Source organism: Mobilisporobacter senegalensis (genome assembly GCF_003752155.1).
GTDB lineage: Bacteria > Bacillota > Clostridia > Lachnospirales > Lachnospiraceae > Mobilisporobacter > Mobilisporobacter senegalensis.
This window is the reverse complement of the sequence record NZ_RJVG01000001.1, coordinates 57,672-115,342: the sequence shown is the minus strand read 5'-3', so window position 1 is coordinate 115,342 and position 57,671 is coordinate 57,672. Positions and strand designations below refer to the sequence as shown.

At 33.2% G+C, this 57,671-nt stretch carries 46 protein-coding genes (2 of these 46 cut by a window edge); 43 read left to right on the top strand and 3 right to left on the bottom strand.

Translation table 11 applies throughout. The annotated features are described in order from the left end of the window. The 36 genes from rfbA to EDD66_RS00290 form a co-directional block, all read left to right on the top strand. On the top strand, window positions 1–464 hold the 3' portion of the coding sequence (rfbA, locus tag EDD66_RS00465) for a glucose-1-phosphate thymidylyltransferase RfbA (protein ID WP_123607577.1). The gene continues 415 nt to the left of window position 1, outside the view; only the last 464 of its 879 coding nucleotides appear in the window; its start codon lies beyond the left edge, outside the window; it ends in the stop codon at window positions 462–464. Between the two features lie 13 nt (window positions 465–477). Next, entirely contained in the window at window positions 478–1,038 is a 561-nt protein-coding gene (gene rfbC, locus EDD66_RS00460; protein WP_123607576.1) for a dTDP-4-dehydrorhamnose 3,5-epimerase, read from the top strand. A 2-nt stretch (window positions 1,039–1,040) separates the two neighbouring features. Continuing rightward, window positions 1,041–2,060 carry a dTDP-glucose 4,6-dehydratase gene (gene rfbB / locus EDD66_RS00455; RefSeq protein WP_123607575.1) on the top strand — a complete coding sequence of 340 codons (1,020 nt, stop codon included), beginning with the start codon at window positions 1,041–1,043 and terminating at the stop codon, window positions 2,058–2,060. Between the two features lie 33 nt (window positions 2,061–2,093). Next, on the top strand, window positions 2,094–2,384 hold the full coding sequence (locus tag EDD66_RS00450; RefSeq protein WP_123607574.1) for a sugar nucleotide-binding protein: 291 nt from the start codon (window positions 2,094–2,096) through the stop codon (window positions 2,382–2,384). A gap of 66 nt (window positions 2,385–2,450) precedes the next feature. Then, window positions 2,451–3,818 (top strand): ABC transporter permease, encoded by a 1,368-nt coding sequence (locus EDD66_RS00445; RefSeq protein WP_243115272.1) that lies wholly within the window; start codon window positions 2,451–2,453, stop codon window positions 3,816–3,818. A gap of 14 nt (window positions 3,819–3,832) precedes the next feature. Further along, window positions 3,833–5,089: an ABC transporter ATP-binding protein gene (locus EDD66_RS00440; protein WP_123607573.1), complete on the top strand. Its 1,257-nt coding sequence runs from the start codon at window positions 3,833–3,835 to the stop codon at window positions 5,087–5,089. A 20-nt stretch (window positions 5,090–5,109) separates the two neighbouring features. Continuing rightward, a complete protein-coding gene (locus EDD66_RS00435) occupies window positions 5,110–6,036 on the top strand; it encodes a class I SAM-dependent methyltransferase (protein ID WP_123607572.1) in 927 nt (308 codons plus the stop codon). A 3-nt stretch (window positions 6,037–6,039) separates the two neighbouring features. Next, on the top strand, window positions 6,040–7,395 hold the full coding sequence (locus EDD66_RS00430; protein WP_123607571.1) for a hypothetical protein: 1,356 nt from the start codon (window positions 6,040–6,042) through the stop codon (window positions 7,393–7,395). 62 nt (window positions 7,396–7,457) lie between these two features. Next, on the top strand, window positions 7,458–9,599 hold the full coding sequence (locus EDD66_RS00425; protein ID WP_123607570.1) for a glycosyltransferase WbsX family protein: 2,142 nt from the start codon (window positions 7,458–7,460) through the stop codon (window positions 9,597–9,599). A gap of 10 nt (window positions 9,600–9,609) precedes the next feature. Next, window positions 9,610–10,512 carry a glycosyltransferase family 2 protein gene (locus EDD66_RS00420; protein WP_123607569.1) on the top strand — a complete coding sequence of 301 codons (903 nt, stop codon included), beginning with the start codon at window positions 9,610–9,612 and terminating at the stop codon, window positions 10,510–10,512. Between the two features lie 57 nt (window positions 10,513–10,569). Next, entirely contained in the window at window positions 10,570–12,576 is a 2,007-nt protein-coding gene (locus EDD66_RS00415; protein ID WP_123607568.1) for a hypothetical protein, read from the top strand. After that, window positions 12,573–13,643, top strand: a complete 1,071-nt coding sequence (locus EDD66_RS00410; RefSeq protein WP_123607567.1) for a polysaccharide pyruvyl transferase family protein — start codon at window positions 12,573–12,575, stop codon at window positions 13,641–13,643. Before EDD66_RS00415 ends, EDD66_RS00410 begins: the two co-directional genes overlap by 4 nt. Before the next feature lie 19 nt (window positions 13,644–13,662). Further along, entirely contained in the window at window positions 13,663–14,865 is a 1,203-nt protein-coding gene (locus EDD66_RS00405; RefSeq protein ID WP_123607566.1) for a Coenzyme F420 hydrogenase/dehydrogenase, beta subunit C-terminal domain, read from the top strand. 17 nt (window positions 14,866–14,882) lie between these two features. After that, entirely contained in the window at window positions 14,883–16,136 is a 1,254-nt protein-coding gene (locus EDD66_RS00400) for a lipopolysaccharide biosynthesis protein (RefSeq protein WP_123607565.1), read from the top strand. An 18-nt stretch (window positions 16,137–16,154) separates the two neighbouring features. After that, window positions 16,155–17,117 (top strand): glycosyltransferase family 2 protein, encoded by a 963-nt coding sequence (locus EDD66_RS00395; protein WP_123607564.1) that lies wholly within the window; start codon window positions 16,155–16,157, stop codon window positions 17,115–17,117. A 146-nt stretch (window positions 17,118–17,263) separates the two neighbouring features. After that, a complete protein-coding gene (namA, locus tag EDD66_RS00390; RefSeq protein ID WP_207667733.1) occupies window positions 17,264–18,283 on the top strand; it encodes an NADPH dehydrogenase NamA in 1,020 nt (339 codons plus the stop codon). 231 nt (window positions 18,284–18,514) lie between these two features. Beyond that, complete coding sequence (locus tag EDD66_RS00385; RefSeq protein ID WP_123607563.1) at window positions 18,515–19,831, top strand: C39 family peptidase; 1,317 nt, start codon at window positions 18,515–18,517, stop codon at window positions 19,829–19,831. Further along, the gene (locus EDD66_RS00380) at window positions 19,824–21,011 is read left to right on the top strand and encodes a hypothetical protein (RefSeq protein ID WP_123607562.1); all 1,188 of its coding nucleotides are present in this window, start codon (window positions 19,824–19,826) and stop codon (window positions 21,009–21,011) included. The genes EDD66_RS00385 and EDD66_RS00380 overlap by 8 nt, the downstream gene beginning before the upstream one ends. A gap of 15 nt (window positions 21,012–21,026) precedes the next feature. Beyond that, window positions 21,027–22,211: a hypothetical protein gene (locus EDD66_RS00375; protein WP_123607561.1), complete on the top strand. Its 1,185-nt coding sequence runs from the start codon at window positions 21,027–21,029 to the stop codon at window positions 22,209–22,211. Between the two features lie 30 nt (window positions 22,212–22,241). Beyond that, complete coding sequence (locus tag EDD66_RS00370) at window positions 22,242–23,426, top strand: hypothetical protein (RefSeq protein WP_123607560.1); 1,185 nt, start codon at window positions 22,242–22,244, stop codon at window positions 23,424–23,426. 308 nt (window positions 23,427–23,734) lie between these two features. Further along, window positions 23,735–24,487 (top strand): NAD-dependent protein deacylase, encoded by a 753-nt coding sequence (locus tag EDD66_RS00365; RefSeq protein WP_123608044.1) that lies wholly within the window; start codon window positions 23,735–23,737, stop codon window positions 24,485–24,487. Between the two features lies 1 nt (window position 24,488). Beyond that, the gene (locus tag EDD66_RS00360; RefSeq protein WP_123607559.1) at window positions 24,489–25,244 is read left to right on the top strand and encodes a YdcF family protein; all 756 of its coding nucleotides are present in this window, start codon (window positions 24,489–24,491) and stop codon (window positions 25,242–25,244) included. A gap of 199 nt (window positions 25,245–25,443) precedes the next feature. Next, complete coding sequence (locus EDD66_RS00355) at window positions 25,444–25,890, top strand: hypothetical protein (RefSeq protein WP_123607558.1); 447 nt, start codon at window positions 25,444–25,446, stop codon at window positions 25,888–25,890. A 24-nt stretch (window positions 25,891–25,914) separates the two neighbouring features. Beyond that, window positions 25,915–26,316 carry a hypothetical protein gene (locus EDD66_RS00350; protein WP_123607557.1) on the top strand — a complete coding sequence of 134 codons (402 nt, stop codon included), beginning with the start codon at window positions 25,915–25,917 and terminating at the stop codon, window positions 26,314–26,316. A gap of 166 nt (window positions 26,317–26,482) precedes the next feature. Beyond that, window positions 26,483–27,304: an alpha/beta hydrolase gene (locus tag EDD66_RS00345; RefSeq protein WP_123607556.1), complete on the top strand. Its 822-nt coding sequence runs from the start codon at window positions 26,483–26,485 to the stop codon at window positions 27,302–27,304. Window positions 27,305–27,535: 231 nt separating this feature from the next. Beyond that, a complete protein-coding gene (locus EDD66_RS00340; protein ID WP_123607555.1) occupies window positions 27,536–28,861 on the top strand; it encodes an FAD-dependent oxidoreductase in 1,326 nt (441 codons plus the stop codon). Between the two features lie 129 nt (window positions 28,862–28,990). Next, window positions 28,991–30,421 (top strand): ABC transporter substrate-binding protein, encoded by a 1,431-nt coding sequence (locus EDD66_RS00335; RefSeq protein WP_123607554.1) that lies wholly within the window; start codon window positions 28,991–28,993, stop codon window positions 30,419–30,421. A 153-nt stretch (window positions 30,422–30,574) separates the two neighbouring features. Continuing rightward, a complete protein-coding gene (locus EDD66_RS00330) occupies window positions 30,575–31,516 on the top strand; it encodes a carbohydrate ABC transporter permease (RefSeq protein WP_123608043.1) in 942 nt (313 codons plus the stop codon). A 16-nt stretch (window positions 31,517–31,532) separates the two neighbouring features. After that, a complete protein-coding gene (locus EDD66_RS00325; RefSeq protein WP_123607553.1) occupies window positions 31,533–32,378 on the top strand; it encodes a carbohydrate ABC transporter permease in 846 nt (281 codons plus the stop codon). Window positions 32,379–32,442: 64 nt separating this feature from the next. After that, a complete protein-coding gene (locus EDD66_RS00320; RefSeq protein WP_123607552.1) occupies window positions 32,443–34,269 on the top strand; it encodes a sensor histidine kinase in 1,827 nt (608 codons plus the stop codon). A 1-nt stretch (window position 34,270) separates the two neighbouring features. Continuing rightward, the gene (locus EDD66_RS00315) at window positions 34,271–35,914 is read left to right on the top strand and encodes a response regulator (protein ID WP_123607551.1); all 1,644 of its coding nucleotides are present in this window, start codon (window positions 34,271–34,273) and stop codon (window positions 35,912–35,914) included. A 38-nt stretch (window positions 35,915–35,952) separates the two neighbouring features. Beyond that, window positions 35,953–38,118: a methyl-accepting chemotaxis protein gene (locus tag EDD66_RS00310; protein WP_123607550.1), complete on the top strand. Its 2,166-nt coding sequence runs from the start codon at window positions 35,953–35,955 to the stop codon at window positions 38,116–38,118. 14 nt (window positions 38,119–38,132) lie between these two features. Next, entirely contained in the window at window positions 38,133–39,140 is a 1,008-nt protein-coding gene (locus EDD66_RS00305; RefSeq protein ID WP_123607549.1) for a glycoside hydrolase family 130 protein, read from the top strand. Window positions 39,141–39,235: 95 nt separating this feature from the next. Beyond that, the gene (locus tag EDD66_RS00300) at window positions 39,236–42,379 is read left to right on the top strand and encodes a type 1 glutamine amidotransferase family protein (RefSeq protein ID WP_123607548.1); all 3,144 of its coding nucleotides are present in this window, start codon (window positions 39,236–39,238) and stop codon (window positions 42,377–42,379) included. A gap of 63 nt (window positions 42,380–42,442) precedes the next feature. Further along, window positions 42,443–43,078 carry an SGNH/GDSL hydrolase family protein gene (locus tag EDD66_RS00295; RefSeq protein ID WP_123607547.1) on the top strand — a complete coding sequence of 212 codons (636 nt, stop codon included), beginning with the start codon at window positions 42,443–42,445 and terminating at the stop codon, window positions 43,076–43,078. A 72-nt stretch (window positions 43,079–43,150) separates the two neighbouring features. Then, the gene (locus EDD66_RS00290; RefSeq protein WP_123607546.1) at window positions 43,151–44,851 is read left to right on the top strand and encodes a phospho-sugar mutase; all 1,701 of its coding nucleotides are present in this window, start codon (window positions 43,151–43,153) and stop codon (window positions 44,849–44,851) included. A 104-nt stretch (window positions 44,852–44,955) separates the two neighbouring features. On the opposite strand, the gene EDD66_RS00285 is transcribed toward EDD66_RS00290, so the two are convergent. Continuing rightward, window positions 44,956–47,313 (bottom strand): PEP/pyruvate-binding domain-containing protein, encoded by a 2,358-nt coding sequence (locus EDD66_RS00285; RefSeq protein WP_123607545.1) that lies wholly within the window; start codon window positions 47,311–47,313, stop codon window positions 44,956–44,958. Window positions 47,314–47,325: 12 nt separating this feature from the next. Next, a complete protein-coding gene (locus EDD66_RS00280) occupies window positions 47,326–47,937 on the bottom strand; it encodes a TetR/AcrR family transcriptional regulator (RefSeq protein WP_170164196.1) in 612 nt (203 codons plus the stop codon). Window positions 47,938–48,150: 213 nt separating this feature from the next. Between EDD66_RS00280 and EDD66_RS00275 the strand changes: the two genes are divergently transcribed. Continuing rightward, a complete protein-coding gene (locus tag EDD66_RS00275) occupies window positions 48,151–49,023 on the top strand; it encodes an ROK family protein (RefSeq protein ID WP_123607543.1) in 873 nt (290 codons plus the stop codon). Between the two features lie 67 nt (window positions 49,024–49,090). Here EDD66_RS00275 and EDD66_RS00270 read toward each other — a convergent pair whose 3' ends face one another. Next, window positions 49,091–49,693, bottom strand: coding sequence for a TetR/AcrR family transcriptional regulator (locus tag EDD66_RS00270; protein WP_123607542.1), 603 nt, complete (start codon window positions 49,691–49,693; stop codon window positions 49,091–49,093). 115 nt (window positions 49,694–49,808) lie between these two features. Here EDD66_RS00270 and EDD66_RS00265 point away from each other — a divergent pair, with 115 nt between their 5' ends. From EDD66_RS00265 to EDD66_RS00240, 6 genes are all read left to right on the top strand, one after another. Next, on the top strand, window positions 49,809–51,002 hold the full coding sequence (locus tag EDD66_RS00265) for an alpha/beta fold hydrolase (RefSeq protein ID WP_207667731.1): 1,194 nt from the start codon (window positions 49,809–49,811) through the stop codon (window positions 51,000–51,002). 183 nt (window positions 51,003–51,185) lie between these two features. After that, window positions 51,186–53,321 (top strand): methyl-accepting chemotaxis protein, encoded by a 2,136-nt coding sequence (locus EDD66_RS00260; RefSeq protein WP_170164195.1) that lies wholly within the window; start codon window positions 51,186–51,188, stop codon window positions 53,319–53,321. Between the two features lie 277 nt (window positions 53,322–53,598). Next, on the top strand, window positions 53,599–55,287 hold the full coding sequence (locus EDD66_RS00255; protein WP_170164194.1) for a peptide ABC transporter substrate-binding protein: 1,689 nt from the start codon (window positions 53,599–53,601) through the stop codon (window positions 55,285–55,287). Window positions 55,288–55,389: 102 nt separating this feature from the next. Next, on the top strand, window positions 55,390–56,331 hold the full coding sequence (locus EDD66_RS00250; protein WP_123607540.1) for an ABC transporter permease: 942 nt from the start codon (window positions 55,390–55,392) through the stop codon (window positions 56,329–56,331). Continuing rightward, a complete protein-coding gene (gene opp3C, locus EDD66_RS00245; RefSeq protein ID WP_123607539.1) occupies window positions 56,324–57,391 on the top strand; it encodes an oligopeptide ABC transporter permease in 1,068 nt (355 codons plus the stop codon). The genes EDD66_RS00250 and opp3C overlap by 8 nt, the downstream gene beginning before the upstream one ends. A gap of 9 nt (window positions 57,392–57,400) precedes the next feature. Then, a protein-coding gene (locus EDD66_RS00240; protein ID WP_123607538.1) for an ABC transporter ATP-binding protein crosses the window boundary here: on the top strand, window positions 57,401–57,671 show its 5' portion. The gene runs 797 nt beyond the window's last position; 271 of the gene's 1,068 nt are visible here — the first part of the coding sequence; the start codon lies at window positions 57,401–57,403; its stop codon lies beyond the right edge, outside the window.

The following is a 57,671-nucleotide window of genomic DNA, read 5'->3' as shown; positions in this document are numbered from 1 at the left end:
ACCCAGAACGATTTGGTATTGTAGAATTTGATAAGAATGGGAAAGCAATATCAATAGAAGAAAAACCGCAGAATCCCAAATCTAACTATTGTGTAACAGGCCTGTATTTCTACGATAACAGAGTATGTGAATTGGCTAAGCAAGTAAAACCATCCCATAGAGGTGAACTTGAGATAACAGATCTTAATAGAATGTATCTGGAAGATAAAACTTTAAATGTTGTAACACTTGGTCGTGGTTATGCATGGTTAGACACTGGTACTGTTGACTCTTTGTCAGATGCTACAGAATTTGTGAAAGTAATAGAGAATCGTCAAGGTGTTAAGATTGCTGCAATTGAAGAAATTGCTTATAAAAATGGATGGATTAACAAAGATAGATTGATACAATCAGCAGATCTTTATGGTAAATCTACTTATGGAGCACATCTTAAAAAGGTGGCGGAAGGAAAAATTATATATTAAAGAAGGTATTAACATGAATGTTATAAAAACAGACGTATTAGATGTATACATATTAGAACCTAAAATTTTTGGTGATAAAAGGGGATGGTTCATGGAAAGCTGGTCCAACAAAACCATGGAAGAAGCTGGACTGCATTATGATTTTGTACAGGATAATCATTCTTTTTCTGCTGAGAAAGGAACGCTTAGGGGACTGCATTTTCAAAAAGGTGAAGATGCTCAGGCAAAGCTTGTAAGATGTGCGAGAGGCGCTGTGCTTGATGTGGCTGTTGATCTAAGAGAAGATTCTCCAACTTATAAGAAATGGGTTGCAGTAGAATTATCAGAGACTAATTACAGGCAATTACTAATTCCAAGAGGGTTTGCTCATGCTTTCTTAACGCTGACTGATGATGTAGAATTCTTATATAAGGCAGATAATTATTATGCACCCCAATCAGATCGTAATATAATATGGAATGACCCTGATATCAATATAGAATGGGAAATTGATAACCCGATTCTTTCCGAGAAGGATGCAAATGCACCAACATTACGAGAGAGTGATGTGGATTTCAAATATGAGGAGAAATAGATATGAAGATAATAGTAACAGGTGGAGCAGGATTTATAGGCGGGAATTTTATTCACCATATGACCACAAAATATCCTAGTTATAATATTATTTGCTTAGATGCATTAACATACGCTGGGAATATTGAAACTTTAGAATCAGTAATGGATCATCCTAAGTTTAAATTTGTGAAAGGTGATATCTCAGATAGGGATTTTATATATCAATTATTTGAAGAGGAAAAACCTGATGTAATTGTAAACTTCGCCGCGGAAAGTCATGTAGATCGTTCTATTGCTGACCCTGGTATCTTCTTGCAGACGAATATTCTAGGTACTGGTGTACTTTTAGATGCTTGCAAAAAGTATGGAATAAAGAGATATCATCAAGTTTCTACAGATGAGGTATATGGTGACTTACCGCTTGACAGATCAGACTTATTCTTTACAGAGGAAACACCAATTCACACTTCTAGTCCATATTCTGCATCAAAAGCATCGGCAGATTTATTAGTACAAGCTTATTGTCGAACATTTAAAGTACCAGCTACAATCTCAAGATGTTCCAATAACTATGGCCCATATCATTTTCCAGAAAAGTTGATTCCTTTAATGATTGCTAATGCATTAAATGATAAATCTTTACCTGTATACGGGAATGGAGAAAATGTTCGTGATTGGTTATATGTAGAAGATCATTGCATCGCTATTGATATGATCATTCACAAAGGTAAAGTAGGAGAAATCTATAATGTTGGTGGACACAATGAGAGAACAAATCTTGAAGTCGTTAAAACTATAATTAGGGAACTTGGTAAAAGTGAAGATTTAATAAGCTATGTTACTGACAGACTCGGCCATGATATGCGTTATGCTATAGATCCTACAAAGATTAAGAATGAACTTGGCTGGGAACCAACGACTACTTTTGATGAAGGAATCAAGAAGACAATTAAATGGTACCTTGATAATAAGTCATGGTGGGAAAACATTATTAGCGGCGAATATCAGAAATATTATGACAAGATGTATGGAAATAGATAGTTTTATATTAAATAAGTTATAAGGGAGAGTGACATGAAAGTCTTAGTAACAGACGTAAAAGCACAACTAGGACATGATGTTGTGAAATACCTTAAAAATAGAAGTATTGAGTATACAGGTGTAGATATTGATGATTTTGATATTACTAATCATAATCATATCAGAAACTATATTAATAAATATAAACGAACAGTCGTCATACACTGTTCTGCTTATACTGTGGTTGATAGAGCAGAAGATGACAAAGAACTTTGCTATAAAGTCAATGCTGGAAGATTCAAAAGACTTCCAATCTGGAAGGATATATTAAAGAAATATATATAGACGTATTAGAAATAAATAACATGGACTAAATAATTCCATGTAATTATTTAGTGAAGGGTAAATATAATGAAATCAATAGTAAAAATTTTTATGACAGCGTTATGTTTAATAACAATTAACTACTTAATTTACACGTCAGTTGATATTAATATCGGAGAACAAGTAACGTTTTCTTTTACTGCATTTTCAGATGAAAGAAACATATACCAGGTCTTTTATAGTAAGAATGGATTATGGAATGAGCGCGAATCATCCCATAGTGAATATACATATGTTAAAAATGAACAAACTTTAGATTTTATAATACCCTCAAATACTTCTCAATTAAGATTAGATGTTGGAGATAAAATAACATCAATAAAGTTATCAGATTTTAAAATGAAACTTTTATGGAAAACGATAAAAGTTAATGTTAATAGTGGTAATGAATCATCTAATTATAATATAGAAAATATTCAACAGGTTAATAATATTATAAATGTTACTACAAATGGAAATGATCCATATTTTACTCTTGAATTAGACCAAAATGATTATAACCGTTTATTAAGTAATTTACAAATTATAAACATATTATTGAAATTAGCAATGTGTATCCTGATATCATCATTAATATTGATTGTCATTAAAAAATTCTACTATATAAAAAGTATTATATATAGTATATTTAATAGTAGAATACTAATTTGGAATTTAGCGAAAAATGATTTTAAAACAAAATATGCAGGATCTTATTTAGGAATAACATGGGCATTTGTTCAACCTATTGTTATAGTATTATTATATTGGTTTGTTTTTCAAGTAGGCTTTAAATCTTCGCCTTTGGACAACTTTCCATTTATTTTGTGGTTAGTGGCTGGAATAGTACCTTGGTTTTATTTTCAGGAGGCAATTACCAATGCAATGAATAGTATGTTGGAATATAGTTACTTAGTAAAAAAGGTGGTTTTTAAAATTAGTATATTACCTGTTGTAAAAGTTATTTCAGCACTTTTTGTACATGTATTTTTTGTATTATTTGCAATAGGGATTTACAGCATTTATGGATATTATCCGAATATATATACTTTGCAATTAATTTATTATTCTTTTTGTATGGCAATATTAGTACTGGGCATTTCATATATAACAAGTTCAGTTATTGTATTTTTTAAAGATTTAGGTCAAATAGTAGGAATATTACTTCAGATTGGCATGTGGATAACACCAATTTTATGGAGCTATACAATGTTACCTGTAAAGTACCAATGGTTACTAAAAATAAATCCTTTATACTATATAACAGAAGGTTATAGGGATAGTTTAATCAGAAATGTATGGTTTTGGGAAAAGACTAACTTAACTATTTATTTTTGGGTAGTAACTTTATGTTTATTCGGTATTGGAATGATAATTTTTAGAAAACTAAAAGTACATTTTGCAGATGTACTGTAATAAGAGGTAAGATAATGAAAGATGTTGCAATAAAAATTGATGATATTAGTAAAATTTATAAATTATATCAAAAACCAACAGATAGATTAAAAGAAGCTTTAGGAATAAGTAAAAAATTATTATATACAGAACACTATGCATTAAAAAATGTTAGTTTCTCTATTCATAAAGGGGAAACTGTTGGAATTATTGGTACAAATGGGTCTGGAAAATCTACCTTGCTAAAAATAATTACAGGAGTACTAAATGCAAGTAAAGGAAATACAACGGTACATGGAAGAATATCAGCATTGTTAGAATTAGGTGCTGGCTTCAATATGGAATACACTGGTATTGAAAATATATATTTAAATGGCACTATGATTGGATTTACAAGAGAAGAAATCGAAAATAAACTTAATGATATTATTCAATTTGCTGATATTGGTGATTTTATTAATCAACCTGTTAAAACTTATTCTAGTGGTATGTTTGTGAGATTAGCTTTTGCTGTTGCTATAAATATTAATCCTGAGATTTTAATTGTTGATGAAGCTCTATCTGTAGGGGATGTTTTTTTTCAAGCTAAATGTTATAAGAAATTTGAAGAATTTAAAGAAAGAGGAAAAACAATTCTTTTTGTTAGTCATGATCTTAGTAGCATTGCAAAATATTGTGACAGGGTAATATTATTAAATAGAGGAAATCTAGTAGCTGAGGGATCTGCTGCAGATATGATTGATTTGTATAAAAAAGTATTAGTAAATCAATTAGACGATGAAAATCAAAAAAGTGATATTGTGAAAACGAATATGCAAGACCAATGGAAAAATAGATTGATTATAAATCCTAATACTAATTCCTATGGAAATTATTTGGCTGAGATTATTGATTTTGGTCTATTTGATGATAAAGGTAATATAACCAATAACTTTATTAAGGGGAGGACGTTTACGCTAAAAATGAAAGTTAAATTTAATGCAGAAATACAAGACCCCATATTTGCTTTTACTATTAAAGATTTAAGAGGTACTGAAATAACAGGGACCAATTCAATGATTGAAAAGATCGGAGTTTTAAAAACTCAAATAGACATGGTTAAAGAAATTAGCTTTATGCAAAAAATAGATCTTCAAGGTGGAGAATATTTATTATCACTTGGATGTACAGGGTATAGAGCAGGAGATTTTGATGTATATCATAGATTATACGATATTTGTAATATAACAGTAATATCCGATAAAAATACAATTGGATACTACGATATGAATTCTATAGTCAATATAAAATAGTGAGGTAAGGAGGAACAATATTGGAAGACTTTATAGGTAATGTCAAAATGAATTATAAGTTTTATAAGGGTATTGATTTATATAGTGATGGAGAAGTAGAAGACATAATTCTTGACATTGTTAAATATAGGCCACAATGCGAATACGAGAAAATTATTATGCAGGAAAAGAGTTGGCCAATTTTTTATCATTTATCAAACTTAAGAACTAATATAGTTGAATGGATTCCAATTAATGAAAATTCCTCAGTATTGGAAATTGGTTCTGGATGTGGTGCGATTACAGGTGCTTTGGCTAATAAGTGTAAAAAAATAACATGTATTGATTTATCAAAAAAGAGAAGTGAGATAAATGCTTACCGTAATAAAGACAAATCAAATATTAATATAATTGTAGGTAATTTTCAAGATGTAGAGAAAGAATTAACTGAACAGTATGATTATATCACTCTAATTGGTGTTTTTGAATACGGAGAATATTATATACAATCTGATAAACCATATTTAGAATTTCTAAAAATAATAAGTAAGCATCTAAAGAAAAATGGTAGGATTATTATTGCCATAGAAAATAAAATTGGTATGAAATATTGGGCAGGATCCAAAGAGGATCATGTAGGAAAATATTATGAAAGTATTGAAGGATATACGAAATCAAAAGGGGTAAAAACATTTACAAAATTGGAATTAGAGGAAATTTGCAATAATGCAGGTTTTAAAGAATTTAAATTTTATTACCCATATCCAGACTATAAGTTTACAACTACTATATATTCAGATGATTATTTGCCACAAGTAGGATCACTTAATAATAACATAAGAAATTATGATATGGATAGGTTGATTACTTTTGATGAAAGTAAAGCATATGATACAGTTATTAGAAACAATTTATTTCCGCTATATTCAAATTCATATTTGCTAATTCTAACAAAAAGTGAGGGATAATGTATGGAAAGAATTATATATTCAAAATATTCTAACGAACGTGATGATGAATTTAAAATCAGAACTAGTATAACAAAAGATGAGAGTGATAATTTTATCCTATACAAAACACCTTTAACTGAAAAAGCGAAAAATCATGTGAATAACATGTATAACACTTATAAAAAATTATGTTATTATTACGAACAAGATATATTAAATATAAATAAATGTGAATTTAAAGAAGGCTTTGTTAAATTCGAATATTTACAAGGCGAAACATTAGAAAAAAAGCTAGATGACTTAATAGAATTAGATCGTGTAGAAGATATTATAAATCTGATTAAATATTATAGAGATAAAGTGACTAGTATAAAGGAACAAAAGCCTTTTGTAATTACTGAAGATTTCACTAAAGTATTTGGTAACGTAAACTTATCAAGTAATTTATTAGCTAGTTCAGTAAGTAATATTGATATTATATTTTCGAATATTATAATTAATGAAAAATGGAACTTAATAGACTATGAATGGACTTTTAATTTCCCTGTTCCTATTAATTTTACAATATATCGTGCTATTTTTTATTATATTAATACATCATCAAAAAGAAGTGAATTGTTAAGTTTAGAATTAATGAAGTTATTGGAAATTAGTGATAATGAGATAGAGCAATATGAAGTGATGGAACGAAATTTTCAAAATTATATTATCGGAAATTCATTAACAAGTTGGGAAATTTATAATAATATACATGGTAAATGTTATGATGTTAGTTACTTCGTAAAAGATGCAGAACAAAATCAAATTAGAAATGAAGTACAAATATATTATGATTATGGAGAAGGATTTAGTGAATCTAATTCAACCAAACATTATATCACTCCAGATGATAATGGGAAGGTATACATTAAAATTAAAATAGAAGAAAATATTAAGCAATTAAGGATTGATCCTGCAAGTGACTACAATATTATTATAATTGAAAAATTTGTAGGTTCCAATAATAATTATTATCCTTTAAAGTATAATAGTAATGGTTATAAAATAACAGAAAAAACAGTTCTATTTATAACAAGCGATCCACAAATATATGTTAATACTATTGATCCTGGGACAAACCTTATTGAATTAGAATATTTTATTAAAATGATACCATCTGAGTTATCTTTAGAATTATCTAAATATATATATTCAAATGAGAATACATTAGATTTATTAAAGTCTCAATTGAATGAATTAGATATAAAAGTAAAAGAATTTGAGCGTAATATAGATATAAGAGATGAATATATTAGAAACATACAGAAAAGCAGATTATGGAAGTATTATAAGAAGCATCTGATAAAAAGAGGCCAATATTCAGAGTTTTGGAGCTGATTATCTATCTATTAAAATGAGTAAAAATATTATATTTAAACTATAACCTAGGAGGAATCCATTTGTTAAATTACTATATAGAGAATATGAAAATTGCAAAAGATAAAAATAATTATTTATTGAAAATAAAAGGTTGGGCATTTGATAGTGATAGTAAAATTAATATAAAGATTACTGATGAGAAGGGTAAAATTTATCCTATAGATTTAGCATTTGAAGTAAGAAATGATGTATATGAATATTTTGATAATAGCGAAAATGCACTTAATTGTGGAATACAAGCAATAGTAGAAGATATTTCTAAAAAAGTAAATTATCTTCAAATTCATTTTATGGATAAAGATAAAGAACTTGGTATTTATGAGATAAATATGAAAGAAATAATAAAAGAGTCTTATCAAAAAAAAGTTTCTTTAGATAATTTCAAAAAGGTAATAAAGAGTTTTAAAAGGGATGGATTTATTACAACATTTCAAAGAATAATGAGTAGATTTGGTAGCAAGCAAGATAATTTCTTAGAAGAAAGTTTAATAGAACCATATATATTTCAAGAAGATAATTTTAACTATATCCCCCAAAATAAATACAATATGGTTATTGTTTTAAATGCTACTTCCAGTATATTAAAACAAAATGAGTTAGATCCAACATTAAATAGTATTAATAATCAAAAGGTTAATCGAATTATTATTTTAACAAATACTCTAAACCTTTTAAAGTATGATACATTAGATAGTAATGCTCAAATAGACATAATCATATTAGAGGAAGAATTAAATGAAAATAAAAGAGTAATACAATATTTATATCAGAACGTAAAAGGTTTAACTAATAGTTTTATCACTTTAATTTCTGGTGGTGATACATTAGCTTCCTCAGCTATGTCTATAATTTATGAAGCACTTGATCATTCTGGTTTATTAGTTGTAACAAGTGATGAGGATCGAATTTGTGATGGAGAATATATTGCTCCATTTTATAAGAGATTTGCGGTTCAATATAATAGACCAATAGAATTAATTCTTAGAAAATCGATAACAATACATGAAACTATGTTTGATAAATATATAGAAAATAATTTAGAGATTAAAGAAATTTATATTGTAAATAAAGTACTTTATCATTATCGACTGACAAATAAAGCAAATAGTAATGTAAAACCAATTGTATTTTATCTTCCGCAGTTTCATACATTTCCGGAAAATGATGAGTGGTGGGGAAAGGGTTTTACAGAGTGGACTAATACGAGGAGTGGAAAACCTTTATTTGAGGGGCATTATCAACCACATAATCCAGGCGAACTTGGTTATTATGACTTAATAAACGATCCTTCAATTCAGTATAAGCAGATAAGTCTTGCAAAAGAGTATGGAATATATGGTTTCTGTTATTATTATTATTGGTTTAATGGTAAAAGATTAATGGAGAAACCTTTAGATAGAGTATTAAAAGATAAAAGTCTCGATTTCCCATTTTGTATATGCTGGGCAAATGAAACTTGGAGTAGAAGATGGAATGGCCAAGATCAAGAAATTCTTATAAAGCAAGAGCATAATGAAGAAAACGATAATAAATTTATAGAAGATATTATACCTATTCTTAAAGATGAAAGATATATTAAATTAGGTAATGCACCTATTCTCCTAATTTATAGAGCAGAACTATTCCCTGACTTAAAGAAGACAATTAAAGTATGGAAAGAAAAATGTAAAGAAAATGGAATTAACGAGTTACATGTTTCACTCGTACAAACTTTTGGCTTAACTAACCCTATGATGTATGGGGGAGATTCAGCTGTAGAGTTTCCACCTCATAGCATAGTTACAGGAAACATCGCTTCTCAGATGCCTAAACTAAATAAGAATTTTTTGGGAAATATTTATGACTATAGAGATGTAGTTGCTCGATGCTTAAATAAAAAGCCTAATTATTATAAAGTTTTTAGAGGATGTATGCTAAGCTGGGATAATACGGCTAGACGAAAAAATGCTTCTAATATTTTTCATTATTCTGATCCAAATGAATATAAAAAATGGGTATCAGGACTTATTGACTATACTAAGACTTATAATAATGAAGATGAGCAATATATATTTATTAATGCATGGAATGAGTGGGCGGAAGGTACACATCTGGAGCCAGATGAAAAATATGGACGAGCTTACTTAGAAGTAACAAAAGAATCTCTTGATTCCAATTATTAAGGAGAAAGAAATGAATGAAGATATCGTAAGTGTTATTATACCTTCCTATAATTATGAAAAATATATTGTTGAATGTATGCAATCAATTGTTGATCAGGATTATAAAGAGATTGAATTGATTGTAGTAGAGGATTATTCTAAGGACAATAGTAGACAAATTATAAAATCATTTTTGAATCAGGATAATATTATAAAAAGATTTATTAATATAGTTTACATAGAAAATGAAGAAAACAAAGGAGCGCATTATTCTATTAATAAAGGAGTAATGGAAGCAAAAGGCAAATATATAGCAATTATAAATGCTGATGATTTATATGAAAGAAATAGGTTTTCTTGTATGGTTCCTAAGATGAAAACAGGTAATAAACAAATTATGTTTTCTAATGTGGAGATTATCGATGGAAATTCTAAAATTAGTTCAACAGAAGAAGCTGAAAAATTTCGTAGCTTACCTATGGAAGTAAATAAGTATCCTTATGTATCATATGCTCTACTAAGGCAGAATATTGCAATATCTACTGGTAACATGTTATTTACTAAGGAATTATACGAAAAACTTAAAGGATTTAGAGAGTATAAGTATATCCATGATTGGGATTTTATTCTTCGAGCATGCATTATTGATGAGCCTGAATATATTGCAAACACAAAATACTATTATCGTTTACATGATACTAATAGTTTCCGGAGACTAAAAGATATTGCTGATATCGAAGTAAAAATTGTATTAGAAGATTTTTTTGCATTAATAAAAAAAGGAAGCAACAATCCAGCCTTAAATAAAGAAAAGGTTTTTAAAGAGATTAAAGAAGAATATTTAAAAGTACATTGGAACAGAACCAATTTTCTATTAAGAAAGCTTATAAAACACAAATATAAATACAAGATATTAAAACATAGGAAAGATTAGCAGGTGTATATTTTTAAGTCTAGATAATATAAATTTGTAGTGAAAGGAACTATTAAAATGAAACAAAAAAAAATGATTATGAAATATCTTCTATGGTTATATGTAGTTATAGTAGTTATTTTAAGAATAGAATTAGTTAAGCATTTGCCAATTATAGCATTATCTGACGCAGATTATGATGATAATATGATGGTAAATATGGCATACAGTTTACTTGATGGAAAATGGCTAGGAAGCTATAATTATTTAATTTTACAAAAGGGAATGATATTTCCACTCATGCTAGCTTTTTTTTATAAATTGGGTATATCTTATATAACTGGAGTGACAATATTATATATAATTGGTTGCTTTATATTTGTATATAGTCTTAAAGATTTATTTAAGAATAGTAAATATCTTTATATAATTTTTACATTTTTAATATTTAATCCAATTATGTTTGATTCTCAAGTTATTCAGAGGGTCTATCGTAATAGTATAACTCAGGCCCAAGTAATGATTATCATGGGCTGTCTTATAGCTATATATTTTAGATTAAAGAGTAACAGACTAAATATTTTACCATGGTCAATCTTAGCGGGACTAACAATTTTATCATTTTTTAATACAAGAGAAGATGCAATATGGTTAATGCCTTTTATTATTGTTGTTACTATTATAAATTTAATTATAGTATTAAAGTTAATAAAAAACAAAATAATTAATATTATAATTATAATGTTACCATTAATGTTTCTTTTTGTTGGGAATAATATAATTTCATTAATTAATTATAATAATTATGGCGTTTATCTTAGAACTGAACCGATTGGAAGTTATTTTAAAGAAGCTAAATCTAGTATTTATTCAGTTACATGTAAAGAAGATATAGAATATGTTTCTGTACCTAGAGAAAAATGGAATAGACTTTATGCAGTAAGTCCGACATTATTAGACATGAAACCATATATTGAATCTTCATTAGATACATGGAGTAAGTATGATAGAAATAAGTATGATAATGAAGTTGAAGATGGATGGTTTACATGGTCTTTTCGTTCAGCGGTTAATTCTTATGGAGGCTATAAAAACGCGCAGTTTGCTAATCAATTATATAAGAAAATATATGAAGAAATAGAAGTTGCTATAGATACAGGAATACTTGAAAGAAAACCAACGATGCCTATTAAATCAATGTCTCCTTGGCGCGGCGGTTATACTAAGAAGATAATAAAAGAAATTTGGAATGTTGTTTTATTTACGATAGATTATGATAATGTTAGGGCTGCAACTGGTGTTAGTACACAAAATAGAACTGGAGGCATTCTTAGTTTTGAAAATATTACTAAAAATAATGCTATATACCCAGTTCAAGTTAATGGTTGGTTCATATATCATAAAGAAAAAGATGTACAATTAAAAATAATTGATAAAGATTTAAATATCATAGAAGATATTAACATCGAAAAAAGTGACGATCTTTATGAATATTTTAAGAAACAAGGTGAAATATATGAAAATGCAAAAAGTGCCAGATTTTCATTTACTAGTAAGACTCTTGCATCAGACGGTTTATATTTTCTGGCAGCATATGATACAGACGGAAATTTAATAAAAAATATTCCATTGGATGGTTCAGTAACATATGATAGTAATGATATTTATACCTTTAACTTTGACAATGTTACTAATAAAGTTAATAAAGTTAATTATTTAAAATCAGCATACAAATGCATAGAAAAATTGAACATAATAATCTCATTATACCAAGTAACAGGTACACTTTTAATATTAATTGGTATCACAGTATATATATATATAAGTTTTCTGCTATTTAAGCAAATTAAAGTTAAAAATTATAGCAATTTAAGTATTTGGTTAATACTAACAGCCTTAATAGCTTCATACTTTGTGTTATTATTTGGAGTTGTATATGCGCATATATCTGCATTTGATGCAATTAATACATTATATTTATCACCAGCATATATATTAATCACTGCTTTTTGGTCAATTGCAATTAGTTATGTATGTGATAATCATTTATTAAAGTATAGGAAGATATTAAAGGAGAGCAAATGAAAGTAGGAATTATCACATTTCATAATTATAACAATTATGGTGCTATACTTCAAAGTTATGCTTTGCAAAAAATATTATATAATCTAGGATGTGAGTCAGAAATTATTGATTATAATTGCAATTATATCAGTAAGCCTTACAGATATATAAATTTAAAGCAAAAGGGCTTTTTTACATATCTCTTTGGGGTTATTGGGTTTATATGTTACCTTCCTAGAAAAAAAAGATGCAATGAATTTCGTAAACTTATGAATTATAGTATCAGTGTAAATAATTCTAATATTAATAGTTTATCTAATGCATATGATTATTATATTTCAGGCAGTGATCAGGTTTGGAATTATAAGTTGACTAATTTTGACAAAAATTACTTTTTAGAATTTGTTAATGACAATAAGAAAAAATTAAGTTATGCTGCAAGTTTTGGTTTAAGTAATATTCAGAATCAATACAGGCAAGAATATGCTAAGTTATTGAGTAAATTCAATAAGATATTAGTGCGTGAAAAGCAAGGTGCTAATATCGTAAACGATTTAATTGGACAAGTTCCAGAGGTTGTTTTAGATCCTACCCTTTTATTAACTCAGGATGATTGGATCAATGTTTCTAGTGACATTAAACGGAAAAAAGAGTATATTCTAGTATATCAATTGGGATTTTCCAAAAGGTTAATTAATTTTACTAAAAAATTATCTCGTGAAACAAGCTGTGAGATTCTATTTATTCCATTCCCATTAGGGAAGTCTATAAAGTGTAGACCATTAATTAATATTGGTCCTAAGGAATGGTTAGGATTATTTAAAAATGCAAAGTATATTGTATCAGATTCATTTCATGGAATTATTTTTTCTGTTTTGTTTAATAAAAATTTCTTTGCTGAAGTATCTGGTCAACATAAAAATTCAAGAGCAGAAAATTTTTTATCTCAATTTGGATTAAAAGATAGAATTATTAGTAATGATTATAAAGTTCAATTAACACAAGATATTGATTATACTGTTATAAATGAAAGAATTAATATTGCCAGGGAAAAATCAATTGAAAGTTTAAAAAATATGTTAATTTAAATTAACAGGGAGGAATTTTATGATTCTTTATAAAGATAAAGATTTTTGTACTGGTTGTACAGCATGTGAAAATGTTTGTCCAAAAAATTCAATAACAATGATAGAAGATGAAGAAGGTTTTTATTATCCAGTAATTGATGATAAAATTTGTAATGACTGTGGATTATGTAAGAAGACCTGCCCTCAATATAAAGAATATAATAAATGTGAAAATATTCCGGAAATTTATGCTGCATCACATAATTCTAAAGATATTGTATTTAATAGTTCTTCTGGAGGGATGTTTACAGCTCTTTCAGACTGGATATTAGAAAATAATGGTGTTGTATATGGAGTTATGTTTGATGATAATTTTATTGTTTCTCATAATCGTGCTACTGATAGTCAAACACGGGACAAGTTTCATGGGTCAAAATATGTGCAAAGTAATATTTCATCAACATTTAAGCAAGTTGAAGAAGATTTAAAAAATAATATAATTGTTATGTTTACAGGAACTCCATGTCAAAATGCAGGTTTATTGAATTATTTGGAAAAAAGGAAAGTAAATATTGATAAATTATATACTTGCGATAATATTTGCCATGCAGTAACTAGCCCATTAATTTGGAAAGAGTATGTCGAGTTTATTGAAAATAAATTTGATGATAAACTTGTAAAATATAGTATGAGAAATAAAAAAGAAGGATGGAAATCCCAAAAAGTATTGGCAGAATTTAAACAATGCGATTACAGTAAAGAGTGTAATTCTAAATATTCATTTAATAAATTATTCTTAAGTTTACTACCCGTTAGGCCAAGTTGTTACGAATGTAAGTATACTAGTTTTAATAGAGTTACCGATATAACTTTAGCTGATTTTTGGAACTTTGAAGAAAATAATAAAATATTTGATAAAGATAAAGGAATATCATTAGTCTTAGTTAATAGTGAAAAGGGTAATAAGTGGTTTGAGGCAATTAAGAGTAATATAAGATTTGTATTAAGCAACCAGAAAGAATGTTGGCAACCTCATCTAGAATATTCTAGTGCTAAACCCAAAAATAGAATTAAGTTTTGGAATGAATATCATAGATATGGTGGTAATTTTATTATTAGAAAATATTCAGGAGGGACTTTTTCTAGTAATGCGAAAAGAATACTAACGCCCTATCTAAGGATGTTCGGCTTATATACTTTAGCTGGAAAAGTATATGCAATTGTTTTTGGAAAGAAAAAGTAAATGAAAGTGTGTGAATTGTGAATAATAAAGAAATTGTATCAAGTAAAAAGGTGTTTTTTTGGAATATAGTAGGTAGTTTATGTAGTGCTGGATCCTCTTTCTATTTATTAATGGTGGTTACCCGTATTTGTGGTGCAAGCCAAGCAGGAATATTTTCAATCGCATTTGCTATAGCACAATTAATGTTGACAATTGGAAGATATGGTATGAGAGCATATCAAGCAACTGATTTACGCGAAGAATTTTCATTTTCTACATATTTAACATCAAGGTTAATTACTAGTTTTGCGATGATAATTAGTAGTGTCATTTATATTATTGTGAGTGGATATACAATTGAAAAATCAATAATAATATTTTTTGTGTGCTTAATTAAAATGGTTGATGCAGTTGAGGATGTGTTTCATGGCTTATTTCAACAGAATTTTAGAATGGATGTAGCTGGTAAGTTATTAGCCTTTCGCAATTTTTTTACAATGCTATTATTTACAGTAATAATTTTAGTATTTAAAAACTTATTAATCACATGTTTACTAACCTCACTATTATCAATAGTCTTTTGCATTTTAATTAATATACCATTTACCACTAAATTTACAGATATTAATTTTAGCTGGAATTATAATAATCTTAAAAGATTATTTATTCAATGTTTTGCACTTTTTGCAGGTTCCTTTTTATCCTTATATATTTATAATACACCAAAGAATGCCATTGATAAATATATGTTAAATGAATTTCAGACATTTTATAGTATATTATTTATGCCTTCCTTTGTTATTAACCTATTTAGCGAATTCGCTTTTAAACCATTACTTACGAATCTAGCGGTATATTGGGATAAAGTTGAAATGAAAAAGTTCATATATATGATTGTTAAATTAATAAGCTTAATTATATTTATATCATTTTTTGTAATTTTAATTTCCTATTTTATAGGTGTAGAAGTGTTATCTTTAATATATTCAGTAGATATAAGAGAGTATAGAATAGAATTTGTAATTTTACTTATTGGTGGTACATTTAGCGCAGGTGTTAATTTTTTATATAATGTATTGGCTGCTATTAGAAAACAAAAAAGTATTTTAACAGCTTATGGTGCAATTGCGATTACAGCAACATTTGCTTCAGCGTTTTTTGTAAAAACCTATGGTATTCGAGGTGCGTCTATGGCGTACTTGTTATCAAGTTCTTCTCTTTTTACAATTTTCCTTGGAATATTAATTTTTAATATAATTAAAAAGATAAAAATAAGTTTCAATAGTAACTAATGAGAAAGGAATAAAAGAATGGATACTAGTATAAATAATGCCAAAATAGCTGTTTTAATTCCATGTTACAATGAGAGTAAGACAATAGAAAAGGTTGTAAAAGATTATAAGAATGTCCTACCAGAAGCAGATATTTATGTTTATGATAACAACTCAACGGACAGTACGGATGAAATTGCTAGAAAAGCTGGCGCTATTGTAAAATATGAATACAGACAGGGTAAGGGTAATGTTATTAGAACAATGTTTAGAGATATTGATGCAGATTGTTATTTAATGATAGACGGTGATGATACTTATCCTCCTGAATATGCTAGAGAGATGGTTTCATTAGTTTTAGATAAAAATGTTGATATGGTTATAGGAGATAGATTATCATCTACATATTTTGAAGAAAATAAAAGAGCATTTCATAATTTAGGTAATATAATGGTTAGAAAGCTTGTTAATTTATTTTTTAAAGGTAATATTACAGATATTATGACAGGTTACCGTGCATTCAGTCCAATTTTCGTAAAATCATTTCCAGTTTTATCAAAAGGTTTTGAAATTGAAACTGAAATGACGATACATGCATTAGATAAAAACTTAAATCTCAAATCAATTCCAGTAACATATCGTGATCGACCTGATGGGAGTGTATCGAAATTAAATACATACATAGATGGATATAAAGTAATATCAACAATATTTAGATTATTTAAAGATTATAAGCCATATGCTTTTTTTGGCACAATCGCATTATTTCTTGGAGTTTTTGCAGGAGCATTATTTATACCTGCCTTTATAGGATTTTTGCAAACAGGGTTAGTTACAAGAATACCGTCTGTTGTAGTATCTTCCTTTATGGCAGTTGGTGCAATACAATTTTTTATGTGTGGGCTTATTTTGGATACGGAAGCAAAGAAACACAGACAGTTGTTTGAATTACAAGTAAATATGATGCAAATGATAAGAAATAGTGGAAGATTTAATTATTAGTCTACTACAAGGGTTAAAGTTGATATTAAATACTAATATATTTTAAGTAGAGGGTTAATAAAAACTTTTATTAATAATTATACTTGAATTGTGTTATATCATACTATTATTTAAATATTCATTTAATGACTGTAAGGAGGCCTCCCATGTCAATATTATTCTCACCCTTTCAACTAAAAAACCTTACCTTAAAGAACCGCATTGTTATGCCGCCAATGTGCATGTACAGCGCTGACAATGACGGTAATCCAAACGACTGGCATTATATCCACTATACTACCAGAGCCATAGGTGGAGCTGGTCTTATCATACTGGAAGCAACTGGTGTGGAAAGCAGAGGACGTATTACAAATAAGGACCTTGGTATATGGAAAGACGAGCAGGTTGAAGGATTAAGTAAAATTGTGAAAGCCTGTCATCAGTATGGGACAAAAGTGGGAATACAATTAGGACATGCAGGCAGAAAATCGGAAGTGAAGGAAGAACATTGTATTGCTCCAAGTTCCATTCCATTTAATTCAGAATACAGATTACCAATAGAAATGAACAAAGATGACATTCAGACTGTTTCCCTTGCGTTTAAAGAAGCCGCAAGGAGAGCAGATCAGGCTGGATTTGATGTGGTCGAGATACATGCCGCTCATGGATATCTAATCAGTGAATTTTTATCACCACTTACGAATACAAGGACGGATGAATATGGTGGAAGTATAGTGAACCGTTATCGCTTCCTGAAAGATATCCTCCAGGAAGTGACTACTGTTTGGCCAAAAGAGAAACCGATTATTGTAAGGGTATCTGCGGAAGATTATGCAGAAGGCGGAAATCATGACACTGATTTAGCCAGAATCATGAAAGCAATCAAGAGACAGGGAATTGATCTTGTAAATGTAAGTTCCGGTGGCGTTGTGGATGTTCCGGTAAAAGCATATCCGGGATATCAGACAACTTTTGCAGAGACCATCCGAAGAGAGGCTAAGCTGCCTGTGATTACGGGAGGATTAATATCTTCATCATCTATGGCGGAGGAAATCCTTCGTAATGAGAGGGCGGATCTCGTATTTATTGGCCGTGAACTTTTAAGAAATCCATATTGGCCATTACACGCCGGAAAAGAAGTAAGGGAAGAGATAGACTGGCCTGCCCAATATAATAGAGCGAAATAAAGATTAAAGTTATATAGGATTGGTTAAATAGAATAAAATAGTTGATTTTTATTATGTATAAGCTTTTAGTGAGAATATATAGCTATCTCATTAGAAGCTTTTTTCACTTCTGGGGAAACCGGAATTAATTTCTAAAAGCTTGACAATAATTTACTATTAAATTAGTATAAAATTATAAAGGGGAATGTTTTTATTTAATAAATAAAATAATGTGAAAAGGGGGAGTTGTATATGAGTAGATTGGTGGTATCTTATAATGATCTTGACGATGTAATAAAGTCAGCCAAAAAGACTGCAATTATGCTAGAAGAATATGCAGAAACGCTGGAAAGTGAAGTAAGTAATAAACTAAGAAATTATAGTGGTGAATGGACAAATAATATTGATGAGGCGGATGACCTCATTCATGAGAAACTAAAACAATTAAGGCAGAAGGAAGATGATTTCCAGACACTTGCATATAATATGGGAACATTTAAAAATAGTTGCATGATAGCAGATAATAATGTAAAAGTTGCTATCGAATCCTTATCAGGAAATTTTAAAAATACATATGGCATGAAAGAAAATATATTTACCAATTTTTTCACTTATGTGGGAACAGAAATTACAAATTCCAATGCATTAACAAGATTCTTAAAAAGCAAGCATGATAATATTGAATTCGATCTGCCAGATATTACTGAAGAAATTAAGAACTGGTACAAAGAAGGTAAATATTTAGATAATGACTTAGTGAGGGCAACAATAAAGATGGGTGACAATGTTGTTGATTTTATCAAGGATCAATATGAAAATGCCAGGGATAATATTAAGGACGGAATTGCTGATGGAATAGAAGAAGCGAAAGCTTTTATACCGCGTCATGTTAGTAATAATCTGGCATTAGATTTTTATGACTTTATCAGTTTGCCACTCTTTGCAATATCCCAGGACAGGATTAATAAAAATTATGAGAAAAATACTGAGTACTTTAAAGAAAATTCCAGTGATTTGTTAGTACAAGGGGAAGACGGAAAAAATTACATAGAACATCAAGAGAAAAAAGAACTGTTTGGTAACTTGGACTTTGGGTTGAGTGATATTAACTCATCAGGTTGCGGAATAATCGCCACCTATAATGCTTTGGTAAATCTGAATTCATCTGTTTCAGACAACTTATTTCCAGATTTAATAAAATATTATGAGAAAAAAGGAATTGCAGCAAAAGGTTTCTTAGGGAATAATCCAAACGCAATCAAACAATATTTTGATGAAAATGGTTATAAAACGAAAATGATAACATCTACAAGTGAGAGTGATTTTAATCAGCTAGGGGAAGATTATGAAGCAATTATTGTAACAATATATAATGATAGATATGATATCACTGAACAAGCACATACTGTTGCAATAACGAAATATGATAGACAGTATTATTCTCATAATTTAGATGATATAGTAAATGGAGAACCAAGTTTTTATGAGTCAATAACCAATAATAATAAAAATGAGAGGAGAAAAATTATCTCCGCAATAGGAATAAGTAAGGAGCAAAAGGATGAATAGAAAATTATTTAATATAGTAATGGGAATATTGATAACCGTATTGTTTTCTGGCTGTTCTCATAGAGATAAAACAGGATATTACCCAATAAATAATATTAATTCCAAACTGTCACATAGCTCTAGTGGACTTACCTGTTCCAATGAAAAGGAAGATTATTATTATTCAAATGGTATTATTTATAAATATGGTAATTCCATTGAGAGTAGTGAACCAATTGTTAATACATACGAAGTACCCGGTGGTGAGGAATATTATCCCACCAATATTGCGGTAACTAACAATTATTTATATTTTATTATAGATGGAAAATTATTTCGAACGGATTTACTTACGAAGAAAACAGACTCTCTTTTTTCAGAATTAACAGGTCGTTTTGATGATGTTGCTGCAGATAAAACTGGAATATTTGTATCGTACTTTACTGATATATCACGAATCTATTGGTTGGATGATGGGAAAAAAGAATGGGGAAATGCTATAGACCTTCAAAAAATTTTATCAGAGGGAGAAAAGGTACAGAATATAAATGATTTTAATAATTATATTACCACATTTAATAATTATCTAATACTTGGAGATGATCATTTGGGAATCGATAATATTCGAGTAACCAGTGCATTTTCACAGAAGGAAAATAGAATTAACTTAGGGAATTTCGGAAGTGCAGAGGAATATTTTGTGCTCAATGGCATGATTTATGGTCTAACATTAGATGGATATTATCCTATTGATAATTCATCGATAAAATATATATCAGCATTGGATAATTATGATAGTGTACATTTTAACTGGAAGCCTGGTCATTATGTAGTAGAAAATGATAAATTATACCTGTTAGTTCAGTATGCCAAACCACCTAAGGTTGTAAATCCACACCAAAGTGATAGCATATTTGATGCCTTAATAGAAGTAGACCCAATCACGGGCGATAGTAAAGAACTATTTAAGACCAAAAGTAATATGCCAAGAATAGTAGCCTATGAGAAAGGTTTTGTATACCTATTTCGTGAGTATCAGATTTCATCCTATAACTTAGCAACAGGAGAGGAAGAAAAGTTAGCAGATTTACCAGAGAATGATTCCTTAATATTTGACTGTGTGAATGGAAAGATTTTTGTGTATAGATGGGAGACAAAATATCACGGTCTGGTAGCGGTTGTAGAGTTAATGGATGAATAAAAAAGGAGATAAACAATGAGTAAGAAGAAAATACTAATATTTTACTTATTGATACTTGTAACTTTACTATTCGGCTGTACAAAAAGGGACAAGACAGGACATTATAAGGTCTATAATATCAACTCTAAATTATCATATAATATGTATGGACTTGTTCATTCAACCGGAACGGATGACTATTTTTATTCTGATGGTATTATTTATAAATACCATAATACAATTGAAGATAGTGAACCAATAGTAGATACAGTAAAAGTTTCAAAAGCATATGAACTTAATCCATTAGGGTTTGAAGCAACAAGAAATTTTTTATACTTCATTATTGATTGGAAATTATATCGTACAGATTTAAAAACAAAGGAAACAATTCAACTTTTTAGCGAAGTAAAGGAACCTTTTGCAGATGTAGTATCGGGAGGGGATGGAGTATATATTGCTATTGATTCAGAGAATGAATTTACTTTTTGGTTGGAGGATGGAGAAAAAGATTGGAAGTCATTACATAAAATTCAGGATTTATTTACAAAGGATTCCAGGTATCAAAATATCAATGATTATTATAATTATGTATGCTCATATAGGTATAAACTTATTCTAGGAGATGATCGACTTGGTAGCAATCGCTTCCAAATAAACGGCATTTTTTCAGAGAAAGATGATAAGATGATTTATATAAATACAAGGTCTCCAGATAATCAATTCATGTTAAAAAATAAGCTTTATTGTTTAACACGAGATGGTTATTACGAAATTGGTAGTCAGGATATATATCCCATAACTGCTATATCTGAGTTTAAAAATAGTCGGTTTACTTGGGTGCCTGGTCATTATGTAGTAGAAAATGATAAATTATACCTGTTAGTACAGTATGCGAAACCACCTAAAATAGTAAATACCAATCAGCGTGATAGTATCTTTGATGCAATCATAGAAGTAAACCCTATAGCTGGTGATAGTAAAGTACTATTTAAGACCAAAAGTAATATGCCAAGAATAGTAGCCTATGAGGAAGGAATTGTATATCTATTTCGTGAGTATCAGATATCAGCCTACAACTTAGTAACAGGAGAGGAAGAAAAAATAGCAGATCTACCAGAGAGAGATTCTTTAACATTTGACTGTGTCAGTGGGAAGATATTTGTTTATGAACGGAAGTCAGGATATTATAGTCTGGTAGCGGTTGTAGAGTTAAAGAATTAAACTCTATAAGAATAAGCAAGGAGCAAAAGGATGAATAGAAAATTATTTAATATAGTAATGGGAATATTGATAACCGTATTGTTTTCTGGCTGCACTCATAGAGATAAAACAGGATATTATCCAATAAATAATATTAATTCTAAACTGTCCCATAGCTCTAGTGGCATTATCTGTTCCAATGAAAAGGATGACTATTATTATTCAAATGGAAATATCTATAAATATGGTAATTCCATTGAGAGTAGTGAGCCAATTGTTAATACAATCGAAGTATCCGGTAGTGATGAACTACATCCAACAAATATTGCAGTAACTAATAATTATTTATATTTTATTATCGATGGAAAATTATTTCGAACAGATTTACATACGAAGGAAACAGACTCTCTTTTTTCAGAACTAACAGGTCGCTTTGTTGATGTTGCTGCAGATAAAGAAGGAATATTCGTATCGTACTTTACTAATATATCACGAATCTATTGGTTGGATGATGGAAAAAAAGAATGGGATACTGTAATAGATCTGCAAAAACTTCTATTAGAGGGAAAACAAGTGCAAAATATATATGATTTTAATAATTATGTTAAACCATTTATGAATTATCTACTGCTTGGTGATGACTATTTGGGAACCGATAATATCCGAGTAACTACAGTGTTTTTACAAAATGATAGAATTATTTTTGTTAATAACGGAGGTATGGAAGAATACTTTATGCTTAATAGAATAATCTATGGTCTGACATTAGATGGATATTATCCTATTGATAATTCGACTACATGTTCTATTTCTGCATTGTATGATTATGAAATAGGGCAATATAATTGGTTACCTGGTCATTATGTAGTGGAAGATAAAAAATTATATCTACTAGTTCAGTATGCCAAACCACCTAAGGTTGTAAATCCACACCAAAGTGATAGTATATTTGATGCCTTAATAGAAGTAGACCCAATCACAGGCGATAGTAAAGAACTATTCAAGACCAAAAGTAATATGCCAAGAATAGTAGCATATGAGAAAGGTTTTGTATACCTATTTCGTGAATATCAGATTTCATCCTATAACTTGGCAACAGGAGAGGAAGAAAAGTTAGCAGATTTACCAGAGAGTAATTCCTTAATATTTGACTGCGTGAATGGAAAGATTTTTGTTTATAGATGGGAGACAAAATATCACGGTCTGGCAGCGGTTGTAAAGTTAAGGGATCAATAACAGTGAAAGTGGATGTGGGAGCAACCGTATGTGAATATTTTAATATAAAGGAATAATCGACTGGGGACGGAGTTTAAGTATAATATTCGTCCCCAGTTTCAATTTCTATATTTTGTGGGTATTTGATCTCCCAATCTGCATTGATATGATATAATGAAAACAATGAGCCAAGCGCGAAGCATTTGGCGAATGCAACAAGATCATGAACTTGTTCATGATATAATGAAAATAATGAGCCAAGCGTGAAGCATTTGGTGAATGTAACAGGATCATGAATAAATAGTTGAAAGAAGGGTTCCTTTATGAATATGGATACTTTTTATCAAGTAAAACAAATTTTGCAAGATAATGACAATATTGTATTCTTCGGGGGTGCAGGAGTATCCACTGCTTCAGGTATTCCTGATTTTCGTTCTGCGACAGGTCTGTATAATCGCCAGACCGGAAACAATTATTCTCCAGAATATATGTTGAGCCATACCTTTTTTATGAAACATCCGGAAGAATTCTATCGTTATCTAAGAAACAATTTATATTATCCTGATGCCAAACCTAATAATGCCCATAAGGCATTGGTTAAATTAGAGAAGATGGGGAAATTAAAGGCAATCGTGACCCAGAATATTGATGGGCTCCATCAGGTGGCAGGCTCAGGGAATGTAATTGAGTTTCATGGGAATAGTACGAAATTTTATTGTATGGAATGTGGAAAAGAATATCCATCAGAATATGCTTATGAAACTCTGGGGGTTCCAAAATGCAATGAATGTGGTGGAATTGTAAGATTTGATGTTGTGCTGTATGAAGAGCCGATAGATCAGAAGGTATATTCCCGGGCTATTGAAGCCATTGGGAAGGCAGATGTTTTGATTGTAGGTGGAACTTCTTTAGTAGTTTATCCGGCAGCAGGGTTACTACAGTATTATAAGAAAGATAAGCTGATCCTTATAAATCAGGAAGCTACAATGACAGATAATCAGGGGGATTATATTTTAATTGGAGATATTTCTAAGATTTTATGGGATTTGGTTCAGGAACTATGCCAGGGAGGAGTCGGTTAAAATGAGTATTTTATCTTTATTATTATGTATCATAGGTATTTTTTGCTTTGGTTACTTTCTTGCAATTGTATCCTATTCAGGAATTGGAACTGCTTTTCTATGGTTCTGGGCAGCAGCAGGAATCGCCTGTTTTCTTTTCGGAGGTATTCTTTTTTACATACATAGTCATAGTATAGGTATAAAAAAGTACATAAGTATTCCCTTCTTAGTAATAGTTCTATTTGGAGTGTCTATCTTTACCTTGACAGAGGGAACCATTATATACAAAGGCAATTCCAGACCCAACAAGGGAGCAGGATATGTAATTGTTTTAGGGGCTCAGGTAAGGGGCAGTACAGTGTCAAGGGCATTAAAGAATCGATTGGATATATCCTATAACTATTTAAAAGATAATCCGGATTCACTTGTAATTGTTTCAGGAGGGCAAGGGAGTGGAGAAGATATTTCAGAAGCTTTGGCAATGAAGAATTATTTGGTCACATTAGGCTTGGAGGAATCCAGGATTTTAATGGAGGACAAATCTACCAATACTAATGAGAATATTGCATTCAGTCAAAATTTTATTGATAGTAAGGATGAATCCACAGTTATTGTGACAAATAAGTTTCATGTATACCGTGCCACTATGATTGCCAGGAAACAAGGTATGACCAATATAGAGGGCCTTGGTGCTCCCAGTGATGATATTCTTATGGTTCACTATTATGTAAGGGAATTCTTTGCCGTAGTGAAAGATAAATTGATTGGAAATATTTAATTATAAATCAAAGAATTTTTTGCTTCACTTAAACTATATACTTAAGTGTGGATGACAATATCCCTTAAGCATATGTGTTAAATTTACAAAATTACCATAATATTTACATTGTAAAATTTTGTGAATCACAATATAATTGAACTTGTTTTTAATATCAGTAATCATTATCAACTGTACCACATATATAGGGAGGATATATATGAAGAACAAGAAGATTATATTTATAGTAGCATTTATGGTAATTACATTATCTCTTGGGAGCATACAGGCATATGCTGCATCAAATAACACAAATCTGTTTAATTTAATAAAGCAGTTATTTGATAGTAAAGGAGATCAATATTCAAATGTAGCCGGACAAGATATGGATAGGATTAATAATACCAATAAAGAATCCATTTTATCTGAGCTTTCAAATATTGATAAAGAAATCAATGCCCTTAGTGAATATGAAAAGAGACAGGTAACGGAGGGAGAAAGTCAGGTAAAACAGTATACGGACACTGCGAAATCAGACATAAAAGAGGGTATTAACCAGGGAAAGAAAAGTGCGGAAGATAAGATAAAAAGAAAAGTAGATACAAAAGTATCAGAAGGTAAAGCAATGATTGATGCTGAGGTAAGCAAATACATTAATTCAAAATAAGATTTCATAAAGGGGGTGGCTGTAGTGCATAAAGGCAACGGAATATATAAGATAGTGGTGTTTATCTTTATCATTATCTTTACAGGAGCGCTTCATGTACATGCAGCTTCCCCAAATCAAACAATAATTCAAAAGTTTGAAGCCCAGACACCAAAGCATTTAATATCTATTGATGAAAAAATGAAATATTTTTACTTAAAATATGTTTATGATATACGTATATATGGATATATTGAGCAATCAAATGCCAATAATGAAATCAATAAATATAAACAAAAGGAAATCAATCGGATTGATACAGAGTTGCAGGAATACAGCAAAAATCTTATAACCAAACATGAAAAGAAAATTGGTAATAAAAAAAAGCAGTTACTTAGAAAAATTGATCAAATTATTATACAGAAACAGAATGAAATGTATAATTAAGCAGGCAGCTATTTATATTAGGTATGGTGAATGACCGATATAGATGGCTGATATTTTTATGTAAGAAACTGAATTTATCAGTTACAGTATATTATTTATAAATAAAGCTTGTGCTGGTAAGGAGCCTGGACGTATAATATAAAAAATATCATTCAAGGAGGATATCATGATTTACAAAGAAATAAGTGTCAATGTAGAAGGATCCATGCCATATGTAAAGTTATGTATGTACTTTTTGGATAATTCAGATGAGATAGATCCAGAAAAATTACGTCCTCTTATACTTATATGCCCAGGTGGCGGATATTCCATGACATCAGACAGAGAAGCAGAAGCATTTGCCATACAGTTCATGTCTATGGGATATCACGCGGCGGTACTTCGTTATTCTGTAGCACCGGCACGCTATCCAACGTCCCTGTTAGAATTGTCTAAATCAATAGCTTATCTTAGAAGCCAGGGTGAAGAATATCATATTGATACGGATAAAATTATAGTTCAGGGGTCATCTGCAGGTGGACATCTGGCTGCCAGTCTGGGAGTGTTCTGGAATAGAGAATTCTTATCAGATAAACTAAAGGTTTCCGCTGAAACCATAAAGCCTAATGGGTTAATTTTAAATTATCCGGTAATTACATCTAAGAAGTTTGCTCATAAAGATTCTTTTCGTAATTTACTGGGAGACAGATATGATAGTCTTGTAAATGAGATGTCCTTAGAGGATCAGATTAGTAAAGACACCCCAAGAACATTTATCTGGCATACTTTTACCGATGCCAGTGTACCTGTAGAGAACTCCCTTCTCTTTGTGGAAGGCCTGGTAGAACATAAGATACCGACAGAGTTTCATATGTACCCGGTAGGGGCACATGGACTGGGACTTGCTAATGAACTGACTGCAAGACCGGATGGATATGGAATACAGAAGGAATGTGAAAGTTGGATACAATTAGCTAAAGTGTGGCTTAATGGGCTCACTCGTGAATAAGTCTTTTTCAGTTGAAATAATATTGCCTCGTCTTGATTTTTAGACGAGGCATTTTCTATATCATAAAATGTTTGAATATTATACATATCAGGTTCGTATTTTGGATTACATCTTAGAGGTTTTCATAATAAAATTAATATAATTATATTTAGGCAGAGTCTGTAAATAGGATGATGACTTATATCAGAACATATGTAAAGAAAAAGATTTCAGTGGTAAGGAGGAAATGCCATGGATTATAAAGAAGAGTATGATGTAATTGTAGCAGGTGGCGGACCTGCGGGAATCGGAGCAGCAGTTTCGGCATCAAGAAATGGACGGAAAGTATTATTAATTGAAAGAGCAGGGTTTCTTGGAGGTATGGCCACCAATGGATCAGTGCCGGCTTTTTGTCCTTATACTGATGGAGAGCGCCCTATTGTTGGAGGAATCGGACTGGAGGTTCTGAATTGTATGAAGAAGGAAAGCTACGTCAGTCCGTTTTATGACCATAAGGAAGGCAGAATAAAAGAATATGACTGGGTCCCAATTGATCCGGAAGTGTTAAAAAGAGTTTCTGATCAGATTGTATTGGAGAGTAAATGTAATATTCTTCTCCATAGTCTCGTAACAGATGTTATCGTGGAAGCCGGTAAGATAAAAGCTGTTAATGTACATAATAAGGGTGGAAATTACTGTATCAGAGCAAAATATTTTATTGATTGTACCGGAGATGCAGATCTTGTTGCCATGGCAGGGGGCTCCTTTGAATATGGAGATGAAGAGGGATTAGTGCAGGCAGGTACCTTATGTTTCAGGATCTCTAATTTTGATACAGATCGGTTTATGATATATGCCAGAGAAAGTGGAGAAGATGGAAATCTGAATGTTGCAGTAAAGAAAGCGAAAGAGAATAATGATTTTCCCAAAGATGAAAGATATGTTGCAGGGATTGCCCTGCAGGCGGATGGTATGGCAGGATTAAATTTTGGACATGTATATCATTTTAATCCACTGGATGGGAAGGATTTAACAAGGGCAGAGATGGAAGCAAGGGCCAGATTGCCGGAGTTCATGAATTTCTTAAGAAAATATGTACCTGGAGCAGAAAAGGCAGTTTTGGCTTCATCCGGTCCTGTGATTGGCTTAAGGGAATCCAGGAGAATTGTTGGAGATTATAAACTTACGAAAGAAGATTACTATAACAGGGCAGATTTTGAAGATACGATTGCCCGCTATTCCTATCCGATTGATATACATGCAGCAACACCAAAAGAGGATGATTACAGCACAAATAGAGAATATGTAACATCAAAATATAAGATTGGGGAAGCTTATTCCATTCCTTACAGAGCACTGCTCCCGGTTGGATTTCATAACCTGTTGGTAGCAGGAAGAACTATAAGCACTGACCGTGCTATGCTAGGCTCTGTTCGTGTTATGCCTGCCTGCTTTGCAACGGGAGAAGCCGCAGGGACAGCCGCCGCACTCTGCTGTAAGAAAAAGTTAACATTCCGCCAGATTCCAGGGAAGGAATTGCAGGAAATGCTCATAAAACAAGGTGGGATTCTATCATAAACAGTGATTGTGATACCATCAGATTTTAAACATCCATAAGTCATATATTGGATTTGCAAATAGTTTAAAATATAATAATATTTAAGTGCAATAAACAAGCAAAAGCGAAATGTAAAGGGAGGAATATTTATGAGAAAAAGAAAGTTACTGGCTTTCCTGTTATCCGTTGCTTTAACTGCAACGATGATGGCAGGGTGTGGAAAATCTGTTGATAAATCAGGCGACACTCCATCCACAACAGAATCCACCGATGAAAGTAAGACTGATTCAGAAGCGACCGGAGAAAAGACAAAAGTCGTTATATGGTCAAAAGACAGACATGATGCTGATTTAATCACTTCAAAAGTAGATGCGTACAATGGAAATAATACGGATAACATCGAAGTAGATTATCAAATCTATACAGAAAATTATGAACAGGCAATTGATATGGCATTCCAATCAGGAGAAGCACCGGATATCATAGTCCATCAGACCCAGATATTCCAGAAGTATGTCAACAGTGGAAGATGGGCTGATTATACTCCGTATATGGATGATGATTTCAAAGCAACATTTGGATCTGTAATCATCCCCGGAATGAACGAGATCGATGGAAAAGTTTATTATGTACCAACGACCGGTACAACTGGCCGTCTATTCTACAATAAAGCAATATTTGAAAAAGCAGGTATTGCCAATCCTCCTGCAACATTGGAAGAAATGGTAGAAGATGCAAGGATAATCACCAGTAAACTTTCCGGCGAAGGAATCTATGGTTTTGCGGCAAATATGAAGAGTCCGGGTTCTGCACTTGGCCGCTCTTTACTATATCAGGTACAACGGGAATTAGGTTTATCTTATGGTTATGATTTTGCTGCGGGTAAATATGACTTCTCAGGGTATGAACCGGTGATCAATTCCTGGAAAACACTGTTATCCCCAGAGTGTGCTTTCCCAGGATGTGAATCCTTAGATATTGATCCCCTCAGGACTCAATTTGCAGACGGTAAAATTGGGATGTATATTTCCTATACTCATGCAGAGCCGGGTGTTTATAAGAACCAGTTTCCAATGAAAGATGAATGGGGGGTTGTTCAAATCCCTGTAAGTGACGGTAACGTAAAAGGTGCTCAAAGCTACATAGCAAATGGCGGTTATTTATTCAATGCAGAAAGTAAGAATCTGGATGCAGCCTGGAAAGCGTACAGAGCAATTTTTACAGATATTGATTATTTAGCAGAGTACTATGAACAAGGCCTGGGTATCAGTATTATACCAGCCGTTATTGAAAAAGCGAAACCGGCGCAAGTTTATATAGATAATGCAGACCTGCTCATTGGAGATACAGATGCAATATGGCCGCTGGCTCCACAGGAAGTGAATGCAAATGCTGTATTAGTGGAAGGTATGGATATGTATGCTACCTTCGGAAGTATGATGTTAGGTGATGCAGATATCAAATCCGGTTTAAAAGATTTAACTGACAGATATAATGCAGCATTAAAAGCCGGAATAGATGAAGGTACTGGTACGGAGATTAAAATTGATAGTTTCAATCCAAAGAATCCTTCAAAATAAATAAAGGTTACTTAATGGGGCATAGTTATCAAACTAATGCCCCCAATTTATTATCGGAATTGTGAAACTGTATTATTGGTATCCCAAATCAGAATATATAAAAGTTTCACAATTATCCAGATACCTATGGAACAGAAAGGAAGAATAGCTGTGATGAGTAAACATGGCACACAAATATCAAACATAAAACGAATGAGAAAGATGAAAGAGAATTTACAATCTTACAGTTTGCTTCTCCCAAATCTGATTCTATTTATAGCGTTTTCTATTTATCCATGTATATGGACTTTGAAATTTATCTTTTACCGATATGGTGGAATCGGTACTCCTGATCCTAAATTTATAGGACTTGATAATATCATCCGGGTTTTTCACGATGAAATCTATTGGAAGACAGTGAGGAATACATTAATCTATGCAGGGGCAAAAATTGTACTGATCATACCGTTGGCTTTCCTCCTTGCATTATTTTTAAATAAGCAGCGCAAAGGCAACGGACTGGTGCAAAGTGTCATTTTTGTGCCAACGATTATGAGTTCTGCAGTAATGGGACTTGTATTCTATCTGCTATTTAATGTTTATAATGGACAGATCAATCGTTTCCTGCTGGATTGGAATGTTATCAAGCAGCCGATCAACTGGTTAGGTACCGATCATGCAATGAAAACTCTGGTTATCACAGCAATCTGGGGCGGCATCGGAAATTATATGGTTTATTTTATAGCAGGGCTTCAGAGAATTTCAGAAGATACTTTAGAAAGCGCCAGGATTGATGGTGCAAACCGCCTGCAGACTTTGTGGTACATAACAGTTCCAATGCTGGGTCCAATACTTAAGATCATACTTATGATTTCCATTACAGCAGCTTTTAATGATATGAGCAATGTAATGGTATTAACGGAAGGTGGCCCTGATAATTCTACAATGGTCATGTCATTATATGGGTATCAATTCTTCTTCTCCATCTCTCCAGGCAGCATTGTGTCAAAACAATATGGGTATGGTGCAGCTGTCAGCGCAGTTTCAGCATTAATAGCAGGTGGAATCACAGTATTTTATTTATTTGTATCAAAGAAATTAGATGATGTCTACTAGAGAGGAGGAAAGAGACATGGGTAGATTTAAGAGATACGGGCTTGGAATTGGTATAGGGATCTTTTTATGTATTATGGTTGTATTTACTTTATATCCTATTATTTATGCAGTAATCGGTTCCTTTAAAACCAATAGTGAATTGACAGCAGGAGGCAGTTTCTTTCCTCAGGATGGCTGGCACCTTGAGAATTATTGGAATGCATTTATTCAGGCGGACTTTGCAAAATATACCTGGAATAGCGTCTTCATTAGTATCTCAAGTATGTTAATTGCTGTCATTACTTCTTCTTTAGCAGGGTTTGTATTTGCAAGAAGAGACTTCGTTGGAAAAAAACTAATCATGATCTTTTATGTAGGGTTAATGTTTGTAGCATTGGGATCCGTAACTTTGTATCCCATTTATAATCTGTTAATGGCACTGAAATTACATAAAAGTGTAATTGGGTTGATCCTGGCATTAACGGGAGGACAGGCTTCTAATGTATTATTAGTAATGGGTTTTGTAAAAAGTATTCCAAAAGAATTGGATGAAGCTGCGATTATAGATGGGTGTACGATCTATGGGATTTTCTTTAAAGTGATAATGCCTTTGATCAAGCCCATTATGGCAGTAGTTGCATTATTTACATTTAGGAATTCATGGAATGATTATGTGACAACTTTAATTATGAGTATTTCCATGCCAAATTTAAGAACCTTAACAGTGGCAGTTGTTCAATTAAAATACTCTATTAATGCAGCAGCGGAATGGCATGTTATGTTAGCTGGTGCATCCATTGCCATCATTCCTATTTTAATTGTATATTTCTTTGCCAATAAACAATTTATTGCCGGATTGACCGCAGGAGCCGTGAAAGGTTAGTAAGAATGGCAGAATCCATGATATAATTATATTGTCAAAAATTGTTCTGTTGTGAGGTGGGGAAATGCTAAAGTTAATTGGTAGTTTAAAAATCCGTACAAAAATAATTATCCTGTGTTCAGCTATATTATTAGCCAATAGCAGCACTGTAGGATATCTTTACTACAATTATGCCTTTAAAGATACTTTGGAAAATACATATAGCAGTTCGGAAGATATTATATATCAGGCTAATAATTATCTGAACGACAGAATTGGAGCAATTGTTCGAAGAGTATATGCAATGTGCAATAATCAGACATTTACTTTAGCAATGAGTACCTATTTAAACGATCCTGAATGTGAAAGATATTCCAAATTATTAGGAAATATAGCAGATTCCATAACAGAATTATATCAGGGGGACCGGTATATCCATTCTGTTTATGTATATACAAGATACGGTGAATTCGATAATTTCTCCAGGATCAAAAGAAGAGATTTTAATTTTACAGATTCAGAATTTTATCTTGGTTTTGAGAATGATCCTCTAAAGACCATATCCTGGTTTCCGGCAATGAAAGATAAGATTTTTACAGGGAATGATACTGTGATACCTGTGGTATTCCGCTTTTTAGTAGTGGGAAGCAGGGAGAATGTATATATTGTTGTAAATCTCCAACAATCAGAATTTGTAAAGTATTTTAAAAATAGTTACGCATCTGTTGATAAATTATTTATCACAGATAAAGATGGGAATAACATTGTAAATTGCGGTAATGAAGAAAAACAGATCATAAAAAATTTTAACGAAGAAAAATTAGGCAGTAAAAATGCGATCTGTGAGAGTGTTTTATATGATAAAACAGAATACTTAGGTACCTTTACCAAGATTAAAACAAATGGATGGAACTTATACAGTATTAAATCAAAAACAGAACTACTCAGTAATTTGGAAGCACTTCGGATATTTATTATCATTATCACCCTCATAAGTATTGGGGTCAGTATATTTATTATTGCCCTATTTACCTACAGTATCACTGCTCCAATGAATCTGCTGGATAAGATAATGAGAAAAGCAATCCAGCAGGATTTTAAAGTTAAATTTCAGTATCCATATGATAATGAAGTTGGAAATCTGGCAAATAGCTTTAATTATATGATTGGTGAAATCGATGATCTGATTACGGAGCTTAATATCAATATAGAAGCATTAAAAGAAGAGAAAGAAAATGTGAAAACTGTGCAGAAGTTAAAGAGAAAAGCTGAATTAAAGGCACTGCAGGCCCAGATCAATCCCCATTTTTTATATAATACATTAAATGCCATTACCTGGCAGGCGGCAGACCAGGGAGCATCCGAAATTAGTATATTAGCCAATTCTTTAGGTAAATTCTTCCGATTAAGTTTAAGTAAAGGAAATGAAGTGATTACCTTAAAAGATGAAATAGAACATGTACGAAGTTATCTGGAAATTCAAAGTATACGCTATAAATCCAAATTAAATTATCATATTGATATCAGCCATGATCTGCTTAATGTCCCGACTATTAAATTATTATTGCAGCCGTTAGTGGAAAATGCCATATACCATGGCATTAAGTTAAAAGAGAAGCCGGGTTTCATCCATATCCATTTTAGCAGGCATTTCAATGACAATGGCATAACGGTCATAAAAATGTGTGTGGAAGATGACGGATATGGCATTGAAGAAGAGAAACTTAGAACAATTAATCACTGTTTATCGGAAGGTAAGATGAATCAGAACGAAGGATATGGTATTTTTAATGTAAATGAACGTATCAAATTATATTATGGAGATGACTATGGCTTGATGCTTGAGAGTAAATATAAGGAATGGACAAGGGCAACTATCATAATACCAACACATATCATGGAGGGTGATTAATATGTATCGTATTCTAATTGCAGACGATGAAGATTATATCAGAGATCTGGTAACGAAAAGTATCAATCAGTCATCACTGGATATGGAAGTTGTAGGTTGTGCAGAGGATGGTGCCAAAGCAATAGAGATGGTGAAAGAGTTGAAACCGGACATTCTGATTACTGATATCTGTATGCCTTTGGTCAGTGGAATAGAACTAATAAAAGGAATCAAAGAAATCGGTGAGAATATTAAGACAGTGATTATCAGCGGGTATGATGACTTTGCATATGCAAAGTCGGCAATGGACCTGGGAGTTACTAATTATTTATTAAAACCATTTCTTCCCGATGAATTATTCGAAGTGTTAGAAGGGATTATTGAGGAACTTAGGAATCAGGCAGCACTGATTCGAAATATGACAGAATTGCAGACTCATTTTGAAGATAATGTTTTATATATACAGGAGCGATTTTTAAAAGATTTATTTCTTAAACAGACGGGAAAGAGTGATTTTATTGATGAGGGTAAAGCAATTCGATTAGATTTGGAAGCAAATTTCTATTGTACAGGAATCTTAAAGATACAATCGGATTCCTTCCATAAAAAATGGAATTTTAGTAATCAGAAAGTAGTAGAAGAATTCTTAATAATAATCAAGGATCAGTATTTTAATAAAAATATTAAAACTTATGGTGTCAGTTTCCATGATAATCAGTTAGTAATGCTGTTTTGCAGCATATACGAGGATGCCTTTGAATTTAATTCAGGAATTAGAGAAAGTCTGAAGAAAATGAATCAAAGCCTCCAAAAGTATTATAATATGCAGTTTGTATGTGTTTTAGGAAAGATTTATAAAAAGGCGGAACAGATAAGCGCATCTTATGAAGAAGCCCTATCGGTAATCCAATATATCCTGCCCGACGGAAGTTGTGTCATTCATTATGATGAAGTGAAACAATTAGAAAAATCCGGGAATATGGAAAGGGACATAAAGAAACCCCAGGAATTGAAAGAAGAATTAATATTAGATATACGGCTTGCAAGAAAAGAGAATGCTTTGGTTGTCCTTAATAAAATACTCCAGTATTATGAACAAATCTATGTGACCTCTCATGAATTTGTAAATATGTCAATTTTAGAATTGGTTTTTTCCATTAATGCAGCATTGGTAAGATCGCAGGCAACATTTAATGTATGGAAAGATGATAAGATGAAGCAATATTTTAAGAATCAGATATTATGCGGAACCTTGTTTGATACTAAGATCTTATTAGAGAACTATATAACAAAAGCATGTGAAGAATTTTCAGGAATCATAACGAATCAAGGAGATAAATTGGTATATGATATCAAGACTTTAATTGAGCATAATCTATCCAATGAAGATTTTAATCTGGAAAGCATTTCTTCCCAATTATTCTTTAGCCCTAATTATATCAGGCAATTATTTAAGCAGAAAACAGGGGAAGGCTTTACGGAATATCTTATAAGAAAAAGGATGGAAAAAGCCGGAGAATTATTAAAAGATCCGCTTAATAAAATTCAGGATATTTCTGATGTTACAGGATATAGCAATCAAAGATATTTTTCGAGCTGTTTTAAGAAGTATTATGGATGTACACCAACGGAATACAGAGAACATGTATTGCTTGATAAAAGTTAAGTAAAGTACAAGATACTTTTAGCGAAAGGATAATTCATATGAAATTATTTCAACGAAAGAGAACGAAAGCTAAAACAGAAACGAAATTACGTAAAAAGACAAAATCCATGACAGCTTTAAAAAGGCATCCCAGACCCCAAAATAGAAGGAAGCATAAAAAATGGAGGATTAGTATCCGAAAACAATTAATCTTATGCTTTTTTATTCCGGTGCTGTGCATCATTGTTCTGGGGCTGGTATCTTACAGACAGGCATCCAGAATAATTGTGTCCAATTATGAGGATGCATCCATTGCCAATATCAATACGGCAGGAGAATATTATAATTTAATTTTAACAAGTGTAGAGGATAAATCACTTCAGATATTAAATGATACCATTATTAAGCAGTATTATTCGGGATATTATAAAAAGAATGTGGCAGAAGAAAATGAGATTTTAAAAACCTTAAGAAACAATATTGTTGCAATGGCTACGGCAGATAGTATCGTAGAGAATATTGCAGTGATTACAAGTTATGGGAAAGAAGCAGTTTCTTATGGCTCATTTTTGCAGACTTCTGTAGAAACTCCATATGAAGCATATGTAAAGACAGAAGAAGCGAAACAGGTAATAGCAACAGATAAAGAGAATTTATGGTATGGATACCACAAATTCTTTGATGATGAGTTAGGAATCAAAGAAAATGATTATGGTATCTCTTTGATCCGCCAATATTATAATAGTGGATCAAAACCAATTGGTTTTATCATGATTGATGTAAAGAAAAGTATTTTACAGGATGTAATCAGTGGATTAAATCTGCCAGAAGGAAGTTCTTTCGCATTTATTACTCCGGATGGAAGAGAAATTACAGATTCTGATGAAGGAATGGAACTATTATTTACAGACAAACAGTTTTATATTGATTCTACACAGAATGACAATGACAATGGATATAAATATGTAGATGTAAAAGGTATAAAATATTTATATGTGTATACCAAAGTGGGTGACACCGGCGTTATGGCCTGTTCCTTAATACCGGCTTCATATTTTACAGGTCAGGCAGACATTATTCGTAATTTAACAATTGTAATTGTATGCATTGCTTCATTTATCGCTATATTAACAGGTTTTCTAATCTCTAACGGAATCAGTGGAGCAATTAAGAATATTATGGATAAATTGTCTGTAGCTGCAAATGGTAATCTGACTATAGAGATTAAAACAAAGAGAAAAGATGAATTTAGAAACTTAGTAAGCAGTATCAATCATATGATTATAAATATGAAAAACCTGATTGAAAAAACAAGCAGGATTAACAATAAAGTACTGGGCTCGTCCAATCTGGTTGCTTCCAGTTCGGAACATATGTTAGAATCCAGCAAAAATATCAGTAATGCAATTCACGATATTCAACATGGCGTAGTGGAACAGGCAGAAGATACGGAACAATGTCTTTCCCAGACCAATGATTTATCAGAGCGCATTGGAAGAGTTTATAACAATGCGGGAGACATGGATCAAATAGCTGCTACTGCGAAAGATATTGTAAAAGAAGGAATTATAATTATAGATAATCTAAGTAAAAAAGCGAAAGCAACAGCTGAAATAAATCGAACTACCATCAGTAATATTGAAGAGTTGGAAGCAGAAACCATATCCATTGGTTCTATCATTAAAGTCATCACTGAAATAGCAGATCAAACGAATTTACTCGCACTTAATGCCAATATTGAGGCAGCGAGAGCAGGTACTGCAGGAAAAGGGTTTGTAGTTGTAGCAGATGAAATTCGAAAATTAGCAGAAGGCTCCAGTGAGGCTGCAAGTAAGATAAGCCAGATTATTGGACATATTCAGAATAAAACGAAAGTTGCCGTAGCTACGGTAAAAGAAACGGAGGTTATTATTCAGAGCCAGGAAGATGCACTGCATAATACCATACATGCATTTGAGAATATTAATACTCATGTAGAGAGATTGGCTAAGATGATTGATAGTATATCCAGTGAAATTCATGATATTGAACAGTCAAAAGCGACTACCTTAAATGCTATTATGAATATTTCGGCTATCTCAGAGGAATCTGCGGCAGCATCGGAAGAAGTAGAGACAACCGCAGAAAAACAGCTTGATTCTGTAACGAGATTAAATGAAGCAGCGCAGGAATTAAGAGGGCAGGTGAAGCAATTAGAAGAGGCCATTAGTGCATTTAAAATATAAAGGAGACGTAAGTTATGGCAAAAATGTTACCAGAATTAAAATCCAGCAAGGTTATTACAAGATATAATGGTGGTGAACCGGTTTTAAGTAAAAAAGAGATTCCATATGAGGCAAATTGTATCTTTAATGCAGGAGTCATCAAATATCATGGACAGTATGTTATGGCATTCCGTAATGATTATGATTATAATGGAAAAGGGGCTTTTAACGGGTGTATGATAGGTCTGGCGTTCAGTGAGGATGGAATTCACTGGAATGTAAGAAAAGAGCCATTTATTACAGTAGAAGATATCCATGACCCTGATGTCATTAAGGTTTATGATCCTCGTTTAACAGTAATAGAAGATACCGTTTATCTCTGCTTTGCAGTCGATACGAAACATGGCGTGCGTGGTGGCATTGGTGTTACGAAAGATTTTAAGAAGGTCGAAGTTTTATCACTAACTGCCCCAGACAATCGGAACATGGTATTATTCCCAGAAAAAATAGATGGAAGATATGTCCGTTTGGAAAGACCTTTCCCAGTATATTCAAGAGGCGGAGTTGACCGATTTGATACCTGGATGTCCTATTCTAATGATCTTCGCTATTGGGGTGATACAAAATTATTATTAGCAGTAGAAGACGTTCCATTTGCTAATGACAAAATTGGTCCAGGAGCACCTCCCATTAAGACAGATGCTGGCTGGTTAACATTATTCCATTCCGTAGATATTGACAGAACGAGAGGAAAAAATGGCTGGGAAGATCAGTGGCAGAAACGTTATTGTGCCGGTATTATGCTCCTTGATCTGAAAGATCCATCTAAAATCATTGGTATGTCAAAGGATCCATTAATTGCACCTGAAACAGAATATGAAACAGAAGGTGGTTTTCGTACCAATGTTATCTTCCCTGGGGGCTTAATACTTGAAGATAACGGAGAAGTAAAGATTTACTATGGTGCATCCGATACAGTGGAATGTATGGCAACTGCCAGAGTGGAAGATTTAATTACATTATGTAAACCAATAGATAAATAAATTTATACATATTTATGACATGTATTACAGGGGCTGTTGCCAAATAGTATCAGCTATTCGCATCAGCCCCATTATAATTAAGGAGGGATAGATATATGCTGTATCCAAAGAATAAGGAAAATTATCTTGAAGATAAACTATTTAAAAATCCAACAAAAGAATATAGAGGGACCCCTTTTTGGTCATGGAATACACGGATGACCAAAGAACATATTAACCGTACCCTGCCAGAATTAAAGGAAATGGGTATGGGAGGGGCACATATCCATTGCAGGACAGGTATGAACCTTCCATATTTAAGTGAAGAATTTATGGATATGGTAAAGTATACTCATGAAAAGGCCAGTGAATATAATATGTTAACCTGGTTATATGATGAGGATCGCTGGCCATCCGGCTTTGGTGGCGGCATTGTAACGAAAGATGATAAGTATCGAATGAGATTTCTTGTATTTTCACCTGTAAAATTATCAGAAAAAGAAGATATTGATAAGGTTGCCTTAGAAGCATCTGCAAAAGCTGTAAGAAGTGGGAAACGAAAGTTCTTAGGAAAATATGCGATTTTACTGGACGAAGGTTTTCTAAAAGATTATAAATACATAGAGAAAGATGAAACAATAAATGGATATGAAGAGTGGTATGCTTATCTTGAGATATCAGGAGACAGTGCGTGGTTTAATAATCAGTCATATGTAAATACCCTGGATAAGAAAGCAATAGAGCGTTTTATCGAGGTGACACATGAAACTTATGCTAAGTCACTGGGAGAATATTTTGGGGACTCGATTCCAGCCATCTTTACAGATGAACCCCAGTTGTCCACGAAAACAATGTTGGGCTTTGCAAATGATAAAGATACATTGACTATTCCATATACAGATGATTTCGATGTTACTTTTAAAGAAACGTATGGCGATAGTTTCTTAGCTCATTTACCAGAAATTTTCTGGGAGTTACCAGATAATCAATTGTCTGTTTACAGATATCGTTATCATGATCATACATGTGAACGTTTTGTAAGTGCTTTCGTAGATACCATAGGTAAATGGTGCAAAGAGCATAATCTACTTTTAGTCGGACATATGATGCAGGAACCTACCTTGTATTCCCAGACTTCTGCACTTGGGGAGGCAATGCGCTCTTATCGCTCCTTTGGAATTCCTGGAATTGATATGCTCTGTGACCGTAGGGAATTAACGACTGCAAAACAGGCAAGCAGTGCGGCTCACCAATATAATTGTCCAGGAGTTCTTAGTGAAATATACGGCGTTACTAATTGGGATTTTGATTTTAGAGGTCATAAGCTAGCAGGTGATTGGCAGGCGGCACTTGGAATCACAGTCCGTGTACATCATTTAACATGGACTTCCATGGCTGGAGAAGCCAAAAGAGATTATCCTGCATCAATTGGTTACCAGTCACCTTGGTATAAAGAATATTCTTATATAGAGAATTATTTTGCGAGATTAAATACTGCCCTTACCAGAGGAAAAGCAGAAGTTAAAGTAGGAGTGATACATCCGATTGAATCATACTGGTTATATTGGGGTACGAAAGAAAATACAGATGGTATCCGAAAGGAGATGGATTATAATTTTAATCAGCTGGTGAAATGGTTGCTGTATGGATTGATGGATTTCGATTTTATCAGTGAAGCTTTACTTCCAGAGCTTCATGGAATGGAATCATGGGATTCAGAGAATCCGGGATTTCAGGTTGGAGCTATGAAATACGATGTCATCCTCGTACCCAATTGTGTTACTCTTCGGAGGACTACAGTAGAACGCTTGAACGAATTCAGGAAAAGAGGCGGTAAAATTATATTTACCGGTACCACTCCAAACTATATAGATGGAATTGTATCAAATGAGTGTGAAGTTTTAATAAATCAAAATACTCATATAGGTTTTAATGAAAATGAGATATTAAATGCCCTTCTTCCTTATAGGCTGATCGATGTTCGAAATCAGGAAGGAAATCGTACTGATAATCTTCTCTACCAGGTGAGAGAAGATGGAGATGGTAAATGGCTGTTCCTATCCCATTCAGAAAGACCAAAAAATCCAGATATCCCAACCAAGGAAGAATTAAGTATCTGGGTTGAAGGAATATGGAATCCAGTAAAATACGATGCAATGACAGGAGAAATTGGCATAGCAGAGTATTTTCATAAAAATGGTAGGACATATTTAAAAGCAATGGTTTATGATCATGATTCGTTGCTATATTACTTAAAATCTGCAGAAGTGGATCAATATAATATTCATGAAGGTGATGAACATGTAAATTATACAGAGTCAACTGGCAAAGAAATAGAAATACTGTATCCAGCAAAATTATCTGTATTCTTATCAGAGCCAAATGTTTTACTTCTTGATATGGCAGAATATCGTTTTGATAGTGGGGAATGGAAACCAAGAGAAGAAATCTTAAGAATTGATAACTTATTCCGCGAAAGACTTGGTTTCCCATTAAGGACAGAGGCTTTTGCCCAGCCTTGGTTAGATACTAATGTAGAGGAAATTCACCATCAATTATCTTTAAGGTTTAGGATTAATTCAGAATGTACTATAAAAAATCCTGATTTAGCATTGGAGAATGCTAAAAAGGCTAAGATAATACTTAATGAAAAAGTAGTTCCAATTAATATTACCGGATGGTATACTGATAGGGATATAGAAACAATAAAGCTTCCAGACCTCGCACAAGGGGAAAATGTATTAGAAGTAACCTATCCATATTATTCCAAGTTGAATATAGAATACATGTATCTATTAGGAGACTTTTCGGTTGAAGTAGCAGGAAGTACATCTAAGATTAAAGAGTCAAACCATAAAATTACCTTTGGAGATATCATTTCACAGGGGCTGCCTTTCTATGGAGGTAATATATCATATGAGATACCTATTACTACGCAAGAAGGTGAATTAACGATTAGTATACCAAATTTCAGATGTCCTGTAATTAAGGTTTCATTGGACGGAGAAGATAAGGGACATATAGCATTCTCTCCTTATAGGCTACACTTAGGAAATGTTACAAAAGGGAATCATAAAATTGTCATCACAGCTTTTGGAAATCGAATTAATACCTTTGGAACTATTCATAACTGCAATCATACAGAACACTGGTGTGGGCCTAATGCATGGAGAACAGCCGGGACATCCTGGAGTTATGAATACCAATTAATGAGAATGGGTATCTTAGTGAGTCCTGGAATTACATTAAGAAAGAGTTAATTTATAAAGACTTGGCACCTGTTTCCGGTGTTTAGTAAGGAATAAGAATGTATGGAGGTTAGTATGAAAGAGGTATTTAAGAATGGTCAAGTTGTTTTATTTCAAGGAGACAGTATTACGGATTGCGGCCGAGACAGGGATGATATAACTTCTTTATCAGAAGGCTATCCTGGGGTTGTCGCTAAAATGTATAACCTGTTATTTCCTGATAATGGAGTAATATTTATCAATAAGGGGATATCAGGGAACCGTGTCATAGATTTGTTAGATCGTTATAATACAGATTTTAAAGAAATCAATCCTGATTTTATCTCCATTCTTATTGGAATCAATGATACCTGGAGAAGATATGACAGCAATGATCCTACCAGTACCAAGCAGTTTAAAGAAAACTACAGAAAGCTTCTAGAGAAAATTAAATCGGATATGCCAGATTGTAAGATAATGATAATTGAACCATATGTATTAAACTCTTTACCAGACCGGGCAGCATGGAGGGAAGATTTAGACCCCAAGATCCAGGCAGTCAGAGAACTTGGAAAGGAATATGCAGACTATTATCTTCCACTAGATGGAATATTTGCAAAAGCAGTAGCCACGAGGTATAATTGTAAACAGTTAGCTGAGGATGGGGTTCATCCTAATTCCCTTGGACATGGTATTATTGCCGAAGAATATCTAAAAGCACTGGATAGATAAAAATATACGGCTAAATGATTAGAAAACAGGAGGAAACTCAGCTAATAGAATATTTACATAAGGAGATTGCTTATGAACGTTACAAACTTATATGAATTATGGACGACAAAAGCAAAGGAAGATAAAGATTTAGTAAATGAATTAAAGGATATAAAAGGAGATGCTGAAGGAATCTTTGACAGATTCTATCGTGAGTTGGAATTTGGAACAGGAGGACTTCGGGGAGTCATAGGAGCCGGAAGCAACCGGATGAATATCTATACTGTACGTAAAGCAACACAAGGTCTGGCTAATTATCTGAAAGGCAAAGACAGGGCAAGTGTTGCAATTGCTTATGACAGCCGTATTAAGTCGGAGCTGTTTGCTAAGAATGCAGCGGCAGTTTTGGCTGCCAATGGAATTAAAGTATATATATACCCTGAACTGATGCCAACTCCTGCCCTGTCATTTGCCGTAAGACATCTTGGGTGTGATGCAGGTATCTGTGTTACGGCAAGCCATAATCCGGCAAAATATAATGGGTATAAGGTATATGGAAGTGATGGCTGCCAGATTACATTAGAGATGGCTGGCCGGGTCTTGGAAGAGATTAATAAAGTAGATGCATTTGAGGATGTCAGGGTACTTGAATTGGAAGCAGGGATTGGAAATGGTCTGATTGAATATATCAAACAGGATGTTGTGGATGCATTTATTGGGGCAGTTAAATCACAGTCATTAAATCCGGTAAAGTCCAATTTAAATGTTGTATATACACCATTAAATGGTGCCGGTAGAATGTGTGTACTTCGTATTTTGAAAGAAATAGGGGTTCACAACATAACTGTTGTTCCGGAACAGGAAGCCCCGGATGGTAATTTCCCCACTTGTCCATACCCTAATCCGGAGAAAAAAGAAGCTTTGGAATTAGGGCTTAAGTTATGTAAGAAAGTGAATGGAGATATATTACTTGCTACAGATCCGGACTGTGACCGTGTTGGTATTGCAGTTAAGAATAGGGATGGGGAATATCAATTATTAACAGGCAATGAAGTAGGAGTCTTGTTACTAGATTATATTGCTCAGATTCGTACTTCCAATCACACTATGCCAAAGAACCCGATTGCAGTAAAAACAATTGTTACAACAGATATGGCAAGTGAAGTTGCAAAAGAGTATGGAATAGAGATTATTAACACTCTTACCGGATTTAAATTTATAGGAGAGCAGATTGGACTTTTGGAAGCTAAGAAGGAAGAAGAGAGATATCTCTTTGGATTTGAGGAAAGCTATGGCTATCTTAGCGGCGGCTATGTAAGAGATAAAGATGCTGTAGATGCAAGTATGCTGATTATTGAAATGGCATCTTATTATCTTGAAAAAGGAATCACATTGGTGGATAAGTTAAATGAATTATATGATTGTTGTGGATATTATCAGAACCATTTACTCGACTTTGCTTTTGAAGGGGCCAGAGGAATGGATGAGATGGAAGCAATCATGAAAAATTTAAGAGAAAATCCGCCTGTGAATATTGGTGAAAATAAAGTAATAGGAGTAAGTGATTATAAAACATCCATAAAGACAATAGATGGAAAGAAAGAAACAATTCTCTTACCAAAATCCAATGTATTAGAATTTAATCTGGATGATAAATCGAAAGTAATAATCAGACCTTCTGGAACGGAACCAAAGATTAAAATATACCTGTCTACTTGCAAAGATTCTATGAAAGAGGCAGAAAATAGATTAGAAGATTTAGAGAAAGATGTGAAAATCTTATTAGGAAAATAACATTCTCCCCCACTTCAAATATAGTGGGGGAGAATATTTTATGCAATGGGTGACAATAGATTTAAAGTCGGATGAATACCAGTACTATTTTTATATATTCTATATTATGGGAGTAAGTGAACCGTTCCCTGTCCTCCATCTACTACAACTCTATCCCCTGTTTTTAATCTTGCAGTTGCATTGCCACAGCCTACAACGGCTGGTATCCCCAGTTCCCTGGCTACAATGGCTGCATGGGAAAGTGGTGCACCTACATCTGTAATAATTGCAGCAGCTTTGGGAAAGAGTGGTGTCCATCCCACATTCGTAGTTGTTGCTACAAGAATTTCGCCTGGAAGCAATGTATGCCCTTCTTCCGGAACGTTAAGAATGCGTACAGTACCTTCTACACGCCCGGCAGCACCGGCAAAGCCAGTCAGGCTTTCCGTATTGGAGGAAACTGTAATGGGTTTGGAAGCATCATAATAGTCAAGTCTTCGATTTGATTCTTTTGACCAGGTAAATGGATCAAAACGCCCCCGGATTACTGTTGGAAAAGAAGGAAGTTTTTTATATTTTTCATGATTTTCTTTCCTGATTGGAATATATGGAAGGGAAGTAGCATCACCTGCAAGTAAGGACAAGACTTCATCTATATACAGATAAAAAACATCATCCCCTATTTCGGTTATTTCGCCAACCTTTAAAGCAAATGTACGATTAAGACGGTATACTCTGGTCCACTCTGAGCGGGCAGATTCTCTTGTCCTTGCAGCTTCTGATACTTTAGCTAACTGCCTTTTAAGCCATCCTGTCTTTTTAGGGTAGCGTTCCTTAAAGCTTAATAATGCATCTTCGTATTGGAGATGCTGCCTTTTTAAAAGACCGTCCACATCTGTTTCTGATTTTATGAATTCTTCTATCTGGCGGTCTATCCAACTTGGATCTTCTGCCGGATGTGGAATGGATAGCTCAAATTCATGAGGTCCCCGATGACCATATTTTGAGAAATATTCTTCTTTTGACATTTCACCTTTCATTATTTTGCTAATACCTGTAACGGGACCAAGACTTGCTAGTTCTGAAGTTCCCCGCAGATTAGAGAGCAGAGTATTAGCATCCTCTTCTGTTACAAATTTCAATAATTTCTTTTTTACATTCATTGTGACGATACCTTTGCTGCCACCTAAACCATGTAACCATAATATTTTGTCGCTATATGGTTTGAGTTCTGTTTCCCACAAGCTTATTAATTCTTCTTTGGAAGAACATTTATGAATCAAGTTTTGTATTCTTAGGCATTGTACAGGATTGTTTTCAATGTCTTTGAATGCTGTCTTAGAAGCTTTCCTGACATTTTTACTGAATTTAAGCACTTTAGGAAGGATCTCTTTAAATAAATCTGTTTTTGTATAAGGATAGATTGGAAATTCTATCTCCTTTGGAAGATTACCAAAAAAAGTACCTGATATCTTAAGTGCGGACTTCACAGGAAGACCAAGTAAGGTATAAGCGGAAATTCTGCGATTATAATTGGAATAAATCCGCCCACAGATATTTCCTGACCAGACATAATAATCTTTGCTAAAAGTCATTTTTTCATCTAAATTACGGATGATACTCCATGTATAAGGGGTAATTACATCTGGAATCGCCTCACCAACATTAGTATTTACCCATAAATCGTCACCTGTTAAGGAATCATTTATATCATATTTATCTAAATTGCCAGGTGTTAAAGTTGTAATTGGTCTTGCCTGGAGTAAATACAATCTTCCATCTGATACAGCCCATTCAATATCCTGGGGAATCATAGAACTTCTTTCTAACTTCATTCCATATTGGAATAATTTCTTGCTATACTTTTTAAATTCATCGGGCCCTTCATATTTTCCTTTTGGTCGTATTAATTTGAAACTAAGTGCATTTGCCTCACCAGAGACTAGTTGTTCTCCAAGACCATGAACATAGTTCCCTGACATACTTCTTCGGCTGCCGGTAATAGGATCTACTGTGAAAAGTACGCCTGAGATCTGAGATGGGATCATTAATTGGACAACGATGGCTAATTGGTGAGCATGTTCCATCCCTTGGTATTCACTATATACTTTTACACGTTCTGATTTACCGGATTCGATTACAGTATCAATAGCCTCCAGGATTTCTTTTTCTTCCTGTACATTTAAAACAGTTTCAAATTCTCCTGCAAAAGAAGCAGCAGCTGAATCTTCGCTGAGGGCAGAAGAACGTACTGCGAATTTTGCACCTTTATAGCCTCTTTTTAATTCATCAATATATATTTTGATATCTTTCCAGGCATCCTTATCTAAATTTCCTTCACAAAAAGCAGAAGGAAAGATCACAAACCCAGGCGGAACCGGGAGGCCGGTCTGATACATCTGTGAGAGCATACAACCTTTTCCACCGGCATAGATTTCCAATTCGGGAGTTATATCCTGAAATTTTTTAACCATATTGCTCATACAATCCACCTCTTAAGCCTGAATTCCATATCGTATCATATCCAGGTATTTATTTCTTTCTATAATAAATTGTTTATAATATTCATCATCAATCAGATTTCCATCAATGGATTCTGTGAAATATTTATTATCAAAATATTCTAAAGTAAGCTGAACAAGGTCAAAAGCCTGCTTTCGATCTAATCCTTCCTTTAAAGGAACCTTTTCAAATAATTTCTCCCAGAATAGGGTTATCTTTTTTTGGAGGTCACCATATTTTTCTAAAAATTCGGCTTTTAACTCTTCCGGTATATGGTATAAGATATCTTTTACGATCATGTATACTTCAGGGTTATTCTTACCAAAATTGAATTTTAAATGGCTGAATTTCTCTCTGGCTTCAAAAAAATCAGATTCATCAGCAAGAGATCTTGCATCCATTTCATCCATTGCTTTTTTCATACAGTGATCCAGTATCTCCAGATATAATTCTTTTTTATTTTTAAAATGATGAAAGATTAATGTTCTGGAGATACCTGCTGCCTGTGCCAGCATAGATGTTGAGGTTTTCTCATAACCATGATGGGCAAAAATCTTTAGACAGGAATTTAAAATTTCATCTTTATCATAGAGTTGTATCGGCATAATTATCTCTCTTTCTTTTTTATTGACACCTCTGTCAGTAAAAGAATAACATATGCTGACATGGGTGTCAATAAAATTCATTAATCATAGTGTGAATCTTTATATTTATATGGCGAATCTTCGGAAATTTAATGGACTGTATTGATAATTTACCGGTTCTCAGTTAAAATAAAATTAATATATAATTTTAGGATAAGGAAGGTTGAAACTACTATGAGATTAGGTGCATTAGAAGCAGGCGGAACGAAGATGGTTTGTGCCATTGGAGATGAAACAGGAAAAATATTTGAACAGATCTCTATTCCAACAGAAACTCCACAGATCACTATGCCAAAATTAATTCAATATTTTAAAGAAAAAGAGATTGATGCATTAGGTATCGGATGTTTTGGACCAATTGATCTAGATAAGAAATCACCAACATATGGATATATTACATCAACACCAAAGATTGCCTGGAGAAATTATAATATTGTAGGTGCTTTTGAAGATGCACTGCATATACCGGTAGGATTTGATACTGATGTAAATGGATCTTGTCTTGGAGAGGCTACCTGGGGAGTTTTAAAAGGACTTGATTCAGGAATCTATATTACGATTGGCACCGGAGTTGGGGTTGGGGTATATTCAGACGGAAAATTATTGCATAATATGCTTCACCCGGAAGCAGGACATATTCTTCTTGCAAAACACCCGGAAGACAATTATGAGGGAAAATGCCCATATCATGGATGCTGTTTCGAAGGTGTTGCAGCTGGTCCTGCCATTGAGGCAAGATGGGGGAAATCTGGGAAAGAATTAACAGATGAAGAAGCTGTATGGGAGATGGAGGCATTTTATATCGCCCAGGCTCTAATGACATATATACTTACAATATCCCCTAAGAGAATTATTCTTGGCGGAGGTGTTATGCATCAACTACACTTATTTCCGCTGATACGTGAGAAAGTAAAAGAAATGCTGAATGGTTATATTCAGACAAAAGAACTGGATGATCTGGATACTTACATTGTTCCGGCTGGTTTAAATGATAATCAGGGAATTATGGGATGTCTTCAATTAGCCGTTTTAGCTTGTGAAGAATAATAAGTTAATAAATGACTTTCAATAATAAAAGCCGATATGCTGGTGACGCATATCGGCTTTTTGCTACTTAATCTGTTTGGACTTTCCAGAGAAAAGCAAAACTGCCTTCTGCCACACTGAGCCCTTTCTCTAACAATGAAGCAAGTGCCTGCAGCTTTCTTATGATCTGCTCTGGCTGCCATCCGAAAATGCCGGGATCAAGTAAAAAGGTAAATACAGACATAATGATTTCCGCATATTCCTGGGGATATCCGCATGTAAAAGAACCTTCTTGTATACCGTCTTCAATAATTCCAGATACGACTGGAGTCAAAGCAGTCAATATTTTGGAAAGAGATTTCTGATGGATTGCAGCGTTTTGTTGTTTATGCAGATATTCGTCCAGGGAAGCGTCTATAAATGAAGCCGTGTAGCTTTTTAGTAATAATGCAAATTTTGAAATTGCATCCAGACTGCTTTGTTCAATGAGTATCCGGCAAGATTCTATAATGCTGCCATATTGCCTTTCCACCAATGCATCCAGTACTTCTTCCTTGGAGTGGAAATAATAATACATCCCTCCCTTGGCTATTCCTGCTTTTTTCGCTATATCGCTGACGGAAGCTGTACCAGCCTTACCTTCCCGCAAAAGATTTTCCATTGCATTTAATATGAGTTCCTTTTTATCCATGTTATGCACCACCTTGCTATATATTATAACATATAAATTTATTGTTGACCACTGTTCAAAATTCTGTTATATTAAAAATGTTGAACAGTGGTCAAAAAATAAGGAGATTGAAGATATGATTAAAGTAATGATTTTTGCAGTTATATTATTAATGTTAAGCATTTGTCTTATGGGACTTGTAATCAATGGCAGTATTTTTACTATAAAGCACATGAAGCATGAGGAAAGTCATGGAATTACATTACGATTAAAAAAGAATGCAGTTACGTGCATAATAACATTCATTATGTGTATTGTATTGATCTGGTTTACCCAGATAAGCGCTTCCACTCCCGGTATTAAAGATGAAAAAGGAGAAATAATACCAGACAGCATATCTGAACTTAGACAGGTAGAATTAAACAGCCGTAAGGAGTGGATCAGTATACGGGGAAACAATAAAAACAATCCCGTACTCTTGTTTCTGTCAGGAGGACCAGGTGGTTCCCAAATGGCAGCAGTAAGGCATGACCTTTCGGAATTAGAAAAGTATTTTGTAGTTGTGAACTGGGATCAGCCAGGTTCGGCAAAATCATATGGAGCAGTGAACACGAAGTCTATTACAGTTGCTACATATATTGAAGATGGATATGCACTTACGAAATATTTATGTAAAAACTTTCATCAAGATAAAATATATCTTGTGGGAGAGTCCTGGGGCAGCGCTCTGGGTATATTTTTAGCAGAAAAAAATCCCGAATTATATCATGCATTGATTGGTACAGGGCAGATGGTAGCATTTTTAGAAACAGAAATCATAGATTATCAAAAAGCACTTGAACTTGCAGAAGAGAAGGGAGATATGAAAAAGGCAGCAAAGTTAATTGCTAATGGGAAGCCGCCGTATTATGGCAGGGATGTTACATGGAAAAGCGCAGAATACCTTCAGTATCTAAGTAATTTGATGGGAGGAAACCCGGAAATCCACAATAATGGCTACAATACCTTCCGGGATTTACTTTCAGAGGAATATGGAATCATGGATAAAATCAACTATTTACGAGGGATTATCAATACATTTAACCATGTATATCCTCAACTTTATGAAACCGACCTGCGAAAGGGTCATACGAAAATAGATATACCGGTATATTTTTTCTTGGGAAGATATGATATAAATGCTCCGGCATCGTTGGTGGAAGAATATTTTAAAATACTGACTGCTCCAGAAAAAGAAATCATCTGGTTTGAGCATTCGGGTCATAGTCCTTGGATCAATGAAAGTGGATTATTTGTACATGAATTGTTGAGGGTAACAAAAAATAATTAGCACATTGGAACATTGAGTACAGCTTCTATTTTTAACTAAAATGAGAAATTTTAGTTAAATAGTGGGAAAAAGTAAAAATAATACCTATGTGGGTAAAAATAATCCGTTAAAAAGTACCATGTTTTTTCCTACAATTAATGAATAGTAGAAATGAATCGCTATGTTAATTGGAGGGGAAAACAAATGAAGAGATTCCGTTGGAAAAAAGGGTTAAGATTTTCGAAAAAACTATCAGCTATATTACCTAAAAAGGGAAATCAGGTCAAGACAGGACAATTGCATTTTAAATTAAATAGTATCCGGGTTAAACTTATTGGAGGATTTATCATACCGGTAGGTTGTATTCTATTGCTTGGGATAGTATCCTATACGAAAGCTTCCAGGGGTATCATCAGCAGCTATGAAACTGCCAGTCAAAACAGCCTTAATATGTTAAGTCAGTATTATAGCCTTGCATTTCAATCAGTAATATCCAAATCCACTCAAATCAATGCCAATGAAGAATTAAAGAAATATTATTCAGGATATTATAAAGGAGATCCGCTGAAAGAAATTTCAGGTTTTAAAGAGGCACAGTCGTTAGCCAGTTCAACTACGATAGGAGATCAGATTATTAAAAGTGTATATGTTTTTAGTGAATATGGAGATGGAATATCTTCCTATGGTTCTTTGCCAAAAACTACATATAACGATTTTTTGAATTCGAAAGAAGGAAAGATAATTGCTGATTCAGAAAATGAATCTTACTGGGGTGGATACCATACTTTTCTGGATGAATTGGTAAATATAAAAAATGAGGATTATGGACTTTCCTTTTTTAATAAGCTTTATAGCACCTCAAATAAACCAATTGGATATATTGTGCTGGATGTAAAAATGGATTTTGTAAAAAAAGCTTTAAAAGATGTTAATTTAGGAGAGGATTGTATTTCTGGCTTCATAACCAGTGACAATAGAGAAATATTAGAAGGTGGGTATGATAAAGGCTTTAAGTTTGCATCCAGAGAATTCTTTCAAACTTCCCTGAAAAGTGACAAGCAAAATGGAAGCAGCTATGTAGATTATAACGGGGATACTTATTTATATATATATTCTAAAATAATGGATGGAAATGCCATTGTATGTTCATTGATACCGAAAGATATGATAACAAGACAGGCACAGGATGTTAAGACAGCAACTGTCATTATTGTCCTTATTGCCAGCATGATTGCAATTATAACAGGAAGCATTATGTCTTCGGGAATCAGCAATGCAATTCATAAAACGAATGGAGTATTGGAAAAAGCTTCGGAAGGCGATCTGACCGTAAGTGTAAAATTAAGAAGAAAAGATGAATTTCTAGCTTTAAGTAATAGCATTGCCAATATGATGGTCAGCATGAAAACGTTAATTATTAAAATGGCAGGGGTCAGCGCTACAGTGTCAGCCTCCGCTTATGACGTATCCAATAATTCCGGGCTTTTCTTAAATGCGACAAAACAGATTTCATCTGCAGTAAGTGATATTGATCAAGGATTAAATCAACAAGCTGCTGACTCAGAAAAATGTCTGATACAGATGGAAGGACTGGCAGATCAAATCGAAGAACTAAATAAAAATACAAATGCAATGGATCATATAGCACAGAATACAAAAAATGTAGTGGAATCTGGAATCGTTATTGTAGATGAATTAAATTTAAAATCAAAGGATACAGCCAATGTTACAAAGATTGTCATTGAAGATATTGAGCGCCTTGAAGTCGATTCAAAATCTGTAAGCAGTATTGTTGAAACGATTAATAGTATCGCAGAACAAACAAATCTACTGTCTTTAAATGCATCCATTGAAGCAGCAAGAGCAGGGGAAGCAGGAAGAGGATTCTCTGTAGTTGCAGATGAAATTCGGAAACTGGCAGAACAATCTGCTTCATCTGCAAATCAGATTGGAGAAATTATTCAAAATATCCAGTCTCAAACCAAGAAAACGGCAACAACAGCGAAAAGAGCTGAAGATATTGTAATATCTCAGGAAGAAGCACTTCTAAATACCATAAATGTATTTAACGAAATCAACGGTCAGGTAGAGAGCTTAACCAAGAGTATTGAGAAAATATCCGCAGGGCTTGTAAAAATAGAAGATTCAAAGAATGACACATTAGGAGCAATTGAAAGTATTTCTGCAACTTCAGAGGAAACTGCCGCTGCCTCAGGACAATTAGGAATTACAGTGGATAGTCAGTTAGAGGCAGTGAAAGATTTAAACCATGCAGCTGAAAGATTAAGAGCAGATGCTAAGAATTTGGAAGATTCCGTTTTAATATTTAAAATTGATTAATTAATCAGATGTGGAATGAAACCAAATGGAAGTAAATAGGAGGCTTACGTTAATTCTGCAATTAACCTATTTTTCTTTAAAAAATTAACCTATTCTGTTGATAATTTTTCTAATATAACATTCTATTGACAACCTGTAATAATTCTTTGACAGAATAATAAAATTAGAGTAAGATATCCATCATAAAACAAGACGATGGAGTCGGCTAAAAGCCTATAGCTTTAGCCTGCTCCATTTTTTTGTGCAAACGACTTTAAATAATTAGGAGGGAAATCATTTGAGAAAGACAATGAAAAAGCTTTTAACCTTTGGCTTGATAATTTCTATGATTGGTGCTTTGACTGCTTGTGGAGGATCAAAAAGTGGGAAAGATGAGGCGGAGGTAGTTCCAGAAACGACTGCAGAAGAAACGGCTGTGGAGGGAACCACCACAGATGGTAATTTAAATGTACATATTGACGTGGAAGTGGCATCCATGGATCCACAGATTGCAACAGATGGTACTTCTTTTGAAGTTATTGCAGCTATTACCGATGGGTTATATGCATTAGATGCAGATGGCAATCCTGTAGAAGCCATGGTTGATACGGTAGAAAAGAGTGAAGATGGTCTAAATTACACATTTACTTTAAAAGATGCAAAGTGGTCCAATGGGACGCCAGTCACTGCCAATGACTTTGTATTTGCATGGAGGAGAGCGGTTGACCCGGCGGTAGCAAGCGAATACGCATTTATCATTGGGATTGCAGGCATCAAGAATGCAGATGCAATTGCAGCAGGAGAGAAACCACTTGAAGAATTAGGGGTAACAGCAGTAGATGAAAAGACCTTGAAAGTAGAATTGGATACTCCGGTTCCATTCTTTGAATCTTTAATGGCATTCCCAACGTTCTACCCAGTAAATGAGGAATTCTATAAAACAGCGGGAGATCAATATGCAACTACACCAGAAACACTTCTTTCCAATGGTGCTTTTGTAATTACAAGCTATGAACCGGCAACAACTACGATCACTCTTGCTAAAAATGAAACATATTGGGATGCTGCAAATGTTAAATTATCAGGTATTAAATATCAGGTAATTAAGGACTCCCAGCAGGCTATGTTAGCTTATCAAAATGGTGATCTTGATCTGGTAACTCTTTCCGGTGAACAAGTGGAACAGTTCCAGGCTGATCCGGAATTTAAGAATATTATGGCAGGTTATTTATGGTATGTTTCTCCGAATCAAAAGATTGCCGGTTTAGAGAATGCAAACTTAAGAAAGGCCCTTGCATTGGCATTTGATAAAGAAGCTGTTACTGCCAATATTTTAAAGGATGGTTCTATTCCGGCATATTTTGCAGTTCCGGCATTATTAGCAATAGGTCCTGACGGAAAAGAATATCGTGAAGCAGCAGGCAGTAATTATTTTACGGCAGACAAGGCAAAAGCTCTAGAATACTGGGAAACTGCTAAAGCAGAACTTGGTGTGGATAAATTAACTTATACTATGATAGTAGAAGATACAGAATCAGCAATTAATGTAGCCCAATTCTTACAGGCGGAAATTCAGACAACATTACCTGGCATTACGATTAATATTGAACAGATGCCTAAGAAAAATCGTGTTGAAAGAATGCAGGAGGGTGATTTTGAACTTGGATTAACCCGTTGGGGTCCAGACTATGCAGATCCAATGACATATTTGGATATGTGGACAACCGACAGCCCTAACAATTACGGTTTCTGGTCTAATAAAGATTATGATGCTATTATAGAGTCTTGTAAGAAAGGCGACTTAGCCCTTGATGTGGAAAAAAGATGGCAGGCATTGATCGATGCAGAAAAGATAGTTATGGATGATGCAGTTATACTTCCTGTTTACCAAAAAGGAAATGCTATCATGCAAAGAACCAGTGTACAAGGTGTTGAATTTCACTCGGTTGCTATTAACAGATATTTTAAGAACGCAACAAAAAATTAACGACTCATCTGATAGAACAAAAGCAACTACTATATTAAAAAAGAAGTCCCAAGTGTATTTCAGCTTAGGACTTCTTGGCTTTATCTGAAAGGAATGAATTAATTGAGGAAATATATCTTAAAAAGAATAGGAATTTCTTTTATCACTTTAATGGCTATTCTTTTAATACTATTTTTAATGCTGGAATTTATGCCAGGCTCTCCATTTAACGATGAAAAGTTAAATGAAGCTCAGGTTGCTATTTTAAATGCCAAATATGGGCTTGATAAGCCGGTTGTAATCCGATTTTTTAATTATATAAAGAATATGTTAACAGGAGATTTTGGAGTATCGTATACAATCTCCAAGAACACTGCAATTACCACTTTACTTGAGACAAGGCTTCCAATCTCAATCCGTATTGGAGGCCAGGCAGTTTTGCTTGGGACTTTCATTGGATTGATTCTGGGCCTGATCGCCGCATTAAAGCATAATACCATATATGATACGATCACCACAGTAATATCTGTACTTGGTGTGAGTCTGCCATCTTATGTATTTGCATTAGCCCTGTCTTACACTTTAGGTTTTCAGTTGAAATGGTTTCCACTTCTCTATCAGCCGGAAGCAGTTGTCAAATCTTCTGTTCTTCCGACTATATCTCTTTGCATGTTTACAGTTGCAACAGTAGCACGCTTTACAAGAACAGAAATGTTAGAAGTATTAGGCTCTGATTATATGCTGCTTGCAGAAAGCAAAGGTCTTTCCGGCGGTCGGATAATTCTTGTTCATGGGTTAAGAAATGCCTTGATTCCTATTATTACCGTATTAGCTCCATTAGTTGTTGGTCTAATGACAGGTTCCTTAGTAATCGAGAAAATTTTCTCCATTCCGGGTATCGGAAGTCTCCTGGTAAATGCAATTCAGGCTAATGATTATAATGTTATCATTACACTGGCATTTATCTATAGTGCCCTGTATATTGGCATTATGCTGGTAGTTGACATTTTATATGGTGTGATCGATCCAAGAATTCGATTAGCAAAGGGGGATGGGAATGAATAATTTAATTCAGGAGGCAGAGAATACTGTATTTGAATTCCAACCGAAAGATTTTGAACCGGCAGAGAATCATAATATAAACATTGACAAAGTGTATGCAGCAAAATCTTATTGGAAAGATGTATTATCCACATTTTTGAAAAATAAAGGTGCAATTGTAGGTTTGATTGCTATTATAATGATTGGGATTATGGCTATGATAGGACCGGATTTAAGTGGTCATACCTATGATGCTCAGATTATTACCCATCAGAATTTAGCTCCCAGAGTACCGGGATTAGAAAAATTCGGCATATTTAACGGTTCCGAAAATATGAATACTTCTACAGGTAAAGTAAAGGTTAACAAATATGTAGATTCCAGTAAAACTACAGGTCTGGAGAATATCTATTATTGGTTTGGCACGGACGTGCTTGGTCGTGATATTTTTACCCGTACCTGGACAGGAACAAGAATTTCTCTGTATATTGCATTGGTCGCTGTTATTGTAGATATGTGTTTTGGTATGAGTTATGGATTGATCAGCGGGTATTTTGGAGGTATGGTGGATAATATTATGCAGCGTTTTGCAGAGATATTAAATGGCATTCCTACTTTGGTTATCGTTACTTTACTAATCTTAGTATTAAAACCGGGATTGACCACTATCACACTGGCCCTGGCTACAACAGGATGGATCGGTATGAGCCGGGTGGCCCGTGCACAGGTACTCAAACTAAAAGAACAGGAATTTATTCTGGCTTCCAAGACATTAGGTGCAAAAGATTTCTATGTCATATTTAAAGAAATACTTCCTAATATCTTTGGTCAGTTAATTATTATGTCCATGTTCTCAATTCCAAATGCAATTTTTACAGAGGCTTTTTTAGCATTTATCGGGCTCGGTGTACCGGCTCCTCTTGCCTCTCTTGGCTCTTTGATCAGCGAAGCATTTAAATCATTTACCACACATCCTTATATGATTATCTTCCCGGTTATTGTATTAGCCATTGTAATGCTGGCTTTTAACATGTTAGCAGATGGCCTTCGTGATGCATTTGACCCTAAGATGAAAGAAATGTAGGTGGTAAATATGGAAAAAGAAAAAGTATTATCAATCAAAGATTTATCCATATCTTTTCAGACTTCTGCGGGAGAAGTGAATGCCATCCGTGGTGTGAATTTAGACTTATATAAGGGAGAAACCATAGCTATTGTAGGGGAATCCGGTTCTGGCAAGTCAGTTACCGTGAAAGCAATTATGGGTATTCTTAGTGGGAATGGAAGAATAAATAGTGGAACGATTGATTTCATGTACCACAGGGGAGAGGAAGAGGTACATGAGGATCTGTTAAAACTGTCCA

What these genes read in the sequence shown, in the direction of transcription:
- rfbC (WP_123607576.1), top strand. Translation starts at nt 478, where the DNA reads ATGAATGTTATAAAAACAGACGTATTAGATGTATACATATTAGAACCT.
- rfbB (WP_123607575.1), top strand. Translation starts at nt 1,041, where the DNA reads ATGAAGATAATAGTAACAGGTGGAGCAGGATTTATAGGCGGGAATTTT.
- EDD66_RS00450 (WP_123607574.1), top strand. Translation starts at nt 2,094, where the DNA reads ATGAAAGTCTTAGTAACAGACGTAAAAGCACAACTAGGACATGATGTT.
- EDD66_RS00445 (WP_243115272.1), top strand. Translation starts at nt 2,451, where the DNA reads ATGAAATCAATAGTAAAAATTTTTATGACAGCGTTATGTTTAATAACA.
- EDD66_RS00440 (WP_123607573.1), top strand. Translation starts at nt 3,833, where the DNA reads ATGAAAGATGTTGCAATAAAAATTGATGATATTAGTAAAATTTATAAA.
- EDD66_RS00430 (WP_123607571.1), top strand. Translation starts at nt 6,040, where the DNA reads ATGGAAAGAATTATATATTCAAAATATTCTAACGAACGTGATGATGAA.
- EDD66_RS00420 (WP_123607569.1), top strand. Translation starts at nt 9,610, where the DNA reads ATGAATGAAGATATCGTAAGTGTTATTATACCTTCCTATAATTATGAA.
- EDD66_RS00415 (WP_123607568.1), top strand. Translation starts at nt 10,570, where the DNA reads ATGAAACAAAAAAAAATGATTATGAAATATCTTCTATGGTTATATGTA.
- EDD66_RS00410 (WP_123607567.1), top strand. Translation starts at nt 12,573, where the DNA reads ATGAAAGTAGGAATTATCACATTTCATAATTATAACAATTATGGTGCT.
- EDD66_RS00405 (WP_123607566.1), top strand. Translation starts at nt 13,663, where the DNA reads ATGATTCTTTATAAAGATAAAGATTTTTGTACTGGTTGTACAGCATGT.
- EDD66_RS00395 (WP_123607564.1), top strand. Translation starts at nt 16,155, where the DNA reads ATGGATACTAGTATAAATAATGCCAAAATAGCTGTTTTAATTCCATGT.
- namA (WP_207667733.1), top strand. Translation starts at nt 17,264, where the DNA reads ATGTCAATATTATTCTCACCCTTTCAACTAAAAAACCTTACCTTAAAG.
- EDD66_RS00385 (WP_123607563.1), top strand. Translation starts at nt 18,515, where the DNA reads ATGAGTAGATTGGTGGTATCTTATAATGATCTTGACGATGTAATAAAG.
- EDD66_RS00380 (WP_123607562.1), top strand. Translation starts at nt 19,824, where the DNA reads ATGAATAGAAAATTATTTAATATAGTAATGGGAATATTGATAACCGTA.
- EDD66_RS00375 (WP_123607561.1), top strand. Translation starts at nt 21,027, where the DNA reads ATGAGTAAGAAGAAAATACTAATATTTTACTTATTGATACTTGTAACT.
- EDD66_RS00370 (WP_123607560.1), top strand. Translation starts at nt 22,242, where the DNA reads ATGAATAGAAAATTATTTAATATAGTAATGGGAATATTGATAACCGTA.
- EDD66_RS00365 (WP_123608044.1), top strand. Translation starts at nt 23,735, where the DNA reads ATGGATACTTTTTATCAAGTAAAACAAATTTTGCAAGATAATGACAAT.
- EDD66_RS00360 (WP_123607559.1), top strand. Translation starts at nt 24,489, where the DNA reads ATGAGTATTTTATCTTTATTATTATGTATCATAGGTATTTTTTGCTTT.
- EDD66_RS00355 (WP_123607558.1), top strand. Translation starts at nt 25,444, where the DNA reads ATGAAGAACAAGAAGATTATATTTATAGTAGCATTTATGGTAATTACA.
- EDD66_RS00345 (WP_123607556.1), top strand. Translation starts at nt 26,483, where the DNA reads ATGATTTACAAAGAAATAAGTGTCAATGTAGAAGGATCCATGCCATAT.
- EDD66_RS00340 (WP_123607555.1), top strand. Translation starts at nt 27,536, where the DNA reads ATGGATTATAAAGAAGAGTATGATGTAATTGTAGCAGGTGGCGGACCT.
- EDD66_RS00335 (WP_123607554.1), top strand. Translation starts at nt 28,991, where the DNA reads ATGAGAAAAAGAAAGTTACTGGCTTTCCTGTTATCCGTTGCTTTAACT.
- EDD66_RS00330 (WP_123608043.1), top strand. Translation starts at nt 30,575, where the DNA reads ATGAGTAAACATGGCACACAAATATCAAACATAAAACGAATGAGAAAG.
- EDD66_RS00325 (WP_123607553.1), top strand. Translation starts at nt 31,533, where the DNA reads ATGGGTAGATTTAAGAGATACGGGCTTGGAATTGGTATAGGGATCTTT.
- EDD66_RS00320 (WP_123607552.1), top strand. Translation starts at nt 32,443, where the DNA reads ATGCTAAAGTTAATTGGTAGTTTAAAAATCCGTACAAAAATAATTATC.
- EDD66_RS00315 (WP_123607551.1), top strand. Translation starts at nt 34,271, where the DNA reads ATGTATCGTATTCTAATTGCAGACGATGAAGATTATATCAGAGATCTG.
- EDD66_RS00310 (WP_123607550.1), top strand. Translation starts at nt 35,953, where the DNA reads ATGAAATTATTTCAACGAAAGAGAACGAAAGCTAAAACAGAAACGAAA.
- EDD66_RS00305 (WP_123607549.1), top strand. Translation starts at nt 38,133, where the DNA reads ATGGCAAAAATGTTACCAGAATTAAAATCCAGCAAGGTTATTACAAGA.
- EDD66_RS00300 (WP_123607548.1), top strand. Translation starts at nt 39,236, where the DNA reads ATGCTGTATCCAAAGAATAAGGAAAATTATCTTGAAGATAAACTATTT.
- EDD66_RS00295 (WP_123607547.1), top strand. Translation starts at nt 42,443, where the DNA reads ATGAAAGAGGTATTTAAGAATGGTCAAGTTGTTTTATTTCAAGGAGAC.
- EDD66_RS00290 (WP_123607546.1), top strand. Translation starts at nt 43,151, where the DNA reads ATGAACGTTACAAACTTATATGAATTATGGACGACAAAAGCAAAGGAA.
- EDD66_RS00285 (WP_123607545.1), bottom strand. Translation starts at nt 47,313, where the DNA reads ATGAGCAATATGGTTAAAAAATTTCAGGATATAACTCCCGAATTGGAA.
- EDD66_RS00280 (WP_170164196.1), bottom strand. Translation starts at nt 47,937, where the DNA reads ATGCCGATACAACTCTATGATAAAGATGAAATTTTAAATTCCTGTCTA.
- EDD66_RS00275 (WP_123607543.1), top strand. Translation starts at nt 48,151, where the DNA reads ATGAGATTAGGTGCATTAGAAGCAGGCGGAACGAAGATGGTTTGTGCC.
- EDD66_RS00270 (WP_123607542.1), bottom strand. Translation starts at nt 49,693, where the DNA reads ATGGATAAAAAGGAACTCATATTAAATGCAATGGAAAATCTTTTGCGG.
- EDD66_RS00265 (WP_207667731.1), top strand. Translation starts at nt 49,809, where the DNA reads ATGATTAAAGTAATGATTTTTGCAGTTATATTATTAATGTTAAGCATT.
- EDD66_RS00260 (WP_170164195.1), top strand. Translation starts at nt 51,186, where the DNA reads ATGAAGAGATTCCGTTGGAAAAAAGGGTTAAGATTTTCGAAAAAACTA.
- opp3C (WP_123607539.1), top strand. Translation starts at nt 56,324, where the DNA reads ATGAATAATTTAATTCAGGAGGCAGAGAATACTGTATTTGAATTCCAA.